57 protein-coding genes and 1 tRNA gene are annotated in these 53,597 nt (G+C 68.6%); 20 read left to right on the top strand and 38 right to left on the bottom strand.

Going from position 1 to position 53,597, the window contains the following annotated elements; genetic code table 11:
• Window positions 1-136: 136 nt before the first annotated feature.
• The gene (locus ABZS97_RS20205; RefSeq protein WP_356139642.1) at window positions 137-1,150 is read left to right on the top strand and encodes an SEC-C domain-containing protein; all 1,014 of its coding nucleotides are present in this window, start codon (window positions 137-139) and stop codon (window positions 1,148-1,150) included.
• Window positions 1,151-1,183: 33 nt separating this feature from the next.
• Here the strand turns inward: ABZS97_RS20205 and ABZS97_RS20200 are convergent, their stop codons facing one another.
• Window positions 1,184-1,438, bottom strand: a complete 255-nt coding sequence (locus ABZS97_RS20200) for a DUF6193 family natural product biosynthesis protein (RefSeq protein ID WP_356139645.1) — start codon at window positions 1,436-1,438, stop codon at window positions 1,184-1,186.
• A 437-nt stretch (window positions 1,439-1,875) separates the two neighbouring features.
• Between ABZS97_RS20200 and ABZS97_RS20195 the strand changes: the two genes are divergently transcribed.
• Window positions 1,876-2,088 carry a hypothetical protein gene (locus ABZS97_RS20195; RefSeq protein ID WP_356139641.1) on the top strand — a complete coding sequence of 71 codons (213 nt, stop codon included), beginning with the start codon at window positions 1,876-1,878 and terminating at the stop codon, window positions 2,086-2,088.
• 90 nt (window positions 2,089-2,178) lie between these two features.
• Here the strand turns inward: ABZS97_RS20195 and ABZS97_RS20190 are convergent, their stop codons facing one another.
• From ABZS97_RS20190 to ABZS97_RS20155, 8 genes are all read right to left on the bottom strand, one after another.
• Window positions 2,179-3,537, bottom strand: coding sequence for a DNA cytosine methyltransferase (locus tag ABZS97_RS20190; protein ID WP_356139640.1), 1,359 nt, complete (start codon window positions 3,535-3,537; stop codon window positions 2,179-2,181).
• 9 nt (window positions 3,538-3,546) lie between these two features.
• Complete coding sequence (locus tag ABZS97_RS20185) at window positions 3,547-5,370, bottom strand: DUF6339 family protein (RefSeq protein ID WP_356139639.1); 1,824 nt, start codon at window positions 5,368-5,370, stop codon at window positions 3,547-3,549.
• Window positions 5,370-6,266: a hypothetical protein gene (locus tag ABZS97_RS20180; RefSeq protein ID WP_356139638.1), complete on the bottom strand. Its 897-nt coding sequence runs from the start codon at window positions 6,264-6,266 to the stop codon at window positions 5,370-5,372. Before ABZS97_RS20180 ends, ABZS97_RS20185 begins: the two co-directional genes overlap by 1 nt.
• On the bottom strand, window positions 6,263-8,236 hold the full coding sequence (locus ABZS97_RS20175) for a hypothetical protein (RefSeq protein WP_356139637.1): 1,974 nt from the start codon (window positions 8,234-8,236) through the stop codon (window positions 6,263-6,265). The genes ABZS97_RS20180 and ABZS97_RS20175 overlap by 4 nt, the downstream gene beginning before the upstream one ends.
• The gene (locus ABZS97_RS20170) at window positions 8,233-9,255 is read right to left on the bottom strand and encodes a PD-(D/E)XK motif protein (RefSeq protein ID WP_356139636.1); all 1,023 of its coding nucleotides are present in this window, start codon (window positions 9,253-9,255) and stop codon (window positions 8,233-8,235) included. Before ABZS97_RS20170 ends, ABZS97_RS20175 begins: the two co-directional genes overlap by 4 nt.
• A complete protein-coding gene (locus ABZS97_RS20165) occupies window positions 9,252-11,816 on the bottom strand; it encodes a Z1 domain-containing protein (protein WP_356139635.1) in 2,565 nt (854 codons plus the stop codon). The genes ABZS97_RS20170 and ABZS97_RS20165 overlap by 4 nt, the downstream gene beginning before the upstream one ends.
• Window positions 11,817-12,105: 289 nt before the next feature.
• Complete coding sequence (locus ABZS97_RS20160) at window positions 12,106-12,537, bottom strand: very short patch repair endonuclease (RefSeq protein WP_356139634.1); 432 nt, start codon at window positions 12,535-12,537, stop codon at window positions 12,106-12,108.
• Between the two features lie 169 nt (window positions 12,538-12,706).
• Window positions 12,707-13,366, bottom strand: a complete 660-nt coding sequence (locus ABZS97_RS20155) for an ATP-binding protein (RefSeq protein ID WP_356139633.1) — start codon at window positions 13,364-13,366, stop codon at window positions 12,707-12,709.
• A 227-nt stretch (window positions 13,367-13,593) separates the two neighbouring features.
• On the opposite strand from ABZS97_RS20155, the gene ABZS97_RS20150 reads away from it, so the two are divergent.
• From ABZS97_RS20150 to ABZS97_RS20140, 3 genes are read left to right on the top strand one after another with little or no spacing between them, the layout of a single operon-like run.
• Complete coding sequence (locus ABZS97_RS20150; RefSeq protein WP_356139632.1) at window positions 13,594-14,442, top strand: helix-turn-helix transcriptional regulator; 849 nt, start codon at window positions 13,594-13,596, stop codon at window positions 14,440-14,442.
• Window positions 14,439-14,675, top strand: a complete 237-nt coding sequence (locus ABZS97_RS20145; RefSeq protein ID WP_356139631.1) for a DUF397 domain-containing protein — start codon at window positions 14,439-14,441, stop codon at window positions 14,673-14,675. Before ABZS97_RS20150 ends, ABZS97_RS20145 begins: the two co-directional genes overlap by 4 nt.
• A 27-nt stretch (window positions 14,676-14,702) precedes the next feature.
• Window positions 14,703-15,023, top strand: a complete 321-nt coding sequence (locus ABZS97_RS20140) for a hypothetical protein (RefSeq protein ID WP_356139630.1) — start codon at window positions 14,703-14,705, stop codon at window positions 15,021-15,023.
• Window positions 15,024-15,090: 67 nt separating this feature from the next.
• On the opposite strand, the gene ABZS97_RS20135 is transcribed toward ABZS97_RS20140, so the two are convergent.
• Together ABZS97_RS20135 and ABZS97_RS20130 are read right to left on the bottom strand one after the other, a co-directional pair.
• On the bottom strand, window positions 15,091-15,918 hold the full coding sequence (locus tag ABZS97_RS20135; RefSeq protein ID WP_356139629.1) for an alpha/beta hydrolase: 828 nt from the start codon (window positions 15,916-15,918) through the stop codon (window positions 15,091-15,093).
• Window positions 15,919-16,203: 285 nt separating this feature from the next.
• Window positions 16,204-16,611 carry a DUF2267 domain-containing protein gene (locus tag ABZS97_RS20130; RefSeq protein WP_356139644.1) on the bottom strand — a complete coding sequence of 136 codons (408 nt, stop codon included), beginning with the start codon at window positions 16,609-16,611 and terminating at the stop codon, window positions 16,204-16,206.
• A 319-nt stretch (window positions 16,612-16,930) separates the two neighbouring features.
• Between ABZS97_RS20130 and ABZS97_RS20125 the strand changes: the two genes are divergently transcribed.
• A complete protein-coding gene (locus ABZS97_RS20125; RefSeq protein ID WP_356139628.1) occupies window positions 16,931-17,233 on the top strand; it encodes a hypothetical protein in 303 nt (100 codons plus the stop codon).
• Between the two features lie 76 nt (window positions 17,234-17,309).
• On the opposite strand, the gene ABZS97_RS20120 is transcribed toward ABZS97_RS20125, so the two are convergent.
• Window positions 17,310-18,263 (bottom strand): helix-turn-helix domain-containing protein, encoded by a 954-nt coding sequence (locus ABZS97_RS20120; protein WP_356139627.1) that lies wholly within the window; start codon window positions 18,261-18,263, stop codon window positions 17,310-17,312.
• A 172-nt stretch (window positions 18,264-18,435) separates the two neighbouring features.
• Here ABZS97_RS20120 and ABZS97_RS20115 point away from each other — a divergent pair, with 172 nt between their 5' ends.
• Window positions 18,436-18,885, top strand: coding sequence for a hypothetical protein (locus tag ABZS97_RS20115; protein ID WP_356139626.1), 450 nt, complete (start codon window positions 18,436-18,438; stop codon window positions 18,883-18,885).
• A gap of 33 nt (window positions 18,886-18,918) precedes the next feature.
• Window positions 18,919-19,446: a levansucrase gene (locus tag ABZS97_RS20110; RefSeq protein WP_356139625.1), complete on the top strand. Its 528-nt coding sequence runs from the start codon at window positions 18,919-18,921 to the stop codon at window positions 19,444-19,446.
• On the opposite strand, the gene ABZS97_RS20105 is transcribed toward ABZS97_RS20110, so the two are convergent.
• From ABZS97_RS20105 to ABZS97_RS20090, 4 genes are all read right to left on the bottom strand, one after another.
• Complete coding sequence (locus ABZS97_RS20105; RefSeq protein ID WP_356139624.1) at window positions 19,447-19,827, bottom strand: VOC family protein; 381 nt, start codon at window positions 19,825-19,827, stop codon at window positions 19,447-19,449.
• 107 nt (window positions 19,828-19,934) lie between these two features.
• On the bottom strand, window positions 19,935-20,402 hold the full coding sequence (locus ABZS97_RS20100; RefSeq protein WP_356139623.1) for a hypothetical protein: 468 nt from the start codon (window positions 20,400-20,402) through the stop codon (window positions 19,935-19,937).
• 75 nt (window positions 20,403-20,477) lie between these two features.
• A complete protein-coding gene (locus ABZS97_RS20095) occupies window positions 20,478-21,944 on the bottom strand; it encodes an MFS transporter (RefSeq protein ID WP_356139622.1) in 1,467 nt (488 codons plus the stop codon).
• Window positions 21,945-22,053: 109 nt separating this feature from the next.
• Window positions 22,054-23,448 (bottom strand): DUF445 domain-containing protein, encoded by a 1,395-nt coding sequence (locus tag ABZS97_RS20090; protein WP_356139621.1) that lies wholly within the window; start codon window positions 23,446-23,448, stop codon window positions 22,054-22,056.
• Window positions 23,449-23,668: 220 nt separating this feature from the next.
• On the opposite strand from ABZS97_RS20090, the gene ABZS97_RS20085 reads away from it, so the two are divergent.
• Window positions 23,669-24,997 carry an SGNH/GDSL hydrolase family protein gene (locus ABZS97_RS20085; protein WP_356139620.1) on the top strand — a complete coding sequence of 443 codons (1,329 nt, stop codon included), beginning with the start codon at window positions 23,669-23,671 and terminating at the stop codon, window positions 24,995-24,997.
• Between the two features lie 49 nt (window positions 24,998-25,046).
• Here the strand turns inward: ABZS97_RS20085 and ABZS97_RS20080 are convergent, their stop codons facing one another.
• From ABZS97_RS20080 to ABZS97_RS20065, 4 genes are all read right to left on the bottom strand, one after another.
• Window positions 25,047-25,973 carry a DUF1707 domain-containing protein gene (locus ABZS97_RS20080; RefSeq protein ID WP_356139619.1) on the bottom strand — a complete coding sequence of 309 codons (927 nt, stop codon included), beginning with the start codon at window positions 25,971-25,973 and terminating at the stop codon, window positions 25,047-25,049.
• Window positions 25,974-26,006: 33 nt separating this feature from the next.
• The gene (locus ABZS97_RS20075) at window positions 26,007-27,083 is read right to left on the bottom strand and encodes an ATP-binding cassette domain-containing protein (RefSeq protein WP_356139618.1); all 1,077 of its coding nucleotides are present in this window, start codon (window positions 27,081-27,083) and stop codon (window positions 26,007-26,009) included.
• Window positions 27,084-27,085: 2 nt separating this feature from the next.
• Window positions 27,086-27,925, bottom strand: a complete 840-nt coding sequence (locus ABZS97_RS20070) for an ABC transporter permease (protein WP_356139643.1) — start codon at window positions 27,923-27,925, stop codon at window positions 27,086-27,088.
• An 82-nt stretch (window positions 27,926-28,007) separates the two neighbouring features.
• Entirely contained in the window at window positions 28,008-28,808 is an 801-nt protein-coding gene (locus tag ABZS97_RS20065) for an ABC-2 family transporter protein (protein WP_356139617.1), read from the bottom strand.
• Between the two features lie 201 nt (window positions 28,809-29,009).
• On the opposite strand from ABZS97_RS20065, the gene ABZS97_RS20060 reads away from it, so the two are divergent.
• A complete protein-coding gene (locus ABZS97_RS20060) occupies window positions 29,010-31,451 on the top strand; it encodes a transglycosylase domain-containing protein (protein WP_356139616.1) in 2,442 nt (813 codons plus the stop codon).
• A gap of 88 nt (window positions 31,452-31,539) precedes the next feature.
• On the opposite strand, the gene ABZS97_RS20055 is transcribed toward ABZS97_RS20060, so the two are convergent.
• Together ABZS97_RS20055 and ABZS97_RS20050 are read right to left on the bottom strand one after the other, a co-directional pair.
• On the bottom strand, window positions 31,540-31,884 hold the full coding sequence (locus tag ABZS97_RS20055) for a co-chaperone GroES (protein WP_356139615.1): 345 nt from the start codon (window positions 31,882-31,884) through the stop codon (window positions 31,540-31,542).
• Window positions 31,885-31,927: 43 nt separating this feature from the next.
• Window positions 31,928-32,266: a DUF3618 domain-containing protein gene (locus tag ABZS97_RS20050; protein WP_356139614.1), complete on the bottom strand. Its 339-nt coding sequence runs from the start codon at window positions 32,264-32,266 to the stop codon at window positions 31,928-31,930.
• A 140-nt stretch (window positions 32,267-32,406) separates the two neighbouring features.
• Here ABZS97_RS20050 and bcp point away from each other — a divergent pair, with 140 nt between their 5' ends.
• Entirely contained in the window at window positions 32,407-32,874 is a 468-nt protein-coding gene (bcp, locus tag ABZS97_RS20045) for a thioredoxin-dependent thiol peroxidase (protein ID WP_356139613.1), read from the top strand.
• 9 nt (window positions 32,875-32,883) lie between these two features.
• Here the strand turns inward: bcp and ABZS97_RS20040 are convergent, their stop codons facing one another.
• Window positions 32,884-33,417, bottom strand: a complete 534-nt coding sequence (locus ABZS97_RS20040) for a GNAT family N-acetyltransferase (protein ID WP_356139612.1) — start codon at window positions 33,415-33,417, stop codon at window positions 32,884-32,886.
• Between the two features lie 230 nt (window positions 33,418-33,647).
• Here ABZS97_RS20040 and ABZS97_RS20035 point away from each other — a divergent pair, with 230 nt between their 5' ends.
• Both ABZS97_RS20035 and ABZS97_RS20030 read left to right on the top strand, forming a co-directional pair.
• Window positions 33,648-34,709 carry an HNH endonuclease gene (locus tag ABZS97_RS20035; protein WP_356139611.1) on the top strand — a complete coding sequence of 354 codons (1,062 nt, stop codon included), beginning with the start codon at window positions 33,648-33,650 and terminating at the stop codon, window positions 34,707-34,709.
• Window positions 34,675-34,758 (top strand) — tRNA-Leu (locus ABZS97_RS20030). Before ABZS97_RS20035 ends, ABZS97_RS20030 begins: the two co-directional genes overlap by 35 nt.
• A gap of 55 nt (window positions 34,759-34,813) precedes the next feature.
• On the opposite strand, the gene rdgB is transcribed toward ABZS97_RS20030, so the two are convergent.
• On the bottom strand, window positions 34,814-35,416 hold the full coding sequence (rdgB, locus tag ABZS97_RS20025) for an RdgB/HAM1 family non-canonical purine NTP pyrophosphatase (protein ID WP_356139610.1): 603 nt from the start codon (window positions 35,414-35,416) through the stop codon (window positions 34,814-34,816).
• 47 nt (window positions 35,417-35,463) lie between these two features.
• Complete coding sequence (locus ABZS97_RS20020) at window positions 35,464-35,913, bottom strand: type II toxin-antitoxin system PemK/MazF family toxin (protein ID WP_356139609.1); 450 nt, start codon at window positions 35,911-35,913, stop codon at window positions 35,464-35,466.
• A gap of 292 nt (window positions 35,914-36,205) precedes the next feature.
• Here ABZS97_RS20020 and ABZS97_RS20015 point away from each other — a divergent pair, with 292 nt between their 5' ends.
• Window positions 36,206-36,958 carry an MBL fold metallo-hydrolase gene (locus ABZS97_RS20015; protein WP_356139608.1) on the top strand — a complete coding sequence of 251 codons (753 nt, stop codon included), beginning with the start codon at window positions 36,206-36,208 and terminating at the stop codon, window positions 36,956-36,958.
• A gap of 66 nt (window positions 36,959-37,024) precedes the next feature.
• Here the strand turns inward: ABZS97_RS20015 and ABZS97_RS20010 are convergent, their stop codons facing one another.
• Both ABZS97_RS20010 and ABZS97_RS20005 read right to left on the bottom strand, forming a co-directional pair.
• A complete protein-coding gene (locus ABZS97_RS20010) occupies window positions 37,025-38,275 on the bottom strand; it encodes a PTS transporter subunit EIIC (RefSeq protein ID WP_356139607.1) in 1,251 nt (416 codons plus the stop codon).
• 180 nt (window positions 38,276-38,455) lie between these two features.
• On the bottom strand, window positions 38,456-39,760 hold the full coding sequence (locus ABZS97_RS20005; protein WP_356139606.1) for a PTS transporter subunit EIIC: 1,305 nt from the start codon (window positions 39,758-39,760) through the stop codon (window positions 38,456-38,458).
• Window positions 39,761-39,935: 175 nt separating this feature from the next.
• On the opposite strand from ABZS97_RS20005, the gene ABZS97_RS20000 reads away from it, so the two are divergent.
• The 3 genes from ABZS97_RS20000 to ABZS97_RS19990 all read left to right on the top strand — a co-directional run bounded on the left by ABZS97_RS20000 (window position 39,936) and on the right by ABZS97_RS19990 (window position 41,485).
• Window positions 39,936-40,169: a PTS glucose/sucrose transporter subunit IIB gene (locus ABZS97_RS20000; protein ID WP_356139605.1), complete on the top strand. Its 234-nt coding sequence runs from the start codon at window positions 39,936-39,938 to the stop codon at window positions 40,167-40,169.
• A 99-nt stretch (window positions 40,170-40,268) separates the two neighbouring features.
• Window positions 40,269-41,003: a ribonuclease PH gene (rph, locus tag ABZS97_RS19995; RefSeq protein ID WP_356139604.1), complete on the top strand. Its 735-nt coding sequence runs from the start codon at window positions 40,269-40,271 to the stop codon at window positions 41,001-41,003.
• Between the two features lie 89 nt (window positions 41,004-41,092).
• The gene (locus ABZS97_RS19990) at window positions 41,093-41,485 is read left to right on the top strand and encodes a hypothetical protein (RefSeq protein ID WP_356139603.1); all 393 of its coding nucleotides are present in this window, start codon (window positions 41,093-41,095) and stop codon (window positions 41,483-41,485) included.
• A 56-nt stretch (window positions 41,486-41,541) separates the two neighbouring features.
• Here the strand turns inward: ABZS97_RS19990 and ABZS97_RS19985 are convergent, their stop codons facing one another.
• The 7 genes from ABZS97_RS19985 to clpS all read right to left on the bottom strand — a co-directional run bounded on the left by ABZS97_RS19985 (window position 41,542) and on the right by clpS (window position 46,382).
• Window positions 41,542-42,492 carry a cysteine synthase gene (locus ABZS97_RS19985; protein WP_356139602.1) on the bottom strand — a complete coding sequence of 317 codons (951 nt, stop codon included), beginning with the start codon at window positions 42,490-42,492 and terminating at the stop codon, window positions 41,542-41,544.
• Window positions 42,493-42,509: 17 nt separating this feature from the next.
• Window positions 42,510-42,788 (bottom strand): MoaD/ThiS family protein, encoded by a 279-nt coding sequence (locus tag ABZS97_RS19980; RefSeq protein WP_356139601.1) that lies wholly within the window; start codon window positions 42,786-42,788, stop codon window positions 42,510-42,512.
• A gap of 113 nt (window positions 42,789-42,901) precedes the next feature.
• Entirely contained in the window at window positions 42,902-42,997 is a 96-nt protein-coding gene (locus tag ABZS97_RS19975) for a putative leader peptide (protein ID WP_350954403.1), read from the bottom strand.
• A 79-nt stretch (window positions 42,998-43,076) separates the two neighbouring features.
• Window positions 43,077-43,499 (bottom strand): M67 family metallopeptidase, encoded by a 423-nt coding sequence (locus ABZS97_RS19970; RefSeq protein WP_356139600.1) that lies wholly within the window; start codon window positions 43,497-43,499, stop codon window positions 43,077-43,079.
• A gap of 77 nt (window positions 43,500-43,576) precedes the next feature.
• Window positions 43,577-45,034, bottom strand: a complete 1,458-nt coding sequence (locus tag ABZS97_RS19965; protein ID WP_356139599.1) for an amino acid permease — start codon at window positions 45,032-45,034, stop codon at window positions 43,577-43,579.
• 345 nt (window positions 45,035-45,379) lie between these two features.
• Window positions 45,380-45,985 (bottom strand): DUF2017 domain-containing protein, encoded by a 606-nt coding sequence (locus tag ABZS97_RS19960; RefSeq protein WP_356139598.1) that lies wholly within the window; start codon window positions 45,983-45,985, stop codon window positions 45,380-45,382.
• A gap of 79 nt (window positions 45,986-46,064) precedes the next feature.
• A complete protein-coding gene (gene clpS / locus ABZS97_RS19955; RefSeq protein WP_356139597.1) occupies window positions 46,065-46,382 on the bottom strand; it encodes an ATP-dependent Clp protease adapter ClpS in 318 nt (105 codons plus the stop codon).
• Between the two features lie 94 nt (window positions 46,383-46,476).
• On the opposite strand from clpS, the gene ABZS97_RS19950 reads away from it, so the two are divergent.
• Together ABZS97_RS19950 and ABZS97_RS19945 are read left to right on the top strand one after the other, a co-directional pair.
• Window positions 46,477-47,805: a nicotinate phosphoribosyltransferase gene (locus ABZS97_RS19950; RefSeq protein ID WP_356139596.1), complete on the top strand. Its 1,329-nt coding sequence runs from the start codon at window positions 46,477-46,479 to the stop codon at window positions 47,803-47,805.
• A 215-nt stretch (window positions 47,806-48,020) separates the two neighbouring features.
• A complete protein-coding gene (locus ABZS97_RS19945) occupies window positions 48,021-48,605 on the top strand; it encodes a nicotinamidase (protein ID WP_356139595.1) in 585 nt (194 codons plus the stop codon).
• 13 nt (window positions 48,606-48,618) lie between these two features.
• Here ABZS97_RS19945 and ABZS97_RS19940 read toward each other — a convergent pair whose 3' ends face one another.
• Window positions 48,619-48,978, bottom strand: a complete 360-nt coding sequence (locus ABZS97_RS19940) for a hypothetical protein (protein ID WP_356139594.1) — start codon at window positions 48,976-48,978, stop codon at window positions 48,619-48,621.
• 121 nt (window positions 48,979-49,099) lie between these two features.
• Window positions 49,100-51,454, bottom strand: a complete 2,355-nt coding sequence (locus tag ABZS97_RS19935; protein ID WP_356139593.1) for an immune inhibitor A domain-containing protein — start codon at window positions 51,452-51,454, stop codon at window positions 49,100-49,102.
• A gap of 451 nt (window positions 51,455-51,905) precedes the next feature.
• On the opposite strand from ABZS97_RS19935, the gene ABZS97_RS19930 reads away from it, so the two are divergent.
• A complete protein-coding gene (locus ABZS97_RS19930; RefSeq protein WP_356139592.1) occupies window positions 51,906-52,265 on the top strand; it encodes a hypothetical protein in 360 nt (119 codons plus the stop codon).
• A gap of 39 nt (window positions 52,266-52,304) precedes the next feature.
• Here ABZS97_RS19930 and ABZS97_RS19925 read toward each other — a convergent pair whose 3' ends face one another.
• A complete protein-coding gene (locus tag ABZS97_RS19925; RefSeq protein ID WP_356139591.1) occupies window positions 52,305-52,973 on the bottom strand; it encodes an RDD family protein in 669 nt (222 codons plus the stop codon).
• A 91-nt stretch (window positions 52,974-53,064) separates the two neighbouring features.
• Window positions 53,065-53,597, bottom strand: a 533-nt coding sequence (locus ABZS97_RS19920) for an RDD family protein (protein WP_356139590.1), incomplete at its 5' end; no start/stop codon positions are given.

Below are 53,597 nucleotides of genomic sequence, written 5' to 3'. Positions count from 1 at the left end.
ACCGTGGGTGTCCCGCGGCACGCCCCCGGGGGCTCCCGCCCCGGGCCTTCCGCCCTGGACCTTCCCGACCCACCTGACCTGCACGTACGTCTTCCCTACCTCTTCTTTGCACACCGGTCGCAGTACGGTGTCCCTCATGCGCCCCGACACGTCTGCCGAGAACGTCGACCACACCGCCGAAGCAGCGCGCCTGGAGCGGACTGCCGGCCTGTATCCCGAGGACGCCGAGCACCTGCTCCTGCAGGCCGCGGCCCACCTGGAACTGGCCGGCGACCGCCCCGGCGCCACCGCGCTCTACGACCGCCTGCTGGCCACTCCGGCCTCGCTGGAGACCCCCCACCTGGTCCGCGCCCTCAAGGCGTCGAACCTCTGGGAGTACGGCCACGAGGCGGAGGCCCGCGCGATCATCGACGGCGTCCGCGCCGCGTCCCCGCGCGACCCGGCCCCCTGGGTGATCGTCGCGGAGTCCCTGGAGTCCCACGACGAGCTGGAGGCGGCGCAGGACACCTTCACGCAGGGCGCGACGCTCCTCCTGACGGACGTGCCCGAGCCCCCGTACTCGACTCACCCGCTCCTCTACGGCCGCCACCGCGTCCGCCGCATGCTCGGCATGGCCCACGACCACTGGGACGCCCTGGCGGACACCCTCCACTCCTCCCCGGTCTCACTGGACGAACTCCACGACCCGAAGCGCGTCTGGTCCCTCGGCTCGGACAACCCGGCGGAGCTGGCGGCCGAGATCAGCCGCCTGCGCGCCGAACTCGGCACCTACCGCGAAGCGCTCTCCCGCCCCTTCCCGGTGGCCGTCCTGCACTGGCCCGCCGACGAACTGGCCGAACTCCTCGCGGCGTACCCGTCGTTGACCTCGGAATACCCCTCCCACGAGGAACACCTCGCGACCATAGAGGCATCCCTGCGCGAGCTCTCAGCCTCCGGCACCCCAAACCTGGGCATCGTGACGGGAACGGTCCCGTCCTACGAAGCCTTCGCCGCGTCGGAGGCGTTGTCCCCGTCGGACACCACCCTGCTCCCGCAGTACGCGACGACACTGGCAGCCAGGGGGCTGGCCGTGGCTTGGCCTCCGCAGCGGGGGGCTGAGTGCTGGTGTGGGTCGGGGCGGGGGTATGGGGGGTGTCACGGGGTCGGGTAGTGATCCGTCGGGGCTTGTACGGGGGCTCCCGGGTCATGCCATACCTGCCATAGGCCACATGTCATAGGCCGGGTCGGCCGTTTCGACGACGGCCGGCCCCGGATGGGCCGGAAGCCGCGCCGCAGCCGAAGCGGCGGCTTCCCTCGCCGTTGCGGCTTCACCGATCTCACCTTCGCGCAGAAACTTCCGCACGCGGTAGTGGCGGCCGTCGCTCCCAAGCCTGAAGATCGGACACAGCTGCCGCAGTTTCGGTTCGGCACGGGCCGCTTCCGCGCAGGTTCGAGCCATATTCATGGATCAAGTCGGCGGCACACCAGTCCCGCAGGAGACGTGTACGGCGCCGAAAACATCCGGCAGACGGGCGCTGACGAGCGGTTTCTCAACCTCACCGTCGGGGCGGCAGGGCGGGCCAGCCCAATTGCCACGTCCTCGACGGCGGCTATCAGGACATCAACTCCCTTGCATCCAGGGCGGCTTGTGTGCACTGGGCGGTAAAATGGCAAGACCGCCCAGTAGCCACTGGCGGATACGACGAGACTCGGGGGACGCACATGTGCCGCTTACGTCACGCAGGTTCCGCTGCGTGGCTGCCAGGTGCTCGCATCACAAGCGAAGCACTCTGGCTACGACCTCAGTGCGTGGACATGGGTCGTCCGGCTGGCATGTGCATGTATCCCTGCAACACCCGGGCGCCGATGTTCTGACAGAACTCGGAAGGATCGTCGTTGTCCACTCAGGTACCGGTGTGCAATCACCGGGTCTACGAAGTCGTGATCGTGTTCCTGTTGTCCGTGATCGCGGGTTTGACGGGTGGCCTCCTCCTGGCCGCTCTCGGAATGTCACCGGTATCAGCGGTCGGCGCCGGCGCCACGGCCTTCGCCGGAGTCTTCGGAATCAGCATGACGGCCGTCGCGTACATCAAGAAGCAGGGCAGCTAGCGTCGCTCGGGGGTGGCCTCCACGGGGCCACCCCCGCACCCCGAGACTTCGACGCTCCGCCAGAGGCCCCGGTGGTCTCGGACGCTCCGGTCAGACCGTGTGCCGCAGGCAGGCGTAAATAGCCGAGGCGACCGCCGTCCCCAGCGGAATCGGAACCGCGTTGCCGATCTGCTTCGCGATCTCGGTCTTCGAGCCGCACCAGCGGAAATCTCGGGGGAAACCCTGGATACGGGCGGCTTCGTAATGCGTGATCGGGCGGGGCTCCGTGGGGTGGAGATAGCGGCCCTTTTCCGGCTTGAAGAACTCCGTACGAATGGTGACGGACGGCTCGCCGATGCGGAGCCGGCCCATGACGTCACCGGTGCCGGTCCGGTGGTTGTCCCAACTCTTGGTCGACAGGTACTCGACCGCGGTCTTCACACCAACAGGACATGCCACGGTGTAGAACTCGAAGGCGCCGTCCTCGTTCACCGTGTACCACTTGCCCTCCAGGTCCTTGCGGTTCCCGCCCGGAGGAATGGCAAGGTAGCGCGCCACCGAGAGCTGCGTCGGTTGGCGCTTGAAGTGGAGATCCTCCGTCGTGAATATGCCGGGAATGTCCGAGTCGATATCTTCGATGCGCTCTTCGCCACCGGGGAGTTCGGTGCCCAGGAGCCGGAGTTTCGCGGACTCCTCGAAGACCTCGTCCACGGTTTTCCAGTAGAGGGGTTCGGCACCCACGCCCTCGAGCGTCTGGGCAGCGGGACCTGCGCCGTTCTTCGGGCGGCGCCTGCGCTCGGGGGTGGGGTAGGACATCGCATGCCCGTCGTCGATGTCCTTGCGGACACCGATGACGATGGTGCGCCGACGCGCTTGAACCGCGCCGTAATCGGCCGCGTTGAGGAGGTAACGCTTGATCTTCTGTTCCTCCGTGTCGGCGGGCACGTGCCCCGGAGGGTCGACCAACCGGTAGTCGGCCAGCCTGCCGCCCTCCTCGACCTCTCTGAGCAGGTCGAGGAACTCATCCGACTTGAGGAAGCGATCGACATTCTCGATCACGAAGACCTTCGGGCGGACCTTCGCGACGATGCGAACGTATTCCTCCCACAGGCGGTTGCGCTCCGTGCCCTTCTTGTTCCGATTCAGGGCCGAGAAGCCCTGGCAGGGAGGCCCGCCGACGACCACATCCGCATGCAGGTCGTCCTCGGTCGGCTCCCACTTCTCGATGTCCCCCAAGTGGACGCGGGCGGCCGGGAGCCGCTTGTCGAGCCTACCGACACCGAAGTTGACCGCGTACGTGGCGGCCGCAGCGGCGTTGTGCTCGACCGCCGCGACGCTTCGGAAAACCGGACCGTCACCCTCCGCCCCCTCGGGCCGGAACTCGTGAAATCCCTGCGTGAAACCACCGCAGCCCGAAAACAGGTCTAGGACGGTGATCATCTTGGGGTCGTTGGGGGCGAACGCGTGCATGGGGCGATCTTAGCTTCGTAGGGCTGCTGCGACGGCGCGTCCGAGAGCAGTGGCAAGTGGCGGAGGCATGGCGTGGCCGATCTGCCGATAGCGGGACGTCTTGCCCCCGGCGAATTCCCACTCCTCGGGAATCGACTGGATCCGTGCCGCCTGCTCCACGGTCAGCTTGGGCATCTCGCCCTGGGGAAAATCCGCGCCGGGAGGCTCATCACCGAGGCTGTTGCCGTTCACGCCGAGCGCGGCCCACGCCTTCTTGCTTCCGGTGGGACCCAGGTCGGCGCCGCCCCTGCGGTCGGAGCCGCCGACGAGCGCCGGCGCGATACGGTCGGCGCCCTTGATCCATTCCTCCGCGGCGAGCCATCCTCGCGAGGACATGGACGGGCCGAGGACTTGGCCGACCGTGGGGGTCGGACCGTCATCCGGTTCGGGCCAGGAGAACCGCGAGAAGTACGGCTCCCGCATGGCGACGAGGAAGCTGCTCCTACGGTGTTGCGGCACGCCGAAGTCAGCGGCGTCGAGGACCTTCCATGTCGTGCGGTAACCGGCCTCCGCGAGCTGGGCTCCCATCCACTCGCGGTCGACCTCGAACTCCGAACTCTCAGCCAGGTCCGGGACGTTCTCCAGAAGTACGGCCTTCGGCCTCACCGCTCGTGCCAGCTCGATCGCGGTCCGGAGAACCCTGCGCTCCTCGGTGTCCTCGTCACGCCCGACGGTGGCCATGGACTTGACCCGTGGAAGGCCACCGCTGAGGAGGTCCACGCCGACGATGTCAGGTCGCTCGTTCAGCGGAAATTGCGCAAGATCGATGCAGATGGTGTCCCATTCGGGCCTGTTCCGCTCGATCGTGAAGCAGGCGTCGGCCTTGCTGTCGATGAGCACCACGGGATCGAATCCGGCCTGCTCCAGACCGAGCGCCTGGGCACCGCACCCCGCACAGATCTCGACCGAGCGGAGCCGACGGACCTCGACCAGGTCCCCCGGGACGAGCTCCAACGCGGGTGGCGTCTCCTGCGAGGTCGCATCCGGCGCGGCACCGACAACTGAAGCGCGCTGTGTCGCGCCTGACCCCACGGGCGACGACACGGACCGCTGCGCATCGACCGATTCCTGAGCCACCGCCCGCAGTTCGTCGTCCAGGGCGTGCTCCTCGATGCCGTCGAAGAGAACGAACGGAGCGAGCCGGAGCAGTCGCTTGAGGAAGTCACGAAGCGTCTCGCGCTCGTTCAGACCATGGAGATCGAGGTCCTTCCAGACACGCAGAATCGCTCGGACCATGTGCGGACTGCCGCCGAGCGCGGCACGGCGGGCGTAGATCTGGTCGAACGCCGCCTCACCCAGGATCTCGAGGGCGCCGTACGGCTCCTGATCGTCGGGGGCGCGTACGAGCTGGGCGCGCCACCACAGGCGGCCGAAGACGTGCCGAGTGAGGTCCGTTCCGAGGACACGGTCCTTCGGCGGCTTGGGGTAACGCCAGAACGCGACGTCCGGGAGGACGACGAGTGCAAGGAACGCCCAGACGTCTCGGGAGGCCGCCTCGGCAGGCACCATGCCCATCTCGGCGTGCAGCAGGGCGGCAAGCCGAAGGTCGAATTCGGCGTTGCGTGTGCGGTCGGACTCGTCAGGGAAGCCGGCGCTCTTGGCCAGGTCGACGACACCCGTGCGCAACTCGCGCAGTTGGGTGGTGGAGACCCTGTCGCCGCCGGTGGCCACGTACACGGCGGACTCGTGGGAGAAGCCGAAGCGGCCGGCCAGGTCTGCGCTCGGCAGATGCTCGTATTCCTTGAAGAGCGGTTTGGCCTGCTCTGCGAGCAGTCGGGGGTAGAGGAAGCTCATCACGACACCTCGAAGATCTTGACCGCCGCCTGCAGGTCCGAGGCGAACAGAGCAGGTGACTGTCGTTGGCGCAGACGAACGTCGGTGATCAGCTGCTCCGGGAAGAGCCGGTCGAAGAGGCTCATCATGGTCGCGCCGAGCGAACCCTCCGGAAAGTCGCCGTCGTCGACGAAGTCGTCCTTGGCCAACGCGTGCTCGATCATGACGCGGGCGGCGTCCGCGTACACGGCGGAAAGGACGACCCGGTCGATCGGGCGGGGCTTGCCCGCGTTCTCGAACGCCGTGGCGGTGACGGAGTTCCGCTCGTTGACCAGCAGGAGCAGCGAGCCCATGGTGGCGCTCTCCAGGCCCCCGCTGATCTGCAGGTGCCATGCGGCGTTGTCGGGGAACGACGTCAGCGAGAAGTCGATCACGGCCATGGGGAACTGTGGTGCGTCACCCTGCAGGCGCAGTTCCTCTCGATCGCTCCACAGCACCGAGCCGGCACGACGGGGCGAGGACGGACGGGCGTCGGGACGACGTTGGGCCAAAACCAGGGCGGTGTCCAGTACGAGCAGGCCGCCGAGGTCCGCACCACGCAGGACGATGTCGAACTCCGCGGTGATCGCACCGGTGTCGTCCAGTCGCGCGTGCTCCGCCGGCCCACTGAGGTTGGAGCCGGTGGCCGTCCACACCACGGCGAGTGTCAGCGCCGCATCGGGCGGAAGGCCCGACTGGGAGCGCGCACCATCGAGATCGACGCTGACGGTCCTGCGAAGGTGCAGGTCCATCCGGTAGTCCCAGTCCGGCAACGCCTCCGGCATCGGGACCTCGCCGTCCTCGGTCACCAGAAGCCATGGCTGGGCGGTGACCACGTCCTCGGACGGGACGCGGTACGGGAGAACTCGGCGGGTCACGACTCCTTCACCGCCTCGACCTTGATACCGATCTCGGTCATGGTGTCCGGTGCCGGGCGTACGAGGGCACGCCACACCGTCTCGCCGCCGTCGATGACATACGCGTCGGCCGGGTGCACACGGCCGTCGCCGTCCTCCCAGCCGACGAGCACGGGCATGCTCGCCCCGATCGGCGGATCGGTCTCGCGCCCGCCCGTTCCGGGGAGGGTGACGGCGAGGTCGATGCGGACCCGCTGCGGACCGTCCACGGGCAGGCGGAAGTCCTGGACGAGCAGTTCGTCGTCGGCGCGATCCTCGTAGTACGGCTCCCCCACGTACTGCACACGCGGGCGCCTCCGTCCGGTGCCTTTCTCTCCGTCCCCTGATCCGTACGACTCCTGGTCTGCACCGGAATCAGCCGCACTGCCGGTCGCGTATCCCTCTTCCCGATCGGACGACGCCCCCTTCGCGGCGGCGCGGCCCGCCGAACGGCGTGAGCTCTCCCCCTGCTTCGAGGCACGCGTGGCGGTGCCGTCCGGCTTGGAATAGGCCGTGGCCCCTCCGATGCCCCAGGCTCCGCCCACCAATCCGGAGAAGAACGAACTGGCCGCTCCCAAGGCGACATTGCTCGCACCGGAACGAGCGCCCCCGGTCAGGGACAACAGGTCGTTCAGCGACTCGCCGATGCGCTGGAAGGTCGTTCTGACGAAGGTGCTCTGCGGCCTGTCCAGCGACTGCGGGTGCCAGGCGTCGTGCGTGGGCGGTTCGGCCTTCGCGTAGACCTCGTCCATGGCCTCGTCCGCACGGAAGACCCCGGCATAACCCTGATTCACGCTCGGCGGCTTCGGCCCCGGGTGATAGGTGACGACAAGCTCCGCAGGCCGCATCAGGCAGACATGGTGCACAAGGTCCTCTATGTCGAGCATGCGCGAGGCGCGCGTGGGCTCCAGAGGCGGCATGATCCGCTTCTCCACCCCGAGTCGCCCGAGATACTGCCTTGGTTTGAGGCACGCCAGATCGCGGCCTTCCGGCCCCGTCATCTTCTCGTACGCGGCAACGAACATGTTCAGAGGACGGGCGTGCCGGGGGTCGGGCACAGGATGATCGACGCCGTCGCACGTCACCGAGAAACGCATGGTCGGGGCTTTGCCCTCCACGGAGATCATCTTCGGCCAGAGGTGCCACGCGATGGTCTCTGCCAAGTAGTCGGCCGCCGCGGTCGGTTCGAGCTCGTCCAGGTTGGGGTCGATGACGACGATGGTCGTCCCGGTCTCCTCCGGCCCGAACGCTCGAAGCCCCAGCTGCTGGGCAGCGGCCTCGGCCGCCGGGCCGACCAGCGGCTCGACGACGTCTCCCGAGGAGTCGCCCCACCAGTGGCGGCCGGTGTATCGCCGCTCCCCGTCGCCCTCCCGGGCCACGTAGCTCTTCCACAAGGTGCAGCCGATGAGCCGAGTCTCATAGCCGCCCTGTGGCGTGCGGCAGCGGGAGTGGACGAGGACGGTTCCGGATTGCGACAGCAAGTAGAAGATGCCCTTGCCGAACCCGTACGTCCCGCCGCCGAGTGCGGTGTCCCGTGGCTCCCCTATGTTGCGGATGAAGGAGACGAAGTCACGCTCGGGACCGATGGCGTCGTCGGCGCGCGTGGGGCCGCCGAGTCCTCGGGTACCGCGGTCGGAGACGGCCAGTACACGGGCAGGACGGCGCTTGAGCGTCTCCCGCAACGGGAAGTGCTCCGCGCTCATGGGCGCGCCGTCGAGGAGCAGCTCACGCCATGCTGCGGCGTGCGCCGGGCCGACCGTCCACATGTCGATGCGGTAGTCGACCGGATCGGGCAGCCCCTCGATCCGGGCGTCCCAGCTGTTCTGGGCGGACTCGCGCACCAGGATGGTGAGCAGGTCGAGCTCCGGGCGTCCGAGCTGGTTGCGGATGCCTTCGGCGGCGCTGGCGCCTTCAGGCGGATAGGGCTGGGAGAACCAGTGAGGCTCGGTCACGCGGGCTCCTGGACCAGGTTCTCGATCATCTGGGACACCTGTTCGGGCTCCATCGACGCGGGGATGTCACCGGACAGGTCGATGGTGTACTCGACGTCCAGGACGGACACGGTCATGCCTGCCGTGGCGAGCGCTTTGCCGGTCAATCCGGGGAAGTCCGCGTCGACTTGATACCACCGCTCCTCCGCGATCGCGAAACATACGTCGTCGTAGAGGTCGGCGTCGGCGAGACTGTAGCCGGCCTTCGCGAGTAGTTCGAGCAGGGCTCCCTCGTCGTCGCAGAGGCGGAGGGCTTCGTGCACCGCCTCCACGAACCGGGTGCCCATGCCGTTCGGGGTGGTGCGGTGCAGCCGAAGCCAGGCGAGCCAGAGCGTTCCGCCGTCCGGGGCTTCGAGCTGGTCGAGTCCGTGGATGCGCGGCCGTCGGCCCTCGCTGCCGATGCTCGCCTTCACCTCGACGGCATTGGTCGCAGCCGAGAAGTCGTGCCGGTACCCCTCGGGCCCACGCCAGATCCGGTGCGCGCTCGGGTCCATCGCAAGGAGACGGTTCAGCACGGTCAACTCGCCGAAGAGTCCGGCGAGTTCCTCCGGGCCCAGGGGCGGCCCCTGCGTTCGGAAGAGCGACTTCCAGCGGTCGAGCACCCGGTACAGCGCCTTGACGGGATTGTCCGGCAGCTCGACGGCCTTCTCCAACACGTCCACGCACAGCTCGGTGAACAGGTCGTTGAGGTCGTCCCGCAAGCAGCCCAGATCCGCATAGGTCTGGTAGGTCTCCGCGTCCTCGAGGGGACGCTTGCGCAGCCGGAGCACCGGCCCGTCCAGACCGGTACGAACCTTTATGTGCGAGTGGATCGGCACCAGGAGATGACGGTGTCCGTCGTGGTCGACAGCCACCGCCAGCGGGCCGGTACCGGCGACGGACAGCTCCGCGACCCGCAGCCGATGCTCCCCCGTGCTCTGCTCGGCATCGAGTTCGATCCATTGCTGCTCGACGAGGCTGCGCAGTTCGTCCTCGTTCATGCGTCCTCACCGTCGACGAGGCTGTAGTCCTCCTCCTCGATCTCGATGCGCACGTTGGACAGGTCCGCGGAGATGTAGCTCTCCACGGTGCTGTCGCCGTTCCGCGGGTCGGGGAAGACCAGACCGACGCCGATCACGTGCTCCTCGGCGTCGAGCGGCGCACGAAGCGGCTTCGACGGGCCGGGGTCGGACACCTTGTCGATCGGGTACAGGACCAGCAGACCGGTGTCGGGGAGCTGCTTGCGCCGTTCCTCCGTGATACCCGCCTCGTTGAGCTTCCCTGTGTCCCCCGTGAGGTCGAGCGCCGCGTCCCTGCGGCTCATCAGGGTCTTGATGTCGGCGAAGTCCGGGTCAGGGTTGGACAGGGCAAGGCGGGCACGGTTGTTCCGACCGACGGTCACGTGGGGCGCGAAGGTGAAGTCCTCGCCCTTCCCTGCAGGGTTGCCCACGATGGCGATGTTCCAGCGGCCCAGGGAACCGGCAGTGGAGACCCGCTTGCGGATGTAGTTGCCGATCAGTTTTGCGTCGTTCTCCGGGGACTTCTTGTGGAACCGGTAGTTCGCCAGGAAGTCGAGCACGAAGTCGTGCGGCACGTCGCGGAAGACATACCTGCCCTCCGCGGCCCGCTCCTCCACACGACGCGCGTTCGATGCGGCGGCGACGACCAGCGTGCGGGCCGCGTCGCTGTTCCCGCGCAGCCATTCGGCGTTCGTGTGGAAGTAGTGGGTCTGGACCCGCTGGCCGCCGTACGAGGAAGCGGCCACTACGGCGTCACGCATCTTGGCGGCCGCGGTCACGCGCAGGGCGGGGTGCGTGCGCAGGCGTACGGCGAAGGTCCGCGGGTTCTCGTCCTCGGTCATGTAGATGTCGATGTCGCGGCGCATCTCGGTCTCGACCGTGGCCAGATGCCGGAACCACTCGGCGAGCTCGTCGGTCATCCAGGTCCTCGGCAGGTCGGCGTACCCGTTGCGGAAGCCGAACCAGCGCCCCATCTGGAGCAGGGTGTCGTACGCCGAGACGGAACGGACGAAGTAGCTGACGGACAGCCCTTCGAGGGTGAGTCCTCGCGAGAGGGTGTTGCCGCCCACCGCGATCGCGACGACGGGGCCGTTCTCGTAGTCGAGCCGGTCCTCACTGCTGGAGTTGTCCATGATGATGCGACAGCTGTCGAGCACCCCGGGCAACTGCGGCACCAATTCCTCGAACGGCACCTTCGTCTCGCCGAACTCCTCAGCCGGGACGCGCTTGGTCTCCGTGTCCCACAAGGCGCGCAGTCCGGCGAGATAGTCGGGGCTCTCCAGCGATTGGGCGGCACGCTTGCGCAGGAACTCGAGAGGCCTCTTGAAGCTGTTGTGGACCGACGTGTTGACGCTGGTGTGGATCAGCATCGTGTTGTGCGGGTTGCCCGCGCCGCGCACGCGCCTGGCCGCGGTAACCAGCCAGAAGTACTCGATGGCCTGGCGCAGGGTGTCGGTGATGTACGGCTCGAAGCCCTCGACGTCGGCCTTGGTCACGGGGCGCACCGCAGGTACGTCTTCCTTGGGTACCGAGCGGATCATGTCGTGTCCGTCGTCGACCTGCTCCGGGTCCTCGCCGTCGAGGGCGTAGCGACCGAAGAGGACCTCGGTGCCGAAGTGCCCGGCAGGCTGGGGCAGGTTGACGACGAAGTCCTTCGGATACAGGTCCTCGGCGCTCGGGTCGATCAGCAGGTTCGCGAACGGGGATGCCGTGTAGCCGACGTATGCCGACCTGGGCAGGTGGCTCATGATTTTCAGGATCAACGGATTGATCGACGTCGTCGCCACGGTGGCCTGGTCGGCCTCGTCGTCGATGATCAGCGCGGGACAGTCCTCGAGGTACGTCGAAGCCTTCTCCAGCCACGCGGCGAGTTTGCGCAGGACCATCGCGTTCTTCTTCACCACGCACAGCACGTGGGTCCTGTTGCTCTTGCCGAAATACGAAGCGGGGTTCTCCGTCGGGGTGAAGTCCTTTTCAAGTCCGGTCAGTTGCGACCACATCGACGGATTCGGCTCCACGAGCTGCTGGACCAGCCGGGCCTGGGTCTGGCGACGGAGTCCGTTGTGGATGCCGGCCAGGACGATGAAGAGCTTGTAACCGCGATCCGCGGCCTTCGCCATGACGGAAGTGAAGTTGGTCGTCTTCCCGGACTGCACGTAGCCGACCACGAGACCCCGCGTGGAGAACGACTTCTCCTTCGGATGGTTCAGCAGGGAGACCACCCGGGTCGAGGAGTCGTCGAGACTCCTGATCGCCGGGTCCTCGGGCCAGCCGTCCTTGCGCAGTTGGCCGGCGACCGCCGGCCAGCACTTGTCCTTGGCCTGCGGCCCTGTGTACCAGGTGTCGCGGTTGCCCAGGATCACCGCGTGCGGTTCCTCGAGCTCCTTGATGCGGATCGTCTGCTGCTCGTGCCGCTCACGAATCTGCTCAACGATTTCCGGTGTGATGCCGAACTGTTCCAGTCGCTTGACCGCCTCCGCCGGAGGAAACGAGTCGAGCAGTGCCTTGAACGTGTCGTACATTCCGTCGAGTTCGTCGGTCATGGGAGTCGACCGTTCCCCGTTTCTGTTCGCTGGAGCCAACCGGACCGCGAGGCGCTGCGCCCCGTCGACCAGCCCATCCGCGACACAGACACCTTGAAGTACGCCGGGGGACGCTCCCCGTGCACACAACATCTACACGATATTGCGCGAGGCAGGTCCTGACACTCGGAATCATGGTCTCAATCCAGTGCGGACATCTTTGTTTCACGAAGCCCACGCGGAAGGACCAACACACGACAACCCGGCAACGGCACGCTGCCCACGATGCGGACGGTGCGGACGGTGCGAATCAGGAGTCGTTCAAAGCGGCTCTTCGAGACAGCACCTCGGCCTCGATCCGGCCGACGACTTCAACGGCCGGCTCGTGCTCCCAGAACCGCAGCACCACCCAGCCGGCGACAGTCAGACGATCAGTCGTCTCCCGGTCTCGTGAAATGTTGCGGTCGAGCTTCGATCGCCACCACTCCGCGTTGGCACGCGGATGGGTGGCGTGCTCCGGACAGCCGTGCCAGTAGCAACCGTCGAGGAACACCGCGATCCTCAGCTTGCTGAAGGCGATGTCCATGCTCCGCCGCGGCATGCCAGGGACCGGATAATGCACCCGGTAGCGCAGACCGTCGGCGTGCAGCAGACGACGTACGGTCATTTCCGGCTGGGTGTCACGGGACGCCTGCCGACTCATGCGAGCGGAGACAGCCGGGGACGAAGCGGTCGGGGACATGGGACCAGTCTCCCGCTCCGACCTCCCCGCGCAAACCGCGCCCCATGCTTTCAGCAGCGACGGCCGGCCGACATCCGGAATCGCTGGTCAGGCCGCTTCTCCTCCGCCTCCGCCTCGAACGGCAGGACACAGCGGAGTCGGGGTTCGGTCACTTCGTAGCCGGCCGTGGCTACCGCTCGCTCCCAGGCCACGCGCATGCTGCACCTGCCGGGGCCGTCTCGGCCTCGAAGTGCATCTGCGCGCGGTCCAGGGCATCGTCCGCGTCGCGGCCATGTGCCCGAAGCCAGTGGAGAAGGTCGGCGATGACGTCGATCGCCACTTCTTCGGCTGCGGCAACGCTCAACGGGCTCGACGTGCGTGGCGGCGTCGCCGCCCCGTACAGGCTCAGGATCGCCTCGGCCCGCGTCACGTCCGCGCCTCCGATATGACCGTTCGGTGAGGTCAGATCCGTCGCCAACTCGCACCAGGTCACCTTTCGGTCCTCGCGGAGTTGGACGCCCCAGCGATCGGTGACGGCGTCGACTAGGGCCATGCCGCGGCCGCCCTCGGAGTCGGCGCCCGCGTCGAGGAGGGTCGGGAGAGCCCGGGTGTCGGGGTCGTGGACTTCGATGCGCAGATGGGTGCCGTTCATCGAGACGGCGAGGGTGGTCGGTGTGCCGGGGCCCACGTGCGTGATCACGTTGGAGACGAGTTCACTGACGCAGAGTTGGGCCGTGCCGATGGCTTCGTGCAGACCCCAGAGGTCGAGGTGCAGTCGCATGACGCGCCGTAGGGCGGCCACTTCCTCGGGCTCTGCCGCGAAGGCCAAGTCCCACGGCTTCCGCGACATGCATGTCTGCTGAATCACCGAGACCCCTCTCAATCGGGCGACATCGCCGCCGACCCCAACTGATCAGCGGAGTGTTACGAGCGCTCACACTGAGTGGCGCGCTCTGTCAGAATGGCTGTTGCGTATCCCGTCGTGCAATGTGCACGAAGGGATTCCCACTTCTGAGTGATTGGCAAGCAGACGTCTTGGCGTGAGACTGAACTCCCGCTACAAGGAAGAAGGTTGGGATGTCCGGATCGCCGACGGCTCGCCGTCGTCGCCTCTCGATCGAGCTGAAGAAGCTGCGGGAGAAGGGCGCCCTCACCTGCGCTCAAGTCGGCGAGGCGCTGGACTGGAGCGGCTCCAAGGTCAACCGCATGGAGACCGGCAGCGGCAGGATCCAGCCGTCCGACATCGACGCTCTGTGTCGGTTCTACGGAACCAGCGACGAGTTGCGCGAGTTCCTCAAGTCACTCGCGCGGCAGGCCAGGACGCGTGGCTGGTGGCAGGTGCACGGCGCCGGGGTTCCCGAGTGGTTCAACATCTACATCGGCCTGGAGCAGGACGCTTCCACCTTTCGCCAGTACCAGTGCGAGCTGCTGCCCGGTCTCATGCAGACCGCGGACTACACCCGTGAACTCCACAAGACCGGCGCCCACATGTCCGCCGAGGACATCGACCGGGCGGTTCGCGTCCGCATGGAGCGTCAGACCCTGCTCACCCGACCCGAGGCCCCGGACGCGTGGTTCGTCGTGAACGAGGGCGCACTGCGCAATGTCATCGGAGATCGCGCCTTGATGCGGGATCAACTCGAACGCATCCTGGAATCAAGCGAGTTGCCTAGCGTCACCTTGCAGATCCTGCCCTTCGATTCAGGCACCTATCCGGCCACGGGCTCCTTCACCATGCTGGGATTCCCGGATCGCGAGGACCCGGACCTCGTGTACCGGGACGGCATCACCGATGCCGTCTATCTGGAAGGCGAGCATCATGTGCGTGAGTACACGAGGGCCTTCGACGGCCTGCGAGCAGCAGCCCTGAGCCCCCAACGCTCGATCCAGCTCATCGAATCCGTTCTGAAGGAATACGCGAGATGAACACTCCCGACTCCCGGGCCGAGAGCAGCACAGCGTGGTTCAAGTCCTCCTACAGCAACGGTGCGGGAGGCGAATGCGTGGAGTGCTCGCGCACAGGCGACGGCACGCTCGTGCGGGACTCCAAACAGGGTGATGGACCGGTCGTCGGGGTTCGGGCGCGGGCCTGGCGAGCTTTCGTTGGTGCTCTGGGGTCGGCGGAACCGTGGGGTGTCGGGCGATCTCCGTTGCCGTAGGGCCGGCTGTCCAGCAAGCTGTTGGGCATGCCTGGGCAGCGGAAGAGGAAGCGGCAGCAGGAGGCGCGGAGTCAGCGTGCAAGAGCCGCGTACGAGGAGCGTGACGGTCGATGGGAGCGGATCTTCTCGACCCAGGACGAGGCCGAGTTCCGGGCCTTCAAAAGCCGCTTCCTGGCTGAGCATCAGTCGATCGACCCTTCGATGATCCGCATCGATGTGTTCTGTGGCCGCCTGGTACAGCCGACCAGCTATTGCCTGAGCGTTTTCGTGCCTGCCGAGTCCTCCGAGCGCGCTGATCGCGCTGATCGCGCTGGGGATCCTGTCACCGCGGTGCCTCAATCGAGATAGCGGGGAACATACACACGCGTCCGTCCACCGGCCGCCGGTCACCTGCGTCGGGGCGGGGGACCCGCCATCACCTCGCCAAAAACGCCGTCATCGCCGCGTGCAGCCGTTCCGGCTGGTCCAGGTGTACGTCGTGGGTTGCGTCGGGGATGACGGTGAGTTGGGTGGTTGGGCGGTGGGAGTGCATTTGGGTGGGCTCTGTCGGGGGCATGGTGCCGTTGGCGGCGCGGATGACGAGGGTGGGGCACTGGATCCGGGTCCACTCGGACCAGTAGGCGTGTGTGGCCAGTTCGGTGATCGCCGCGATCGTCGTGTCGCGGTCCAGGCGGGGGTGCCAGCCGTCCTCGCGCTGTTCCAGATTCCGTGCCCAGGCCTCGTGGCCGAAGAAGTCGGTTGCTGCGGCAGGGGACTTGAAGGGGGTCGGCCAGCTGTCCAGCCATGCCGCGATCTCCGTGGGGAGGTTCGGGTTCGGGCCGTTCGGGCCCGCCTCGATCAGGATCAGGGAATGGATCAGTTCCGGGTGCGCGGCCGCCGTGAGGAGTGCCGTGAGGCCGCCCAGGGACTGGCCCACCAACGTCACGGGGGCCAGGGCGAGTTCGCGGATGAGCGTCACCGTGTCCCGTACGCAGGCCGCTCGGGTCATGTCCCGCGGGCGGCGGGTGCTCGCCCCGTGGCCCCGGGCGTCGTACGTCACCACTCTGTGGCCGTCCGCGAGGAGCAGCGGGAGTACGTCGTCCCACTCGCCCATGTGGCCCGCCAGGCCGTGCAGGAGGAGAAGTGGGGGCCGGGGAGGAGGGGTGGTGGTCCCAGGCCGTGGGTGGTGGTCGCGGTAGGCGAGACGGGTGGTGTCCTCGGTGGTGAGCGTGAGGGTGCGGGGTTCGGGGTGAGGGGTCTGCACGATGTCTTGTCTTCCGCCGTCGGGTCGGGCACCGGGCCGTGCGGCGGGCATGGACCGGGAGCCGGTGCTGGCGGATGCCGGTTTCGCCTCCCGAATTCCGGCTTCCCGGATTCCAGCTTCTGGCTTCCGGCTTCCCGCTTCCGTCTCCCCGCTTCCGTCTCCCGGCTTCCGGCTTCCGGTCCATGTCCGCGCGCGGCCGGACGGCCACCGTAAGCGGTGTGAGGCCGTCGGCATCAGCCCGGCGGCCTCACGTCACCGCTGTCACGTCACGTCACGTCACCACTCTCACGTCGCCAACGTCAGGTCCGCCCTGCCGAACAACAGGGCATAGCCGGAGGACAGTTGCTCCAGGACCTGGTCGATGACCTCGTTGCCCACCGCCTTCGGCAGCACGCTGAGCACCGACGTGACGTCCCAGCGGGCCGTGGCCGGGGTGGCGCCCAGGATGCGGGCCGCGACGCTGTCGACGAACTGCGCGGCGGTCAGGCGCCGCGTGGCCGGAAGCTGCGTCGCGACGAGCCGGCCCGCCTCCTCGGGGAGCCGGCTCGCCAGCTCGTCGCGTACGTCGCCGTGCACGTGGCCGCCCAGCGCGGACAGCACGATACGGATGACGCGCTCCGCCTCCGACTCGGAGAGGTACTGGCCGGACTGCCGGACCACTTCGACCAGCTCACTCCATCTCAGCGAACTCATCGCGTCCGTCGTGTTCATCGTGTTCGCCGGACTCGTGGGGTCCGCGCTGCTCAGGATGCTCATCGTGTGTCTTCTCCTACGATTCCGATCCGAATCCGAATCCGATCCCTGCCAACGCGGCTCGGCTTCGCGAGCGTAGGTACTTGCGCGTCAGCAGCGCTTGAGCCGTGCTCAGCCGTCGGGTTCCCCGAGGGAGGAAGGACATTCGGAGTACGCCTGTGGCAAGAGACGGGCGCGACGGCGAGGGCGGCAGTGGCGTGGCCCCGCGAGAGCGTTAGCCTCGGTTCGATCGACAGACGCAGCAGCGGGAGGCAGCAAAATGGCGAAGGTACCGGCCGCGGCGGTGGCCGCGAGTGGGCTCATCGGTGGATACGGCGTAGCCCGCTGGACCAAGAAGCGGCAGCTCGGCGGGGTCGTCCTGGCCGCCGCGGGAGCCGCAGCCGCGCAGCAGTGGCGGCAGCAGGCCGGCGGCAGGGCCGCGGGTGCGCTGACCGTCGCGTACGTCGCCGCCTTCGGCGCGTCCCACCCGCTGGCCAAGAAGGTCGGCGCCTGGCCCGCCGTGTTCGGCGTCGCCGGAGCCGTCGCCCTCGCCTCCTGGGCGGTCGCCGACCGGCACGCCTGATCAGCCCGGCCCCCGGAAGCCGTACCTCAACCCAGCCCAGCCCACCCCAGCAGATCCAAGTCAGCCGACCCCCCAACTACACCCCCTCAACCCCCTGAAACGCCCGCCGATACGCATACGGGCTCGTCCCCACCACCCTCTTGAAGCGTTCCCGGAACGCCGTCGGGGAGCCGAATCCCGCCTGCGCCGCGATGCGTTCGACGGGGTACGCGGTGGTCTCCAGGAGGTACTGGGCCCGGCGCACCCGCGCACGGTGCAGCCACTGCAGCGGTGTCGTCCCCGTCTGCTCGCGGAAGCGGCGGTTGAGGGTACGGGCGCTCATGCCGGCGTGGGCCGCGATGTCGTCCAGTGCGAGGTCGCGGTCGGCGTTGTCCTCCAGCCATCCGAGCAGGGGTTCCAGCGTGGCGCCGGCCGGGGCCGGAGGCCGGTCGTGGACGATGAACTGGGCCTGGCCGCCCTCCCGTTCGAGGGGTACGACGGCCATCCGGGCGGCATGCGCGGCCACGGCGGAACCGTGGTCCCTGCGGATCATGTGCAGGCACATGTCGATGGCCGCGGCGGCGCCGGCCGAGGTCAGGAACTGCCCGTTGTCGACGTACAGGACGTTCGGGTCGACCGTCACCGCCGGGTACATCTCCGCCAGGTCCTGCGCCGCGAACCAGTGCGTGGTCGCGCGCAGCCCGTCCAGGAGTCCCGTGGCGGCGAAGACGAACGCGCCGACGCAGACGGAGGCGATCCGTGTGCCGTTCGCCGCCGCCGCGCGCAGGGCCTCCGCCACCCCCGGCGGCAGCGGGACCGTGGGGTCGGCGACCCCGGGCAGCACGATCGTGTCGGCGTCCGCGAGCGCGTCGAGGCCGTAGGGCGCGCGCAGGCTGTACGAGCCCGCGCTCACCTCCTCCGCCGGGGCACAGACCCGGACCCTGTACGCCTCCCGCCCGTCCGGCAGCCTGGCCCAGCCGAACGTGTCGATCGGGGCGGAGAGGTCGAACGGAATCACCTGGTCCAGCGCCAGTACGGCCACAGTGTGCATGGCGAGAGCGTAGGCATCCGACGGGTTATGGCCAAGTCGTCGTACACGTCGCATCAGCGAACCCCCTGCGCTTCGGCGCAGGCACGAGCCCCTGGAACCCCTGGCGAGAATCCGTCACACCCTGGCAAAACCGCCACTTCTGCAAGATCCGCCGTGCACCTAGCGTCACCCCGTGACCAAGTTCCTCCTCGCCGTCCATGTCATCGCCGCGATCGTCGCCGTCGGACCCGTGACCGTCGCAGCGAGCCTCTTCCCGCCCAGCGCGCGCAAAGCCCTCGCCGACCCGGATGACGTGGGGGCCGCGGAGACCGTACGGCTGCTGCACCGCATCTGCCGGGTGTACGCGGCCGTCGGCGTCGTCGTCCCCGTCTTCGGGTTCGCCACGGCGAGCAACATGGGGGTGCTCGGGGACGCCTGGCTGGTCGTCTCGATCGCGTTGACGGCGCTCGCCGCGCTGGTCCTCGTCGCTCTGGTGCTGCCCCGGCAGAACGTGTTCGTCGACGGCGGCGGCGACCCCGCGGCGGCCGTCCGGCTCGCCATGTTCACGGGGATCTTCAACCTTCTCTGGGCCACCGTCACCGTGCTGATGATCATTCGGCCCGGGTCCACGACCGGGGCATAGGAACCCGCGCACCCGGGGCATAGGATCCCGCCCATGTACGGACAGGTGCCAGGACACGGGCAGCAAGGACAGCCGGCGCCGCAGGCCTATCTCGCCTCGGTGCAGAGCAGGCTCACGGCCGACGGATGCGAGACGCGGTGGGAGGACTGGGCCGGTGTGCCCGTCCTCGTGGGGCGGCGGGCCGACTTCCGCATGAGCTGGATGGCGACACGGCTGCACCTGTTCACCGTGGCCGCGGCGGTCCCCGAGATAACCGTCCCCGCCATCGAGGGCTTCACCGACCAGGTGATGAAGTACGCCAAGGACAACAAGGGCGGCCTGCCCGTCGGCCTGCAGAACGGCATCGGCGCCTTCCCGCTGCTGGTCAGCGACCGGGTCGATCCTGCCGCCGTCCACTGGGCGGAGGCCCAGCAGCGCATCAAGTTCGCCTGCATGACGCGGCCGGTCGTGGTGGACAGCACGCAGCAGTACGTCGGGATGTACCGCGGCAAGCCCGCGCTCGGTCGCGTCTACGCGTCGTACTTCATCCAGAAGGGCTCGCAGTACTTCTTCGGCCAGTGATCAGCGGGCGGCACCGGTGACTCGGTCCCGGTGCCCCAGCACGTTCACGACCCTGCCGTTCGGGTCCCGCACGAAGAAGCGCCTTACGCCCCACTCCTCGTCCCGCAGCTCCCGTACGATCTCCGCGCCCGAGGCGACGACCTCCGCGTACACGGTGTCGACGTCCTCGACCTCCACGCTCAGGTCGGGCACGACCGGCGCGGTGCGCTCCTCGGTGAGGAAGCTGATCTGCGCGGTGGGGTTGGAGGGGGAGGCGAGGGTCCTGACCCAGCCCAGGTTCATGACCTCCTCGAAGCCCAACAGGCCGTAGAAGTCACGGTTGTTCACCATGGCCTTCTCGGACTCGACCTGGACGTTCGGGACGACTCTGCGGATGGTCATGACGAACCTCTCCTCAAAAATCACGACCGCCGGTCATCAAGACCACTGGTCATCACGATAGGACCACTGGTCATCGCGATAAGACCATTGGTCATCACGATCGCCGGTCATGACGACCGCTGCGCCGGCATCAGTTCCTCGTCCGCCGAGTCTGCCCTGAACTGCCGTGCCACGACGGCCGCGACGAACACCCCGGCCGCGATGAGGAGGGTGAAGAACCCCCACGCCAGGGGCCACGCGTTCGCGAACCCGTCCGGCGGGCCGGGGTGTGCGCTCAGCGAGACGTACATCAGCGCCGCCGGGGGCACGGCAACCAGGAGCAGCGGCCAGCCGAGCGCGTCCCGGTGGCCGAAGTAGGCCGCCAGGAGGAGCAGGGCGGCGCCCAGGAGCAGGACGCCGATGCCCGTCATCGGGGTCGTCTCCGTGTCGGACCCGGGGAGCTGGACGCGGTTGCGCAGGTCCCAGGGGAGGCAGACGAGATACGCCGCGCAGGACAGGGCGGCGCCGAGTACGCGCGTCAGCCAGCGTTCCGGCCAGCGGCGCGTTCGCAGAGGGCTCAACAGCTTCTCGGTCATGCGTACGAGAGTTGCGCGCGTGCGGACGGCTCGACAGAGTACGCGTACTCAGACGGCCCTGGGTTCCACCGTTTCCTAGGGAGTCGCCACGGCCGTGAGCGGCTTGGCGATGTCCTCCAGGGAGCGCCGTTCGGCCCGTACCGCCAGTGCCGCCGCGACCAGCCCCGCCGCGCACATCAGGCCCGCGCCGATCTGGAAGGCGAGGACCGTGTCGCCGACCTTGCCTGTCTTGGTGAGGTCGGCGAACAGGAGCGGTCCGCTGATGCCGCCCGCGGCGGTGCCGATGGCGTAGAAGAAGGCGATGGCGAGGGCTCGGGTCTCCATCGGGAAGATCTCCGAGACCGTCAGGTACGCGCTCGACGCGCCCGCCGAGGCGAAGAACAGCACCACGCACCAGCAGGCCGTCAGGGTCACCGCGCTCAGCGAGCCCTGGTCGAAGAGCCAGGCCGTGCCGAAGAGGAGGATCCCGGACAGCAGGTACGTCGAGGAGATCATCACCCGCCGCCCCACCGTGTCGAAGAGCTTGCCGAGCAGCAGCGGGCCGAGGAAGTTGCCGACCGCGATGACGGCGAAGTAGTAGCCGGTGTCGGACGTGGAGACGTCGTAGAACGTCGTGAGGATCGCGCCGAAGCCGAAGGTGATGGCGTTGTAGAGGAAGGCCTGGCCGACGAAGAGGGAGAGGCCGAGGACGGCGCGCCTGCGGTAGTCGGCGAAGACCGTGCGGGCGATCGTGAGGAAGCCGATGGTCTTGCGCTGTTCGATGGTGATCTCCCCGGCGGGTTCCGGGAGTTCGCGCCCGCCGCGCTCCTCGCGGACGCGTTCCTCCACCGCGGCGACCACCTGCTCGGCCTCCCGCTCCCTGCCGTGGATCAGCAGCCATCGCGGGCTTTCGGGGACGTTGCGGCGGACGAGGAGGATAACCAGGCCGAGCACCACGCCGAGGGCGAACGTCAGTCGCCAGCCCACGTTCTCGGCGAACACGTCCGTGTTCAGCGCGACGATCGACAGGAGCGAGCCGCCGACCGCGCCGACCCAGAAGCTGCCGTTGATGATCAGGTCGACCCGGCCGCGGAAGTGGGCCGGGATCAGCTCGTCGATCGCGGAGTTGATGGCCGCGTACTCGCCGCCGATGCCGAAGCCCGTGAGGAAGCGGAAGGTGAAGAACCACCAGGACTCGAAGGAGACGGCCGTCAGGGCCGTGGCCGCCAGATAGACCACGAGCGTGATCATGAACAGTTTCTTGCGGCCGTAGCGGTCGGTGAGCCGGCCCCAGAAGAGCGCGCCCGTGCAGGCTCCGGCGACATAGAGCGCCGCGGCGAGACCGGTGACCTGTGCGGACGAGATCGGCAGTCCGCTGCCCGGCTCGGAGAGCCGGCCCGCGATGTTGCCGACGACCGTGACCTCCAGGCCGTCCAGGATCCACACCGTGCCGAGCCCGACCACGATCATCCAGTGCCAGCGCGACCACGGGAGGCGGTCGAGCCGGGCGGGGATGGACGTGGTCACCGTTCCGGTCTGCACTTGCATGTCGGCGCTGGACATGGGCTCCCCTCCTCGTCGGGCGAACCGTGTCCGAGTGCCCGCGAGCAGCGCCTTCACGCCATCCGTGTGCGGCAACGCCTCCGTCCCGTGCGTCCCGCGAGCACCGCCGCTACGCCCCCAGCGCCCGCGACACCACGTAGATCAGCAGCCCCGCCAGCGACCCCACCACCGTGCCGTTGATCCGGATGAACTGCAGGTCACGGCCGATGTGGGCCTCGATCTTCTTCGTGGTGTGCTCGGCGTCCCAGCCCGCGACCGTGTCCGTGATGAGGGAGGTGATCTCCTTGCGGTACGTCGTCACGACGTACACGGCCGCGCCCTCCACCCATCCGTCGACCTTGGCCTGGATCTTCGGCTCGACGGCCATCCGGGCGCCCAGCGACAGCAGCGAGGCCCGCACGCGCAACCGCAGCTCGCTGCGCTCGTCCTCGGCGGCCGACACGATCATCGAGCGTACGGCCGTCCAGGCGGAGGCGATCAGGTCCTGGACCTCGCCGCGGCCGAGCACCTCGCCCTTGAGGCGTTCCACGCGCGCGCGGGTGTCGGTGTCGGACTGGAGGTCGGAGGCGAAGTCGGTGAGGAAGCGGTCGAGGGCGCCGCGGGCCGGGTGGGCGGGGGCGTCGCGCATCTCGGTGACGAAGCGGAGCAGTTCCTTGTAGACCCGCTCGCCGACCTTCTTGTCGACGAACTTCGGGGTCCAGCCGGGGGCGCCGCCCTGCACCGCGTCCATCACGGAGTCGCTGTGCAGCACCAGCCAGTCGTGGGCGCGGACGCAGACGAGGTCGACGACCCGCCGGTGACCGCCGTCCCCGACGACCTTCTCCAGCATCTTCCCGATGCCGGGCGCGATCTCCTGGGCGTCGGCGCGGCGCGTGATCGCCTCGCCCACCACCGCCTGGACGTCGGAGTCGCGCAGCACCGTGAGGGCGCCGCGCAGCGCGGTGGCCAGCTCGGCCGTCACCCGGTCGGCGTGCTCGGGTTCGGCGAGCCAGGCGCCCAGCCGGCTGCCGATGCCGACGGCGTGCAACCGCTGCCGTACGACATCGGACGACAGGAAGTTCTCGCCGACGAACTCGCCCAGCGAGACGCCGAGCTGGTCCTTCTTGGTGGGGATGATCGCGGTGTGCGGGATGGGCAGGCCGAGCGGGTGGCGGAAGAGCGCCGTGACCGCGAACCAGTCGGCGAGCGCGCCCACCATGCCGGCCTCCGCGGCCGCCGCGACGTACCCCGCCCAGGCGCCCGCACCCGCGTTGGACGCCCACTTCGCGAGGACGTACACCACGGCCACGAACAGCAGGAGGCCGGTCGCGGTGAGCTTCATACGGCGTACGCCGCGCTGCTTCTCCTCGTCGGCGGGGCTGAAGGACGTCATCGCGCGGCCCACCGGGGCGGGAGCGGCGGCTCCACTGCCGGCAGCCCGGCCGGGCACCGCCGCGTTATCGGCGGCGCCCGGCCGGGCATCATGCCCTACGCCACTCGTTTCATCCGGTTTTGTGCGTTCCATCCACTCCACCCGTTCACGGTCCCCCTACAAACATTGTCCCTTCCTGACCGACTCCTGGAACGGAACAAGAGTTCCCGGCGTCTGTCCGGAGGGGGGAAGTCACTGGGGAACTCCGCGGCCCAATGGGGGGTCCTGTTCAGCTGCCCCCTGCTCCATGACGCATCATGGGGTCATCACATCGGAGCCTCGGGCTCCCATCGCCCGAGGAGACCCGCACCGCATGACCAAGCGTCACGGTTATGCCTTGCTGTCCGCGATCATCGCTGTGATCGTGGTCATTTCCGGCGCCATATACCTCGGCGCCGCAGCCGACGACGGCACCGCACGCAACACTCTCGCCGGCGGCCGCACCTCGCACCCGTCGGCCGCCCCCGCCTCCACCGGCTCCTGGGTCGGCTCCTGGTCGGCCTCCCCCGTCGGAGCCGAACCCGGCACCGAGACGGGCGGCATGGCGGGCCGCTCGGTCCGCAACGTCGTGCACGCGGGCGCCGGAGGTACGGGTGCCCGCATCACGCTGTCCAATCTCTACGGACAGCAGCCGCTGACCATCACCCACGCCTCCCTCGCCGTGGCGGCGGCCGTGAACAACGCGGCGGCAGCGACCGGCACCATGCGCCGCCTCACCTTCGGCGGCAGCCTCTCGGTGATCATCCAGCCCGGACAGCAGGTCCTGAGCGACGCCGTACGCGTGGAGATCCCGCACGACGCGGACGTCCTCGTGACGACGTACTCGCCGATCCCGTCCGGACCGGTCACCTACCACCCGCACGCCCAGCAGATCTCCTACGTCGCCGAGGGCGACCGGACGGAGGACGTGAGCGGCACGCCGTACGCCGAGCAGACCCCGTACTGGCGCTATCTGACCGCTCTCGACGTGCTCAGCAACGAGTCGGCGGGCACCGTCGTCGCCTTCGGCGACTCGCTCACCGACGGCATCACCTCCACCGTCGGCGCCAACAGCCGCTGGACGGACATCCTTTCGGACCGGGTGCGCTCCTCCGCCGGCACCGCCGACGTGCCCCGCTACAGCATCGTCAACCAGGGCATCAGCGGCAACCAGGTCCTCGCCGACGGCCTCGGCCGGCCCGCCGAGAACCAGGCCGGTGTGGCCCGCTTCGGCCGCGACGTCCTCGACCGCACGAACGTCAAGGCCGTCGTCATCGACCTCGGCGTCAACGACATCCTGCGCAACCCGAAGCTCGCCGACCCCGACCGGATCACCGACGGGCTGCGCACCCTGGTCCGGCAGGCGCACGCCCGCGGACTGCGCGTCGTCGGCGCGACCCTGATGCCCTTCCAGGGGCACCGCGGCTACAGCTCCGCCCGCGAGGCCGTACGCCTGCAGGTCAACGCGCAGATCCGCGCGGGCAAGGTGTACGACGCCGTCGTCGACTTCGACAAGGCGCTGCGCGACCCGTACAACCCGCGCCGGCTGCGCGCCGACTACGACTCGGGCGACCACCTCCACCCGAGCGACAAGGGCTACCAGCGGATGGCGGAGGTCTTCGACCTCGAAGACCTGAAGGGCGCGGCACCGGCCGAGCTGTGAACCGCCCCTGACCGAAGGAGCAGGCCACGGCCGGTCTCCCCCGCGCGGTTCAGTGGTCGCCGTCCCAGCCCCGGTCCCGGCGCCGGTCCTCGTGGCGCTCACGGTGCCGTTCACGCCGGTCCTCGTGACGCTCGCGGCGCTCCTCGTGGCGTTGCCTGCGCTCGTCGTGGCGCTCGCGGATCAGCTCGCGGTGCTCCTCAAGGGCCTCGCGGGCGGTGTCGTACAGGTCGTCCAGCACGTCGGGTTGGTCGGAGCGGCCCTCCAGCTCCCTGCGGGACTCCCGGCGCTCCAGCTTCTCCTGGCGGCGCTCCTCCTTCAGGCGCAGGCGCTCGGCACGGGGCAGCTTGCGCTCGACGCCGACGCCGCCCCAGAAGGCGAAGCCCGTGATGATCACGCGGGGGGCGCCCGGGTCGCCGAGCCGGCCCTCCTGGCGGTGGTCGAAGCCGCCCATGATGCCGAGGCCGCGGACGACGACCTCGACGCCGGGCGGCACGATCACGTTCGCGCCGCCCATGATCGCGACGCAGTTGATGACGACCTCGCGGTCCGCGAAGTTCGCGTCGCGCAGGTCGATCTCGCCACCGCCCCAGAACGTGAAGGAGGTGAAGCGCTTGGGCACCGTCCACTGCCCCTTGCGCTGGAACCCGCCCATGATCGCGACACCCCACGAGGACGAGCCCTCGCCGCCGACGATCCGACCGGCCCAACTCCCGCTCTGTGCGGGCTGCTTGACCATCGACACCGGTGTGACGGCCACCGCACCCGGCAGGTCACGGGTGATCGGCGCCAGCTCTCCGTACGTACGCGCCTTGTACGTCGCCTCCAGCCGTTCCTCGAACTCCTCCATGTCGAGGCGGCCTTCGGCTACGGCGTCCCGCAGCTGCTCGGCGACTCGTTCACGATCGGCGTCGGAAGCCCGGAGCTCAGGGGTCGAGTGACCCGGGGGCGTCTCCGGTGAAGGCACGGCATCGGTCATGACAGCCACACTACGAGTTCCCCGCGCGGCGGGCTATGAGACCGCTTTCCCCACCGGGGGATTTTCCGCCGGGGGTTGAGGGGTCCCGGCCAGGGAATCAGGGGTGCCGTCCAGGGAGTCCGGGGCGCCGCCCATGGAACCGGGGGCGCTGCCCATGGAGGACAGCATCTTCGCGATGACCGCCTCGATGTCCGGCTCCCGCACCGACAGGTCCACCATCGGATACTCCCGCGCGATCCGCGCCACGAGCGGAGCCGCCGACGCCGACGCCGGGAACGCCAGCCACTGCCGCGGCCCCTCCACCTTCACCACCCGCGCCGACTCCACCTCGATGGGCGGCAGTTCGCGCTCCAGATCGACCACCAGGGTGCGCTCGCTCTCCCCCACCTCGTGCAGCCCGGCCAGCGCTCCGTCGTACATCAGCCGCCCGTGGTCGATGACCATCACACGTCGGCACAGCTGCTCGATGTCCTGGAGGTCATGCGTCGTCAGCAGGACCGTCGTGCCGCGATCGGTGTTCAACTCCCGCAGGAACTGCCGCACCTTGGCCTTGCTGACCACGTCGAGGCCGATGGTCGGCTCGTCGAGGTAGAGCACCTCCGGGTCGTGCAACAGGGCCGCCGCGATATCGCCGCGCATCCGCTGGCCGAGCGAGAGCTGACGGACGGGGACGTCCAACAGCTCGCCCAGTTCGAGGAGTTCGACGCACCGGTCGAGGTTCTCGCGGTACCGGGCGTCCGGGATCCGGTACATGCGGTGCATCAGCGCGTACGAGTCGATCAGCGGAAGGTCCCACCACAGGGTCGTCCGCTGCCCGAACACGACACCGATGCGCCGCGCGAGCCGGGTCCGCTCCCGGGACGGGTCGATCCCGGCGACGCGCAACCGGCCGCCGCTCGGGGTCAGGATCCCGGTGAGCATCTTGATGGTGGTCGACTTCCCGGCACCGTTCGGGCCGATGTAGCCGACCATCTCGCCGCGCGCCACGGTGAACGACAGCGAGTCCACCGCCCGCACCTGCCGCCGCTCCCGCTTCAGGAAGCCGGTCTTCCTGCGCACGTCGAAGACCTTCTCGACGCGCTCCAACTCGATGAACGCCTGCTCTGTCACGCTCAACTCCCCGTACTCCGATACGACCCGAGCCCCGCCCGCCACGCCAGACCGGCCAGCGCACAGCACCCCACGGCCACCAGCGGCGGCGCGAAGGCCGCCCACTCCGGCAGCGCCAGCGGGTACGGCCGCCCCAGCACATAGGAGGCCGGCACCCAGTTGACGAAGGCGAGCGGCAGCATGAACGTCACCCCGCGCACCAGGTCTTTGCCGAAGACACTCGGCGGATACTGCAACAGCGTGGTGCCGCCGTACGTGAACGCGTTCTGCACCTCCGCCGCGTCCTGCGCGAAGATCTGGAAGGCCGCGCCCGCCACGAACACCGCGCAGAAGATCGCCGCCCCGCTGAACACCATCACCGGCATCAGCAGCACCTTCGCCGCACTCCACTCCACATCGACCGACACCAGCGCCCAGGCCAGCACCGCCGCCCCCTGCACGATCCGTCCCACCCGGCGCACCGCGAAACGGTCCGCGCCGATCTGGGCGAGCACCGGCGCGGGCCGCACCAGCAGCGTGTCGAACGAGCCGTCGCGGATCCGGGCGCCCAGGACGTCCATCGAGCCGAGCACCAGGTCGGCGATCCCGAAGGCCGTCACCGACAGGCCGTACAGGAAGGCGATCTCGGGCAGCGTCCAGCCGCCGAGCGAGTCGACCTGCGAGAACATCAGCAGGATCCCGACGAAGTCCATGGCGGTCATCAGCAGATTGCCGAACATCGTGACGACGAAGGACGCGCGGTAGGTCATGGACGAGCGGATCCACATCGCGGCGATCAGCCGATAGGCCCGCAGCCCCTCACGCGCCCTGGACCTCGCACCGACGATCTCGCCAGACCGCATACCGACGACCTCTCCGGGCCTCTCACCGGCCATCTCGCCGCACCCCGCACCGGCCATCTCACGCAACCTCTCGCCGAGGGGCTCAGCCACCCTGCACCACCACCCGCCGCGTCGCCGCCGACTGCAGCAGCCGCCCGGCCGCCAGCAGCACCACCGCCCACACCGCCTGCAGGGCGAACGCCCCCAGCGGATCGGTCTCCCCCATCAGCACATCCGCCGGCAGCTGGAGCTGCGCCGCCCACGGCAGCGCCCGGACGACGTCGCCGAACGCCCCCGGAAAGGCGTTGAGCGGAAGCACGATGCCCGAGCAGAAGACGCCCGTGATCATCAGGGCCTGCGAGACACCCATGCCGTCCAGCAGCCAGAACACGCTCAGGGCCGCCAGATACCGGATCCCGAAACTGACCACCATCGCCAGCAGGAGCGCGACCAGGAACGCCAGCCAGGTGGTGACGTCCCCGGGCAGCGCCATCGGGAAGAACAGCGCACCGAACGCGAACGGGATCACGCCCCGCCCCAGCATCTGGAACAGCGACCGCCCCAAGTCGCTCGCCAGCCACCAGAGTTGGAGATCGGCCGGCCGGTACAGGTCGACGGCGATCTCACCCGTGCGAATGCGGGCCATCAGATCCTTCTCCGCGCCGCCGCCCTGAATGGCCAGCGTCGAGTACAGCGCCTGCCCCAGCCACACATAGGTGAGCGCCTGCGCCTGGTCGTAGCCGCCGAGATGCGGCTTCTCGTCCCACAGCGCGATGTACGTGTACGCCAGGATCATCCCGAAGACGGTGTTCGTGAACACCCCGGCCGCCGTGGCCGCCCGATAGGTGGCGTACCGGCGGAAGCCTCCCGCCGCGACGGCCGCATACAACCGTCCAGTGCCCACGGAGGAGCCCCTTCCGTTGATTTCGGCCCAAGCGCACGAGCCTAGTTCCGGGCCTGCGGCGGCTGCCACGCATTTTTCGGGGCGGGCGCGTGCCGAGGTCCGGGAACGGAACGCTTGGTGCGACAGTCTTCAAGAGGGGGCGCAGAACGCGTACGTGGGCGTTTTGGACCGCAAGACGCAAAACAGGAGTCCGGCAAACAGATGAGCGACGAGTCGCAGCCGCAGCAACCGACCCAGGGCTGGGCGCCCAGGGAGCCCGAGACGGCTCCCCCGCCCGCGCCGGCCCAGGGCACGGCGGGCAAGAAGCCCAAGCGCCCGAAGCGCACCGGCTGGCGCCGGCTCATCCCGACCTGGCGCATGGTGCTCGGCACGTTCATCACCGTGATCCTGCTGCTCGTCGGCCTCTTCGCGCTCGGCTACTACCTGGTGAACATCCCGCCCGCCAACGCCGCAGCGACCAAGCAGAGCAACGTCTACCTGTACGCGGACGGCAGCCAGCTCGCCCGCGACGGCGAGGTCAACCGCGAGAACGTGTCACTCGCGCAGATCTCCAAGGAGGCCCAGCACGCGACGCTCGCCGCCGAGGACCGCGACTTCTACACCGAGTCGGCGATCGACCCCAAGGCCATGCTCCGCGCCGGCTGGAACACGGTCACCGGCAAGGGCAAGCAGTCCGGCTCCACGATCACCCAGCAGTACGTGAAGAACTACTACCTGGGCCAGGAGCAGACCGCGACACGGAAGGTGAAGGAGTTCTTCATCTCCATCAAGCTCGACCGGCAGAAGAGCAAGAACGACATCCTCGAGGGCTACCTCAACACCAGCTACTACGGCCGCAACGCGTACGGCATCCAGGCCGCCGCGCAGGCGTACTACGGCGTCGACGCCCAGGACCTGTCGGTCGGCCAGGGCGCCTACCTCGCCGCGCTGCTCAACGCGCCCAGCGAGTACGACGTGATCGCGCACCCCGAGAACAAGTCCGCGGCCCTCGCCCGCTGGAACTACGTCCTCGACGGCATGGTCAAGAAGAAGTGGCTGAGCGAGGCCGACCGGGCGAACGTCAAGTTCCCCATGCCCAAGGAGGCCAAGGGCTCGGCGGGCATGTCCGGGCAGCGCGGCTACCTCGTGAAGGCCGTCAACGACTACCTCTTCGAGAACAAGATCATCGACGAGGACACGCTCAGCGCCGGCGGCTACCGCATCACCACCACGCTCCAGAAGTCCAAGCAGGACGCCTTCGTCGAGGCCGTCAACGACCAGGTGATGGACAAGCTCGACAAGAAGAACAACAAGGTCGACAAGTACGTCCGCGCCGGCGGCGTCTCCATCGACCCGAAGACCGGCAAGGTCCTCGCGATGTACGGCGGCATCGACTACACCAAGCAGTACGTCAACAACGCCACCCGCCGCGACTACCAGGTCGGCTCCACCTTCAAGCCCTTCGTGTTCACCTCCGCCGTACAGAACGGGTCCGAGACCCAGGACGGCCGCACCATCACCCCGAACACGATCTACGACGGCTCCAACGAACGCCCCGTGCAGGGCTGGAGCGGCGGCTCGTACGCACCCGAGAACGAGGACGGCGTCTCGTACGGCAACATCACCGTGCGCACCGCCACCGACAAGTCCGTGAACTCCGTGTACGCCCAGATGGCCGTCGACGTCGACCCCGACAAGGTCAAGGACACCGCGCAGGACCTCGGCATCCCCTCCGACACCCCCGACCTCACCGCCTCCCCCTCCATCGCGCTCGGCCCGGCCACCGCCAGCGTCCTCGACATGACGGAGGCGTACGCCACGCTCGCCAACCACGGCAAGCACGGCACGTACACGATCGTCGACAAGATCACCAAGGAGGGCGCGGCGGACGTCAGCCTGCCCAAGCAGGACACCGAGCAGGCCGTCAGCCGGGAGGCCGCCGACACCACCACGTCGGTCCTGCAGAGCGTCGTCGACACCGGCACCGCCACTGCCGCCCAGGCCGCCGACCGCCCCGCCGCCGGCAAGACCGGCACCGCCGAGGAGGACCAGGCCGCATGGTTCGCGGGCTACACGCCCGACCTCGCCACGGTCGTCGCCGTCATGGGCCAGGACCCCGAGACCGGCGCGCACAAGTCGCTGTACAACGCGATGGGCCTGCCGCGCATCAACGGCGGTGGCGCGCCCGCCCAGATCTGGGCGCAGTTCACCAAGACCGCCCTCAGGAACAAGCCGGCCACCGACTTCGACCTCGAACTCCAGGCGGGCGCGGACGAGCCGGAGTACCCGCCGACCGAGCCGACCGCCCCGGGCACCGGCGGCCAGGACAACGGCGGCACCACCACCGGCGGAACCCCCACGACCGGCGGCACCACGACCGGCGGAACCCCCACGACGGGCGGCACGACCACCGACGGCGGCACGACGACCACGGGCGGCACCACCACCGACGGGGGCACGACCGGCGGCACGACCACGACGGGCGGCACCACGACCGACGGCGGCACCACGGACACCGGCGGCACGACCACCGACGGCGGCACGACCGACACGGGCGGCGCGACGGACACCGGCGGCGGCACCAGCACGGGGACGAACGGCACCACGGGCACGACAGGCACGACGACCGGCGGCCCCCTGCGCCCGCTCTCAAGACGCGACTGACCCGCCGAACACGGCGAAACACGGCGAAGGGGCTGGTGACGACGTCACCAGCCCCTTCGAAGCCGCTACGACTTCGCTACCGACCCCGCTACAGATACAGCCCGGTGGAATCCTCGGACCCCTCGAAACGGTCCGCGGCCACCGCATGCAGATCCCGCTCGCGCATCAGCACGTACGCGGTACCGCGCACCTCGACCTCCGCGCGGTCCTCGGGGTCGTACAGCACGCGGTCACCCGGCTCGACCGTCCGCACGTTCTGCCCGACCGCGACGACCTCGGCCCAGGCCAGACGCCGGCCGACGGCCGCCGTAGCGGGGATCAGGATGCCGCCGCCGGAACGCCGCTCGCCCTCGGCGGCGTCCTGCCGCACCAGCACACGGTCGTGCAGCATGCGGATGGGCAACTTGTCGTGCTGGGTGGTCTTCTCGCTCACGCCCCGAACCTACCTGCTCCAACCGGTTTCGTACGCGGGCGGGTCAGCCCTTGCGCCGCCGCGAACCCACGGCGAACAGTCCCACCAGCCCGACCACTACAAGCGCCACGGGCACGATCCGCTCCAGCCGCGGCGCGCCCTCCTCGGTGACGAGCTGGCCCTTCACATCGCTGACCATCCGGTTGACCCCGACGTAGGCCCGCCCGAGAGTGTGGTCGATGTTGGAGACGACCTTCGCCTTCGCGTCACCGACGATCGTCTTCGGGTGCACCCGCACGCCGATCTCGTCGAGCGTCTCGGCAAGCACCTCACGGCGGCGCTTGATGTCCGCCTCGATCTCCGCCGGAGTCCTGATATCCGACGCTCTCGACGTATCCGACACCGCGCAGCCTCCGTGGTCGTGTCCTGTGTTTCCGATCTGTGCCCTCGACAGTCTGTCAGCTCGGGCCGCGACGCACCGCTCGGCACCCCCACTACGCTCGTTCCGTAACCAAGCCCACCACCCGGCCACGTGAGGTACCGATGAGCGAGCGACTCCAGCCCGGCGACACCGCCCCCGCCTTCACCCTGCCCGACGCCGACGGCAACGAGGTCTCCCTCGCCGACCACAAGGGCCGCAAGGTCATCGTCTACTTCTACCCCGCCGCCCTCACCCCCGGCTGCACGAAGCAGGCCTGCGACTTCACGGACAACCTGGAGCTGCTGGCCGGCGCGGGCTACGACGTCATCGGCATCTCCCCCGACAAGCCGGAGAAGCTCGCCAAGTTCCGCGACAAGGAGTCCCTCAGGATCACCTTGCTCGCCGACCCCGAGAAGACCGTCACCGAGGCCTACGCGGCCTACGGCGAGAAGAAGAACTACGGCAAGACGTACATGGGCGTCATCCGCTCCACGGTGATCGTGGACGAGGAGGGCAAGGTCGAACGCGCCCTGTACAACGTGCGGGCGACGGGCCACGTGGCGAAGATCATCAAGGACCTGGGCATCTGACCCCGGGGCTCAGAACGAGATCCACACATCGGGAGGCAGGTCCGGTCGCCCCGGCACCGGCCTGCGCTCCTCGACCCAGCCACCACCCCCGGCGACCTCATCGGCAACGCGCCGCCAGAACCGCACCGCACCTTCGTTGGCGTCCTGAAACGCGATCTCCCACGGCCCGGGGTGCCGGGCGACGACGTCCCGCACGGCACGCAATCCGATCCCCGCGCGCCGGGCCCCACGCACCACGAAGAAGCTGTTCAACACCCGCCCGGCCCCCGTGACCCCCCGCACAAAGGCAAACCCCACGGGCCGCCCCCCACTCGTGAACAGATACGGCACCCAGTCCGCCCCACCCGCGAACGCCGCCTCCAGCCGCTCACTGCGGAACGTCCCGTCCGGGTTGGGCAGTTGCCCCCCGGCCGCGAACTCGGACAGATCATGGCGGAACAGCAGCCAGAGCCGTTCCACGGTCGGACGATCATCGGGAGTCGCGCGACGTACGACCACGTCGCCGGGTTCTGTGTTCCGCTGCGCGGAATGCTGAGTAGACATGAAAAAAGCCTCCCGCCCGGACAAGGGTCCGGGGCCGGAAGGCTGGGCGTGCGAGGTACATGATATCAACCGCCCTGCCCACAGAGCAGCCGCTTTCCCCTTCCACATTTGCACTTCGGGCGTGACTGTCCGATAAGCGGTTCGTTACTCCGTACGAGGTCACGAACGTGTGGCCGGGGACGGAGGGGCAAGCAAGTATGCAGACCACACCCGACCCGGGGACGACGCCTGTGGATCCGTACAGCAAGGAACGGCTCAGGCCAGTGGTCACCGAGGTCCGTAACTGGACAGATCTGATGCGACGGCTCGACCTCAGAACAAGCGGGGGACAGCGACGTGTGCTCCAGGAAAAGGTCGCCGCTCACGGGCTGGACACGAGTCACTTCGTCAAGCGGAGCCCTTGGCGCAAGTATCCGGACGCCGCCATTGCTGAAGCCGCCGCCTCATCGTCCTCCCTGCGCGAGTTGGCGCTGAAACTGGGCGCTACCCCGGCCACGGGAACGCTCTCTCACATCCGACGCCGTATCACCGCAGCGGGCATCGACATCAACCACTTTCCTGGCATGGACCGCCCCGACCTCAATCTGCCGTTCACCGCAGAGGAATTACGGAAGGCCGCGGCCGAAGCCACAAGTGTGCGCGGCGTGGCTCGCACATTGGGGGTGCCGGATGACAGTCGCTCGCGTGCGACGCTCAACCGCATGTTGCACGCGCAGCACATCGATATCGGACACTTTTCTCATCGACGTGTACCGATTTCCGAGGACAGACTGCGCAGCCTCGTACCAAGCTCCACGAGTTACGCGGATGTGATGCGCGGTCTCGGCATGGAAGTGAACGACACCAATCACAGACGCGTCCGGCGTGCCGCATCCCGCCTCGGTCTCGATACCAGCCACTTCAAGCGCCGAGCCTGGGGACAGCCGGAGCGCCCATCGTCGCCCCCGACGGCACACCGGGTACTGGTCGTCATGCCGGACCACACCGGCCGGACCAACAGGACCCAGCTCCACCGAGCCCTTACCGAAATCGGAGTGCCATACAGGTGCGATACGTGCGGCAATCGAGGCGAGTGGTTGGGCCGCCTGCTCACCTTGCAGATCGACCATGTCAACGGGAACTGGCACGACAACCGTCGGGAGAACTTGCGGTACCTATGCCCCAACTGTCATGCGCTGACGGAGACGTGGTGCCGTCAGAAGGGAGTGCATCTCTCGCCGGGTAGTCCGCCCTACCCGGTACGATGGCAGACAGCTAGCGGCGGTGGTGCAGAGGTGACACGGCAGACTTAGGATCTGTGGCCCTTGATCGGGCTTGAGGGTTCGAATCCCTTCCGCCGCACAATCACGGCCTGCGAATCGAAAGTTCGATACGCAGGCCGTTCGCGTACGCAACCTCAGCCCAACAGCTCCCGAACCACCGGCACCAGAGCCCGAAACGCCTTGCCCCGGTGGCTGATCGCGTTCTTCTCCGTCGGGGTCAGTTCCGCGCAGGTTCGGGTGTCGCCCTCCGGCTGGAGGATCGGGTCGTAGCCGAAGCCGTTCGTGCCGACGGGGGCGTGGCGCAGGGTGCCGCGGAGTTGGCCCTCGACCACGCGCTCCGTGCCGTCCGGGAGGGCGAGTGCCGCCGCGCAGGCGAAGTGCGCGCCCCGGTGGGTGTCGGCGATGTCGCCGAGCTGGGCGAGCAGCAGGTCCAGGTTGGCCTTGTCGTCGCCGTGGCGGCCTGCCCAGCGGGCGGAGAAGATGCCGGGTGCGCCGTTCAGGACGTCGACGCAGAGGCCGGAGTCGTCGGCGACGGCGGGCAGGCCGGTGGCCCGGGCGAGGGCGTGGGCCTTCAGCAGGGCGTTCTCGGCGAAGGTGACGCCGGTTTCCTTGACGTCGGGGATGTCGGGGTAGGCGTCGGCGCCGACGAGGTCGTGCGGGAGGCCGGCGTCGGCGAGGATCGCGTGGAGCTCGGTGATCTTTCCGGCGTTGCGGGTGGCGAGGATCAGGCGGGTCATGGGCCCAGTATCCCGACCGCGGTACGGGATCCTGTACGGCGCCCGCGCTATCCCGCCAGGTAGCGGATCTGGTCCCACAGGACCGGGTCGACGACGCCGACGCGGCGGCGGAAGTCCCAGAGGGGTACGTCGCGCAGTTCGTCCGTTTCCAGGAAGCTGGCGCGGCCCTGGGCGTCGCCGACGGCGCCGGGGGGCAGGGGGATCACTCCGGCGCGTTCGTCGTGGTACTTGCTGGTGATCTTCGCGACGGTCACGTGGTCGCCGCGGACGGTCAGTACGAGGCAGGGCCGGTCCTTGGCACCGGGTCCCTCTTCGTAGGGGACGTTCGCCCACCAGATCTCGGCGGGCTGCGGCCGGTCTCCGCGCCGGCGGGGTCCGCCCGGCGGGCGCGTACGGCCGGACGGTCTGCGCCCGCGTCGCCCCCAGCCGTCGATGAGCGTCGCCACGAGCGCGAGCAGCACGACGGCCGCGAGTGCGAGCCACCAGGACGTGTCCATACGAAGAAGGTACCGGCGGGTACCCGGGTCCGCTCCCCGTCCGCTCCCCTTCCGCTTCTCCTCTCGGAGAAGCCCATGCGTGCCTGTGTTCGTTCGATCCATCCGAACCGGTGACAGCTCAGGTGAGTTCGCCCACAACAGCCCCTGGCGGAGGAGCGACCGGCCCTTTTGCGCCTTACGCTCGACGGACCGCACGACCCCCGTTCCCACATCTGCTCCGAGTACATGCGCCGGGTTTCCGGTCACCGCATCTGCTCTGTGCACTTCCTGCCAGCGCGGAGGTTCCAGCTTTATGAAGCTCACCGTCGTCGGCTGCTCGGGGTCGTTCCCGTCCGCGGAATCGGCCTGCTCGAGCTACCTCGTCGAGGCCGACGGCTTCCGGCTGCTTCTCGACATGGGCAATGGTGCCCTTGGCGAGCTGCAGCGCCACTGCGGTCTCTACGACCTCGACGCGATCTTCCTCAGCCATCTGCACGCCGACCACTGCATCGACATGTGCGCGTACTTCGTCGCGCGCTACTACCGCCATGACGGCGGCCGCTGCGACCCGATCCCGGTCTACGGGCCGGAGGGCACCGAGCAGCGTCTCACCACGGCCTACGCCGATACGCCGTCCGCCTCCTCGATGAGTGAGGTCTTCGACTTCCACACGGTCAAGCCGGGCACGTTCGAGATCGGTCCGTTCACCGTGCACACGGAGAAGGTGCGCCATCCTGTGGAGGCGTACGGCATCCGGGTGGAGCACGGCGGCCGCTCGCTGACGTACTCCGGTGACACGGGCGTGAGCGAGTCCCTGGACGAACTCGCCCGCGACACCGATCTGTTCCTGTGCGAGGCGGCGTTCACGCATGGCAAGGAGAACATTCCGGATCTGCATCTCAACGGCCGTGAGGCGGGCGAGACCGCGACCCGTGCCGGGGCGCGCAGGCTGGTGCTGACGCACATCCCGCCGTGGACGGACCCCCGGATCAACCTGGCGGACGCCCGGACCGCGTACGACGGTCCGGTGGAGCTGGCGGCGCCTCGGGTGTCGTACGAGATTTAGGGCGTACGTGCGTGAAGGCCCCGGAACCTGGTGGGTTCCGGGGCCTTCGTGCTGTTCAGGGCGGGCTCATGCCTTGGTGAGGTCCTCGAGTTCCTCCTCGGGCTCGCGGCCCGGGGTGGTGAGGTTGAACTTGATGATGGCGAAGCGGAAGGTCACGTAGTAGATGACCGCGAAGACCAGGCCGATCGGGATGATCATCCAGGGCTTGGTGGCGAGGTTCCAGTTGAGGAAGTAGTCGATCGCGCCCGCGGAGAAGCTGAAGCCGTGGTGGACGCCCAGGGCCCAGGTGACGGCCATGGAGAGGGCGGTCAGGACGGCGTGGATGACGTAGAGGATCGGCGCGACGAACATGAACGCGAACTCGATCGGCTCGGTGATGCCCGTGACGAACGAGGTCAGCGCGAGGGACAGCATCATGCCGCCGACGGCCTTGCGGCGCTCGGGACGGGCGGTGTGCGTGATCGCCAGGGCGACGGCCGGGAGGGCGAACATCATGATGGGGAAGAAGCCCGTCATGAACTGGCCCGCGGTGGGGTCGCCGTGGAAGAAGCGGGGCAGGTCGCCGTGCCAGACCGCACCGGCGGAGTCCTTGTAGGAGCCGATCTCCTGCCAGGCGACGGTGTTGACGAACTGGTGCATGCCGACGGGAAGCAGCGCGCGGTTGATGGCGCCGAAGATGCCCGCGCCGACGGCGCCGAGGCCGGTCATCCACTCACCGAAGTTGGTGATGACGTCGCCGATGGGCTCCCAGACGAGGCCGAAGAAGACGCCGACGGCGGTGCCGATGAAGGCCATCAGGATCGGGACGAGGCGGCGGCCGTTGAAGAAGCCGAGCCAGTCGGGGAGCTTGGTGCGGTGGAAGCGCTGCCAGGTGACCGCGGCTATGAGTCCCATGACGATGCCGCCGAGGACCTTGGGGTCGTTGTAGGTCGCGGCGATGTCCGCGCCCTTCTGGACCTTGGCGTCGGTGATCGGGAACGCGGTGAGGACGTTCTTGTAGACGAGGAAGCCGACGAGTGCCGCGAGCGCGGTGGAGCCGTCGGCCTTCTTGGCGAAGCCGATGGCGATGCCGACGCAGAACAGCAGGGGGAGGTTGCTGAAGACCGCGTCGCCGGCGGTGGCGAACACGGAGGCGACCTTGTTCCAGCCGAGGCCGTCCTTGCCGAACACGTCCGGCTGGCCGAGCCGGAGCAGGATGCCCGCCGCGGGGAGCACGGCGATCGGGAGCTGCAGGCTGCGGCCGACCTTCTGCAGGCCCTGGAACAGGCCGGATCCCCGCTTCTTTGCGGGGACCGCCGCGGCGGTGGCGGTACTCATACTTCCTCCATCGGGTGGCGTGGTCTACACCACTCAGTGGTGTAGACCTGTTGTAGCACGGTGAAGGCCGGATAAGGAACCCGCGATTCCTGCTACCGGACTGCTACGCGGAGTGCCGGTCCCGGACGCGACGAAGGGCCCTCGGACCAGTGGTCCGAGGGCCCTTCGCGCGGGGTGTTTTCAGGCCTTGGTGATGTCCTCGACCTCTTCCTCCGGCTCGCGTCCCGGGGTCTTCAGGTCGAACTTCGTGATCGCGAAGCGGAAGATCACGTAGTAGACGGCGGCGAAGCAGAGGCCGATGGGGATGATGGCCCAGGGTCTGGTGGCCAGGTTCCAGTTGATGACGTAGTCGATGAGGCCGGCCGAGAAGCTGAAGCCGTCGTGCACACCGAGGCCCCAGGTCACCGCCATGGACACACCCGTGAGGATCGCGTGGACCGCGTAGAGGAGCGGCGCGATGAACACGAAGGAGTACTCGATCGGTTCGGTGATGCCGGTGACGAACGACGTCAGCGCGACGGAGAGCATCATGCCGCCGATTTCCTTGCGGCGATGGGGTTTTGCGCAGTGCGTCATCGCGAGGCAGGCGGCCGGCAGGGCGAACATCATGATGGGGAAGAAGCCCGAGGTGAACTGGCCCGCGTTCGGGTCGCCCGCCAGGAACATGTTGATGTCACCGTGCACGGGCTGCCCGCCGCCCGGCGGGTTGAAGGTGCCGAACTGGAACCAGATGGGCACGTTCAGGAACTGGTGCAGGCCGATCACGAGCAGCGCGCGGTTGGCGACGCCGAAGACGCCCGCGCCCCAGGCGCCGAGGTCGACCAGCCAGTCGCTGAAGTTCTCCAGGCCGTCGCCGATCGGCGGCCAGATCCACAGGCACAGCGCGGCGAACGCGATGGCGATGAAGGACATCATGATGGGGACGAGGCGGCGGCCGTTGAAGAAGCCGAGCCAGTCGACGAGCTTGGTGCGGTGGTAGCGCTGCCAGAAGTACGCCGCCAGCAGTCCCATGATGATGCCGCCGAAGACGCCCGGGTTCTGGTACGAGAACCCCGTCACCGAGTGGTCGGCGGCCTGGCACCCGACGCCCTCGATCGACGTCATGCCCTTCCCGCAGTCCACCGGGAACTGGTGCAGCACGTTGTAGTAGACGAGGAAGCCCGCGACCGCCGCGAGCGCGGTGGAGCCGTCGGCCTTCTTCGCCATGCCGATGGAGACGCCGATGCAGAACAGCAGCGGGAGTCCGAGCGAGCCGTCGAGGAGGGCGCCGCCCGCGCCTTTCATCACCTTGGAGACATCGGTCCAGCCGAGTCCGTCGTCACCGAACACGTCCGGCTGGCCGAGCCGGTTGAGGATGCCGGCCGCGGGCAGGACGGCGATGGGCAGTTGAAGGCTGCGGCCCATCTTCTGCAGACCCTGGAAGAGGTTGTTCCAGTGGGTGCGCGCGGGTGGGGGTGCGGGTTCGGCGGCGCTGTCGGCACTCATCGGCGTCCTCCGGACGGGACCGGGTTTGGCGACCGTCCGCCGGGTGGTGTAGACCAGTTGACGGACGGTCGCGCTGTCGTGAACGCCATCATTCGGTACGTACGACATGACCGCTCGCGAAGATGGGCCAACTGTGGGTTACTGCGACAAAGCGGTTCGGATCAGGGAGTAAGACATGGCCACCAAGGCTGAGAAGATCGTTGCCGGACTCGGCGGGATCGAGAACATCGAAGAGGTCGAGGGCTGCATCACCCGCCTCCGCACCGAGGTCATCGACGCGAGCAAGGTCGACGAGGCCGCCCTGAAGGCCGCGGGTGCGCACGGCGTCGTCAAGATGGGCACGGCGATCCAGGTCGTCATCGGCACGGACGCCGACCCGATCGCGGCGGACATCGAAGACATGATGTGAGGTCGCTTCGCGGCCGGACACACAGCTGAACTCATCCCTGAGGGGCTGCTTCCGTTACCGGCGGCAGCCCCTCGGTCATGTGCGGCTAGGCTCAGCGCCATGTCTCGAATCGACGGCCGCACCCCCGAACAGCTCCGCCCCATCACCATCCAGCGTGGCTGGAGCAAGCACGCCGAGGGCTCCGTCCTCGTCTCCTTCGGCGACACGAAGGTCTTCTGCACCGCCTCCGTCACCGAGGGCGTCCCGCGCTGGCGCAAGGGCAGCGGCGAGGGCTGGGTCACCGCGGAGTACTCGATGCTGCCGCGCGCCACGAACACGCGCGGCGACCGTGAGTCCGTACGCGGCAAGATCGGCGGCCGTACGCACGAGATCAGCCGCCTGATCGGCCGTTCGCTTCGCGCGGTCATCGACTACAAGGCGCTGGGCGAGAACACGATCGTCCTCGACTGCGACGTCCTTCAGGCCGACGGCGGCACCCGTACCGCCGCGATCACCGGCGCCTACGTCGCCCTCGCCGACGCCGTCGCCTGGGCGCAGGGCAAGAAGCTGGTCAAGGCCGGCCGGCAGCCGCTGACGGGCACGGTCTCCGCCGTCTCCGTCGGCATCGTGGGCGGGGTTCCGCTGCTGGACCTCTGCTACGAGGAGGATGTGCGGGCCGACACCGACATGAACGTCGTCTGCACGGGCGACGGGCGGTTCGTCGAGGTCCAAGGCACCGCGGAGGCCGAGCCGTTCGACCGCAAGGAGCTCAACTCCCTGCTGGATCTTGCCGTTTCGGGCTGCGACGAGCTCGCGGCCATTCAGCGGGCGGCTCTTGAGGCAACCGCGGGATAAGTCTTCGCGTTCTTATGGGTACGGGCGTACGGTCCAGCCGTGCGTCCGTTGACCACAGTGTTTCGCATGTCCACGGGGAGGACTGTTCCATGGCCTCGCGCCACCGTCGCCGCACCGCGGCATTCGCCGTCGTCGCCGCACTTGTCGCCGTACCGGCGGTCGTCGGCTGCGATGCCGTCGACAAGGCTCTGGACTGTGTCCAGACCGCCGACTCCATCGCCGACAGCGTCACCGATCTCCAGCAGGCGGTGGAGAACGCGACGAACGACCCGACGCAGACCGACGAGTCCCTCAACTCCATCGAGAAGAGCCTCGACAAGCTGGGCGACAAGACCGACAACACCGATGTGAACAAGGCGGTCGACGACCTGAGCAAGGCCGTCGGCAACGTCCGTACGGCCGTCAAGAACGGCGATTCGACGCCCGACATCAGTCCGGTGACGGACGCGGCGGGCGAGCTGACGAAGGTGTGCACGCCGTAAGTCGCTCGGGGTTTCCCGGGGCCTGGGTCACAACCCCCAGACCCCGGCTCCGGGGCCTACGCCCAGAGCTGACCCTGCAGCGTCTCGATCGCTTCCTCCGTCGTCGCCGCCGTGTAGACGCCCGTCGACAGGTACTTCCAGCCGCCGTCGGCCACGACGAAGACGATGTCGGCCGTCTCCCCGGCGTTGACGGCCTTCCTGCCGACGCCGATCGCGGCGTGCAGGGCCGCTCCGGTGGAGACGCCCGCGAAGATGCCCTCCTGCTGGAGGAGTTCGCGGGTGCGGGTGACCGCGTCGGCGGAGCCCACGGAGAAGCGGGTGGTCAGGACCGAGGCGTCGTACAGCTCCGGCACGAAGCCCTCGTCGAGGTTGCGCAGGCCGTAGACCAGGTCGTCGTAGCGCGGCTCGGCGGCGACGATCTTCACGTCCGGCTTCTGCTCGCGCAGGAAGCGGCCGACGCCCATCAGGGTGCCGGTGGTGCCGAGGCCCGCCACGAAGTGCGTGACCGAGGGGAGGTCCGCCAGGATCTCCGGGCCCGTCGTCGCGTAGTGGGCGCCCGCGTTGTCCGGGTTTCCGTACTGGTAGAGCATCACCCAGTCCGGGTGCTCCGCGGCGAGCTCCTTGGCCACGCGGACGGCGGTGTTGGAGCCGCCCGCCGCGGGGCTGGGGATGATCTCGGCGCCCCACATGCCGAGCAGCTCCCGGCGTTCCTGCGAGGTGTTCTCGGGCATCACGCACACCATGCGGTAGCCCTTGAGCTTGGCCGCCATGGCGAGGGAGATGCCGGTGTTGCCGCTCGTCGGCTCCAGGATCGTGCAGCCCGGCGTCAGGCGGCCGTCCTTCTCCGCCTGCTCGATCATGTGCAGGGCCGGGCGGTCCTTGACCGAGCCGGTCGGGTTGCGGTCCTCAAGCTTCGCCCAGATCCGGACGTCGTCGGACGGCGAGAGCCGCGGCAGGCGCACCAGAGGGGTGTTGCCCACCGCGGCCAGCGGGGAGTCGTAGCGCATGGGGGATCAGCGGCCGATCAGACCATGCCGCCGGCGACGGCCGGCAGGATCGTCACGTTGTCGCCGTCGGTGAGCTTGGTGTTGATGCCGTCGAGGAAGCGGACGTCCTCGTCGTTGAGGTAGACGTTGACGAAGCGGCGCAGCTCGCCGCCGTCCACGATGCGGGCCTGGACGCCCGGGTGGCGGGTCTCCAGGTCGGCGAAGAGCGCGGCGAGGGTCTCCCCGCCGCCCTCGACGGCCTTCTGTCCGTCGGTGTAGGTGCGGAGGATGGTGGGGATGCGGACCTCGATGGCCATGGCTCAGGGCTCCTGTCGGGAGTGATCGGTCGGTAGGCGCGCGGCAGCGCAGAACAGCGGTGATGCGTGGTGAGGCGCCGCGGCTCACGGCCGGACGGCGGCAGGGTCCGGCGTCAACAGATGGCGCTGGCGAGCCTGCACAGGTCGACGTGCAGCCGCGCCACGAGCAGTGCGCCCGGCGTCTTGTCGCTCACGTCGTGGAAAACCATGGGCTCATCGTATCGATTCCCGGTCCGGATCCCGGAGTGTGATCCCACACTCCGGACATATTTCGACCAAAACGTGAGATCAGTACGCCTCCACGACCTTGACCTCCTCCTCCGTGACCTCTCCCTCGACGATCCGGAAGGACCGGAACTGGAAGGGGCCGGCGTCGTCGGTGTCCGCGGTCGAGACGAGCACGTAGTGGGCGCCGGGCTCGTTCGCGTAGGTGATGTCGGTGCGGGAGGGGTGGGCCTCGGTGGCCGTGTGGGAGTGGTAGATGATCACCGGCTCCTCGTCGCGGTCGTCCATCTCGCGGTAGAGCTTGAGGAGGTCCTGCGAGTCGAACTCGTAGAACGTCGGTGAGCGGGCGGCGTTCAGCATCGGGACGAAGCGCTCGGGGCGGCCCTCCCCCACCGGGCCCGCGACCACGCCGCAGGCCTCGTCGGGGTGGTCCTGGCGCGCGTGCGCGACGATCTGGTCGTACAGGGCCTGGGTGATGGTCAGCATGGGGCTCAGGATATGCAGAGGGGCCGCCGCGTACCGAAGGGTGGTACGCGGCGGCCCACATGCTGAGCGTGGAGGCCTCAGACCTGCTCGTACGCCGGCTCGCGGCGCTCCGCGACCTGGGGGTTGCGGGCCTTCAGGATCGCCCAGCCGATGCCGAGCGCCGCGGACCAGACGGCCATCACGTACAGGCAGACGCGGGAGTCGGCGTCGTACGCGATCAGGCCCGTGACGAAGAGGAGGAAGGCGATGGCGACGTAGCTGCACTTCGCGCCGCCCGGCGCCGGGAAGGAGGAGGCGGGCAGGCGGCCCGCGTCCACGGCCCGGCGGTAGAGGACGTGGCTGACCAGGATCATCAGCCAGGTCCAGATGCCGGCCGCGGTGGCCACCGAGGTGACGTAGCCGAAGGCCTTCTCCGGGACGACGTAGTTCAGGACCACTCCGATGCCCATGAAGGCGACGGAGACGGTGATGCCGAGCGCGGGGGTCTTGGAGGCCGAGAGCTTGTTGAAGGCGCGGGGCGCCTCGCCGTTGTCCGCGAGGTTGCGCAGCATGCGGCCCGTCGAGTACATGCCCGAGTTGCAGGAGGAGAGGGCGGCCGTCAGCACCACGAAGTTGACGATGCCCGCGCCTGCCGGAATGCCGATCATCGCGAACGCCTTCACGAAGGGGCTCACGCCGGGGGCGAACTCGGTCCACTTCACGACGCAGAGGATGACGGTGAGGGCGCCGACGTAGAAGAGGGCGATGCGCCAGGGCAGGGTGTTGATCGCCTTGGGGAGCGTCTTCTCCGGGTTCTCGGACTCGCCTGCCGTCACGCCGACCAGCTCGACGGCGAGGTAGGCGAACATGACGCCCTGCAGGGTCATCAGGGACGAGCCGATGCCCTTGGGGAAGAAGCCGTCGAACTGCCAGAGGTTGGAGACGGCCGCGGTGTCACCGGCGGAGCTGAAGCCGAAGGTGAGCACGCCCAGGCCGATCACGATCATGCCTATGAGGGCGGTGACCTTGATCATCGAGGCCCAGAACTCGATCTCGCCGAACACCTTCACCGAGATCAGGTTGGCCACGAAGAGCACGACCAGGAAGACCAGCGCCGACACCCATTGCGGGATCGACGGGAACCAGTAGTGGACGTAGATCGCGGCGGCGGTCAGTTCCGCCATGCCGGTGACCACCCACATGAGCCAGTACGTCCAGGCCGTGAAGTAGCCGAAGAACGGGCCGAGGAACTCGCGGGAGTACTCCGCGAACGAGCCCGAGACCGGGCGGTAGAGGAGCAGTTCGCCGAGCGCTCGCATGATGAAGAAGATGATCACGCCGGCGATGGCGTACATGAGGATGAGGCTGGGGCCCGCCTTGGCGATGTTCGCCCCGGCGTTGAGGAACAGGCCGACGCCGATGGCGCCGCCGATCGCGATCATCTGTACCTGGCGGCTGCCGAGCCCTCGCTCGTACCCCTCTTCGGGGGTGTCGCCGCCCACGACTCCATTGCGGCTCTGCTCTTCTTGCTGCTTACCGACCTGCGACGAGGTCATGTTGGTGCGCCTTCCTCCATGCCGAACCGAGCCAGTCCCATGGCTTCGGATCGGGTTCCGATCCCCCCGGATGTGATGGAGCTGAGCGGGTTCTGCGACCCGCTCGTGCCTGGCCGGCGGTCGCCGGCTCGGTGGCGCACCCGACCGGACGTGGGTGGTGTCCTGTCGGGCGGTCGTGAAGATTTATCACGGCCGCAACATGGCTCGGCGGCCCGGTTCGTGGCGCACACCACAGGGAGAACCGGACAAAAAACAAACCGCGCCCCAAAGGGCGCGGTCATAGTGACTTTATCGTTATCCGGATCTGAGCGTCCGCTGAGCGAACGGAATGGGCCGGCGGCCCGACTACGGCATCAGGGCGCTGACCAGCGTCTCCTGGAGTCCGCCCAGCCACAGATAGGCCATCACCATCGGCTTGCGCGGGTCCTCGTCGGGCAGCCGGTAGAGGAGGTCGGTGTCCTCCTCGTCCTCGATGTCGAGGCGGGAGCCGATCGCCAGGCGCAGGTCGTTGAGGGTGCGCAGCCACTGCCCGCACTCCTCGGCGGACAGCTTGAGGACGGCGCTGCCCTCGCCCTCCGTGGTGAGCGCGTCCAGGGAGCGGATCACCACGAGGGCGTTCTCGCGCTTGCCGGCCCGCAGGTCGTTCTCGGTGAAGCGGCGGAACTCCGCGGAGTGCGCGCGCTGCTCCTCGGCCTGTTCGGGTGAGCGTGCCTCTACGTCCGGGCCGCTGTAGGCGTCCGGGAAGAGGCGCATCAGCACCGGGTCGGAGGGCGGCTCGCTCGGGCCCTCCGCGAACAGCTCGGCGAGCGGGTCGTCGGGGGCGTCCTCGGCGGGGCCCGGTCCGATGAGCTCCAGCAGCTGTACGGCGAGGGAGCGGATGATCGAGATCTCGACCTCGTCGAGCGCGACGGCCGCGCCGCCGCCGGGGATCGGTTCGAAGTGTCCTGGCATCAGGTTGCGTCGCTACTTCCGGTCCACTCGGTACGTGAGGTCACTGAGACCAACGGTCGGTGTGTGGGGGTCGCTGAGGTCACTTGCGGTCCTGCTGGAGGGTGGCCCACAGACCGTAGCCGTGCATGGCCTGCACGTCGCGTTCCATCTCCTCGCGGGTTCCGCTGGAGACGACGGCCCGGCCCTTGTGGTGGACGTCGAGCATGAGCTTGGTGGCCTTGTCCTTGGAGTAACCGAAGTACGCCTGGAAGACATAGGTCACGTAGCTCATGAGGTTGACCGGGTCGTTGTGGACGATCGTCACCCACGGGACATCGGGCTCGGGTACGGCGAAGACCTCTTCCGCCGACTCGGTCTTTTCGGTCTCTAGGGGAGCGGGAGCCGTCACACGGCCCATGCTGCCACCAGAAGGGGGTGCCCGGCCAAACGGGCCCCACAAAAGCGACCCCCTAAATCGTCAGAGTGACGAGATGGGGGTAGCATCGCCTCCCATGAACACAGCGGACCTTGGGCTGCCGGTGGACGTTCCCTCGACGGCGCTCTTCACGGACCAGTACGAGCTGACGATGCTGCAGGCCGCCCTCGCGGCCGGGACCGCCGAGCGGCGCTCCGTCTTCGAGGTCTTCACCCGGCGGCTGCCGGAGGGGCGCCGCTACGGAGTGGTGGCCGGGACCGGCCGCGTCCTGGACGCCGTGGAGAACTTCCGCTTCGACGCGGGCGTCCTGGGCTTTCTGCACGAGCGCGGGATCGTGAACGAGGAAACCCTCGAATGGCTCGCCTCGTACCGCTTCGGCGGGGACATCTGGGGCTATCCCGAGGGCGAGGTCTACTTCCCGGGCTCGCCGATCCTGCGGGTCGAGGGCTCCTTCGCGGAGTGCGTACTCCTGGAGACGGTGATCCTCTCCATCCTCAACCACGACTCGGCGATCGCGGCCGCCGCCTCCCGGATGGCGTCCGCCGCCGGGGACCGGCCGCTGATCGAGATGGGCGCCCGGCGCACGCACGAGCTGGCCGCGGTGGCCGCCGCGCGCGCCGCCTACGTGGGCGGCTTTGCCACCACTTCCGATCTCGCGGCCGGATTCCGCTACGACATCCCGACCGTGGGCACCTCCGCGCACGCCTTCACCCTCCTGCACGACCACGAGCGCGACGCCTTCCGCGCCCAGGTGAACTCGCTGGGCCGGGGCACCACGCTCCTCGTGGACACCTACGACGTCACGGAGGCCGTCCGGATGGCCGTCGAGGTCGCCGGGACCGACCTCGGGGCCGTGCGCATCGACTCCGGGGACCTGCTCCTGGTCGCGCACCGGGTGCGGCAGCAGCTGGACGAGCTGGGCGCGACGGAGACGAAGATCGTGGTGACCTCGGATCTGGACGAGTACGCGATCGCCTCGCTGGCGGCGGCACCCGTGGACGCGTACGGCGTCGGCACCCAGCTGGTGACGGGGTCCGGCCATCCCACGTGCTCGATGGTCTACAAGCTGGTCGCGCGCGCCGAGTCGGCGGACCTGAAGGCTCCGCTGGTGGCGGTCGCGAAGAAGTCGAGCGGCGGCAAGACGTCCATCGGCGGCCGCAAGTGGGCGGCGCGGCGCCTGGACGAGTACGGGGTCGCCGAGGCCGAGGTGATCGGCACCGGCGCGGTCCCCGGCGAGCTGGCCGACCGGCAGCTCCTGGTCGAGCTGGTCAAGGGCGGCCGGGTCGTGGCCCGCGAGCCGCTCGACGCCGTACGCGACCGGCATGCGGCCGCCCGCGCGAACCTGCCGCTGTCGGCGACCCAGCTCTCGCGCGGAGAGTCCGTGATTCCGACGGAGTACGTCTGAGACTCCGGCCGAAGTACGTCCGAGGCGGTCCGGTGCGGGGTGCCCGGGCGCATGAACACCCGGTGAGCGGGAATGCAACGGCAGCGCCCCCGCCCCGCGCCGGGGGCCCGCGCACTCTCCCGTCCCGCACACGAAGTCTCTAAGCTCGGTAGTTCGAAGGCCGGGCCCGCACCCCACCACCGACCGACCCGCCGCCGAGCCGAAGGACACCGCCCATGCGCCGCGCCTTGATCGTCGTAGATGTGCAGAACGACTTCTGCGAGGGCGGCAGCCTCGCGGTGTCGGGGGGTGCCGACGTGGCCGCCGCGATCACCGAGCTGATCGGGCAGGCGCCCGCGGGGTACCGGCATGTCGTGGCCACCCGCGACCACCACATCGCCCCCGGCGGCCACTTCGCCGACAACCCGGACTTCGTCCACTCCTGGCCCGCGCACTGCGTGGCCGGCACCGAGGGCGTGGGCTTCCACCCGAACTTCGCGCCCGCCGTCGCCTCCGGCGGGATCGACGCCGTCTTCGACAAGGGCGCCTACGCGGCGGCGTACAGCGGCTTCGAGGGCGTCGACGAGAACGGCGTCCCGCTGGGCGACTGGCTGCGCGCCCGCGCGATCGACGAGGTCGACGTGGTGGGGATCGCCACGGACCACTGCGTACGGGCGACGGCCCTGGACGCGGCCGCGCAGGGCTTCCGCACCCAGGTGCTGCTCGACCTCACGGCCGGAGTCGCCGAGGAGACCACCGAGCGCGCGCTGGAGGAGCTGCGGGGCGCGGGCGTGGAGCTGACCGGCAAGCCCGTCGTTTAGGGCTCTCCTGCCCTCACAGCCCCTGAGGAGCCGTGGGGCGGCGCAGCAGGGCCCGGAACGGGTGCCACAGCTCCTGGGGCAGCTCGGGGCCGCCGACACCGTTGTCACGGGCCGTGTCGGGGGCCGTACGCCATATGAGGCCGTCCGGGTGGTGCAGGACGGCGGTGATCTCGTCCGGGGACGGCGGGGCCGAGTTGCCGCGCAGGTAGACCGCGCGCATTCCGAGGTTGCGGAGCCTGGTCAGGGCTCGGGCGCGGTTCTGGGCGAGCACGAGTACGCGGACGCAGTCCGTGCCCTCCCCGGGCGTGGTGGGCAGGTTCAGCGCCACCACCACGCTGCCGTTAGGCAGCTTGCAGAAACCTCCTGCGGCCATGCAGTCACACCCCCGTGTGCACCGGTGTCAATAAGAAATCCACAGGACGCACCTAAACACGATCGGCCGCAACCCGCCAGGGGGTTGCGGCCGATCACTTTCTGACCTGCGGAAACGCTGACTACTTCACTGCGGGGCCGACCTGGAGCGAGATCGTGGAGCCGTCCTTGGCTTCCTTGACGATCTTGATCTTGGTGTTGGTGTCAGTGACCTGGACACCGGCGGTCGGGGTGGCCTTGTCGTAGTAGGTGCTGGTGTGGTCGTTGAAGACCGACACACCCTTCGACGAGCGGATCTTGGTCGCCACGTCCGCGTGGTGCAGCGTGATGCCGTCCGTGCGGTAGCGGCTGAAGGTCGAGTCGTACGACTGGAGGCGGCTGCTCATCGCGGTGCCGTCGGCCCACTTCAGCGCGGTCGGGTGCGAGTCGATCGGCAGGACCAGACCGACGCCCGGGTGGACGCTGGTGTTGTTGTCCGCCTGGGAGGTGTCCCACTTCCAGATGAGCAGACCGTTCTGGTACGGGTAGTGCTCGACCCAGTCCGGACGGGTCGTCGAGAAGCCGAAGTTGTACGGGCCGACCTTGAGGGTCTTGTCGTACGAGACGTACTGGCGGTTCTCGGCGATGTAGTACTGCGCGTAGTCCTTGGTGAACGACGCGCCGATGCGGGAGAAGCCGGTGGCGGTCCACGCGGCGTCCGCGCTCTCCACGTTGTCGGAGAAGAGGGCGGCGCCGTCGGCGGTCACGGAGATCTCGTCGGCCGCGAAGCCCTTCTGCGAGACACCGCCGTCGGTGGCGTAGCGGAAGCGGACGTCGATCTTCTTGCCCGCGTAGGCGTCGAGCGGGTACGACAGCTTCTGGTACGCGCTCGCCGTGCCGGTGAGGGCGGTCTTGCCGCTGGCGTCCTTGCCGATGGCCGCGCCGTTCGCCGTGCCGTCCAGGACGGTCCAGTTGGCGCCGCCGTCGGTGGACACCTCGGTGTAGAGGTAGTCGTAGCCGTTCTCGATGTCCCACCAGCCGTCGAGGTCCAGGGTGGCCTTCGACTTGCCGGTCAGGTCGACCGAACGGGTCAGCGTGTTCTTGAGGTTGTCACCGCTGCCGCTCCACCACTGCGTGGCGCCCTGGGCCGGGGCGACGACCTCGGTCTTGACGGCCTTCTCGGGCAGCGTGACGACGAGCGCCTGCTTGTCCCAGGTGTTGTACTCGGCGACGCCCAGCTTGTGCGTGGACTGCTTGCCGGCCTTCGCCGTGTCGTAGTTGAGCCAGCCGAGCTGCATCTTGTCCCAGGCGCTGAAGTCACCGGGCAGGTCGCCGATGGCGTTCTTGCCGGTGCCGAGCCAGGAACCGGACGACATCAGGGTCCAGAAGCCGGTGGAGTTGTCGCCGCCGCCGCTGGTGTCGTAGTGGTCCGGCAGACCGAGGTCGTGGCCGTACTCGTGGGCGAAGACGCCGAGTCCGCCGTTCTCCGGCTGGATGGTGTAGTCGCCGACCCAGATGCCGCTGTCGCCGATCTGGGTGCCGCCGAGCTTGTTGCCCGTGGGACCCGTGGCGCCCGCGTCGGTGCCGAACGCGTACCAGCGGTGGGCCCAGATCGCGTCGGTGCCCTGAGCGCCGCCACCGGCGGACTCGTCCTCACCGGCGTGCACGATCTGGAAGTGGTCGATGTAGCCGTCGGGCTCGTTGAAGTTGCCGTCGCCGTCGAAGTCGTAGCGGTCCCACTGGTCGAACTTGGCCAGGTCCGCCTTGATCGCGGCGTCGGTGCGGCCGGCCGCCTTCTGCTGGGCGACCCAGGCGGTCACGCCGTCGCTGACGACGTTCCACACGCTGGGGCAGTTGGTGGAGCCGCACGCGTTGTTGCCGTAACGGGCCTCGTTGTAGGGCACCTTGACCCAGTCGGCGACCTCACCCGAGACCGAGTAGCGGCCCGAGGACTCCTTCTCGTAGAACTTCTTCATCGACTCGACGTTCTTGCCGGTGCCGAAGTAGAGGTTCTGGAAGTGCTTCTGGTTGTAGTCCGCCTGCCAGGCAGTGCTGTTGTCCTTGGCGCGGTCCGGCTTGGCTATCTTGTTGTGCAGCGGGCCGGCGGTGCCGCCCGCACTGGCGTCGGTCTTGTCGCCGAACTCGACCAGGATCGTGAAGATCTTGTCGGTCTTCTCGCGGCCCAGCTCGACGTACTTGCTGTGGCCCTTCTTGCTCTTGAGCTGAACCACCCGCGAGCCGTTGCGGTCCTTGACCTGGGCGTCGCCGGATATGACCTGGTTCAGGGCCTCTTGGCGCTGCGCCTTCTGGGTCTTGCTGAGCGGGCCGTCGAGGTCGTGGTCGACCTTCGTCTTGGCCGGCTGCGGGTCGTGCCGGTTCACAGCCGCCGACGAGGTGTCGTCGGCCTGCGCGACGGCGAACGTCGAGAACGTGGCGGTGGCCGCCGCGAGAGCTACGCCCACCGCGGCCGCTCTGAACGTCCATGATCTGCTGGTCACTTGATTCCTCCCCCGCGTTCGTCCGCGCGGATGGAAGGGATCCTGGTCATGGGTCCGCGCGCGTATACGCGTGTCAAGTGACGACATTTGACCGGAGTTACCAAAGAAAAGACAGATCTTGACTTGGACCCGCCAACTGCACTATGCAGTCATGACCGTTCGATATCCGGACGGCGTGCGGGGCGTCTATGTGCCGCTCAACGGGCGCGTCGACCCGTCCACTTCGTGGACTGCATGACTCCGTGCGCCCCCCGTGCTCCGGCACCGTGGGTTAGGTCACGCTTACCGGCTGTTCCCCTCGGGCATGCAGCGGAATAGAGTCGATTGGCGGAGCGCCGGATGTCGGCGGATTGCCATGGTCGACGCCGTTTCTCACCCCCGATTCTTATCCGCACCTCCCCCATCGCGAGAGGCACCCGGGGGGAGACCCCCACCCGAGGACACGATTGCCATGCCTCGTCCGAACGCCGCACAGCTCGCCTACGGTTCCTGCACCGTGATCTTCTCGACGCTCGCCATGCTGCTGCTGTCTCAGACGAGTTCGAGCCTGGGGATCATCCTGATCGCCTTCTCGGCTCTCGCTCTCGGGCTGCTGGTCGCCATGACGGTCCCGCTGCCCAGGTCGGCGCCCGCCGAAGGAACTTCGGCCGCCGCTACGGCTACCGCGGCCGCTGTCGCGCAGGAGCGGGTCCCGGTGCGGCGCGAGACCGCGTCCGTCGCCGTCTCCGTGTCCATCGCGCCCGAACCGATGCCGGTGTCCGTGTCGGCGTCCGCCGCTTCCGTGCCCGTACGCGAAACGGCGGGCCCGTGATGCACGGACCCGCCGCGGTGCAGTGCGCCGCCCTCCAGGTCAACGGGTGCTGACCACCACCGTCTTGGCCGCCTTGTCGTGCAGGCCCTGCTTGTAGGGCCTGTCGAAGAAGCTCCAGCCGCCCGCGATCGCGGTCCAGACACACGCGCAGCAGAACGCGAACGGGATCCACAGCACGGCCGCGCGCATCAGCGCGGTCTGCGCGGAGGGCGTGGCGCCGTTGTCGAGGTTGGCCACGCGCAGGTTGAGCAGCTGCTTGCCGAGGGTCTGGCCCGACTTGCTGACCATGAGGGTGTCGTAGGCGATGTAGAGGACGGCGCCGACCACCTCCCGGCCGAACGAGTCGGCGAACTTGATCTTGTCGGTGTCCAGCGTGTACTGGCTGAAGCCGAAAGCCCAGGACAGCAGCCACACCACGACACCGACGATGATCATGTCGAGGATCCTCGCCAGGACCCGCTTGCCGCTGTCGGCGAGCGGAGGCATCCCCGCGAGGGGATCGCCGGCGCCGCCGCCGTAGGGGCCGCCACCGCCGTAGGGATCGCCGCCGTAAGGACTGCCGCCGCCGTACGACGGGGGCTGCCGGCCGCCGTAGGGGGCGTCGTAGGGGGAGCCGCCGCCCTCGGCGGGCGGGGGCTGCTGCTTCCTGAGCGGGTCGTCGTCCGGTGGATTCTGACCGGAGCCGGGGGGCGGCGGTTCGCTACTCATGGCCCGAGTGGACCGCGAACCCCCCGGTTCCGCATCCGGCGAGCGGCCGTCCGAGGGACCGCCTCGCCTACGGCCGATGCGCTACGTCGTCCTACGTCCCCGCCGCTACGAAGGTGTGGGCCGCCTTGTCGTGCCAGCACTGGCGCCACGGGCGGTCGAAGAGGCACCACAGGATGCCCACGACACCGATGCCGAGGACGCCCGGGATGCCGTAGACGAGCCAGCGGCGCAGGGCCAGGCCGAAGGACGGCGGCTCGTGGGCCTCGATGTCGCGCACCTCGATGCCGAGGAGCTTCTTGCCCAGGGTGCGGCCCCACTTGGCGGTGGGCAGCGCCTCCGAGAGGACGCCGACGAGGAGCAGAACGGCGACGATGACACCGAGGTACGCGGCGGTCGTGCCGTCGAGCAGCCAGACCGTCACCGTCTCGCCGGACAGCTTGGCCGCGTCGATCTTCTCGTTGACGTGGTCGAGCGCCTTGGTGCCCAGCGGCACGGCGGCCGCGGCGGTGACCGCGCCCAGCACCACGGTGTCCACGAGCCGGGCGGCCAGCCGCCTGCCGAGCGCCGCCGGACGCGCGGCCGACTGCCGGCGCGCGGCCGCCGTGAAGATGTCCTCGACCGGGG

This window comes from Streptomyces sp. NPDC005485, assembly GCF_040606085.1.
Taxonomy (GTDB): Bacteria; Actinomycetota; Actinomycetes; order Streptomycetales; family Streptomycetaceae; genus Streptomyces.
This window is presented reverse-complemented; position numbering and strand designations above follow the sequence as displayed.

Coding starts and splice junctions, on each gene's coding strand:
- ABZS97_RS20205 (WP_356139642.1), top strand. CDS start 137: ATGCGCCCCGACACGTCTGCCGAGAACGTCGACCACACCGCCGAAGCA.
- ABZS97_RS20200 (WP_356139645.1), bottom strand. CDS start 1,438: ATGGCTCGAACCTGCGCGGAAGCGGCCCGTGCCGAACCGAAACTGCGG.
- ABZS97_RS20190 (WP_356139640.1), bottom strand. CDS start 3,537: ATGCACGCGTTCGCCCCCAACGACCCCAAGATGATCACCGTCCTAGAC.
- ABZS97_RS20185 (WP_356139639.1), bottom strand. CDS start 5,370: ATGAGCTTCCTCTACCCCCGACTGCTCGCAGAGCAGGCCAAACCGCTC.
- ABZS97_RS20170 (WP_356139636.1), bottom strand. CDS start 9,255: ATGAACGAGGACGAACTGCGCAGCCTCGTCGAGCAGCAATGGATCGAA.
- ABZS97_RS20165 (WP_356139635.1), bottom strand. CDS start 11,816: ATGACCGACGAACTCGACGGAATGTACGACACGTTCAAGGCACTGCTC.
- ABZS97_RS20160 (WP_356139634.1), bottom strand. CDS start 12,537: ATGTCCCCGACCGCTTCGTCCCCGGCTGTCTCCGCTCGCATGAGTCGG.
- ABZS97_RS20155 (WP_356139633.1), bottom strand. CDS start 13,366: ATGTCGCGGAAGCCGTGGGACTTGGCCTTCGCGGCAGAGCCCGAGGAA.
- ABZS97_RS20150 (WP_356139632.1), top strand. CDS start 13,594: ATGTCCGGATCGCCGACGGCTCGCCGTCGTCGCCTCTCGATCGAGCTG.
- ABZS97_RS20145 (WP_356139631.1), top strand. CDS start 14,439: ATGAACACTCCCGACTCCCGGGCCGAGAGCAGCACAGCGTGGTTCAAG.
- ABZS97_RS20140 (WP_356139630.1), top strand. CDS start 14,703: ATGCCTGGGCAGCGGAAGAGGAAGCGGCAGCAGGAGGCGCGGAGTCAG.
- ABZS97_RS20130 (WP_356139644.1), bottom strand. CDS start 16,611: ATGAGTTCGCTGAGATGGAGTGAGCTGGTCGAAGTGGTCCGGCAGTCC.
- ABZS97_RS20125 (WP_356139628.1), top strand. CDS start 16,931: ATGGCGAAGGTACCGGCCGCGGCGGTGGCCGCGAGTGGGCTCATCGGT.
- ABZS97_RS20120 (WP_356139627.1), bottom strand. CDS start 18,263: ATGCACACTGTGGCCGTACTGGCGCTGGACCAGGTGATTCCGTTCGAC.
- ABZS97_RS20110 (WP_356139625.1), top strand. CDS start 18,919: ATGTACGGACAGGTGCCAGGACACGGGCAGCAAGGACAGCCGGCGCCG.
- ABZS97_RS20105 (WP_356139624.1), bottom strand. CDS start 19,827: ATGACCATCCGCAGAGTCGTCCCGAACGTCCAGGTCGAGTCCGAGAAG.
- ABZS97_RS20100 (WP_356139623.1), bottom strand. CDS start 20,402: ATGACCGAGAAGCTGTTGAGCCCTCTGCGAACGCGCCGCTGGCCGGAA.
- ABZS97_RS20095 (WP_356139622.1), bottom strand. CDS start 21,944: ATGTCCAGCGCCGACATGCAAGTGCAGACCGGAACGGTGACCACGTCC.
- ABZS97_RS20090 (WP_356139621.1), bottom strand. CDS start 23,448: ATGGAACGCACAAAACCGGATGAAACGAGTGGCGTAGGGCATGATGCC.
- ABZS97_RS20085 (WP_356139620.1), top strand. CDS start 23,669: ATGACCAAGCGTCACGGTTATGCCTTGCTGTCCGCGATCATCGCTGTG.
- ABZS97_RS20080 (WP_356139619.1), bottom strand. CDS start 25,973: ATGACCGATGCCGTGCCTTCACCGGAGACGCCCCCGGGTCACTCGACC.
- ABZS97_RS20070 (WP_356139643.1), bottom strand. CDS start 27,925: ATGCGGTCTGGCGAGATCGTCGGTGCGAGGTCCAGGGCGCGTGAGGGG.
- ABZS97_RS20060 (WP_356139616.1), top strand. CDS start 29,010: ATGAGCGACGAGTCGCAGCCGCAGCAACCGACCCAGGGCTGGGCGCCC.
- bcp (WP_356139613.1), top strand. CDS start 32,407: ATGAGCGAGCGACTCCAGCCCGGCGACACCGCCCCCGCCTTCACCCTG.
- ABZS97_RS20040 (WP_356139612.1), bottom strand. CDS start 33,417: ATGTCTACTCAGCATTCCGCGCAGCGGAACACAGAACCCGGCGACGTG.
- rdgB (WP_356139610.1), bottom strand. CDS start 35,416: ATGACCCGCCTGATCCTCGCCACCCGCAACGCCGGAAAGATCACCGAG.
- ABZS97_RS20020 (WP_356139609.1), bottom strand. CDS start 35,913: ATGGACACGTCCTGGTGGCTCGCACTCGCGGCCGTCGTGCTGCTCGCG.
- ABZS97_RS20015 (WP_356139608.1), top strand. CDS start 36,206: ATGAAGCTCACCGTCGTCGGCTGCTCGGGGTCGTTCCCGTCCGCGGAA.
- ABZS97_RS20010 (WP_356139607.1), bottom strand. CDS start 38,275: ATGAGTACCGCCACCGCCGCGGCGGTCCCCGCAAAGAAGCGGGGATCC.
- ABZS97_RS20005 (WP_356139606.1), bottom strand. CDS start 39,760: ATGAGTGCCGACAGCGCCGCCGAACCCGCACCCCCACCCGCGCGCACC.
- ABZS97_RS20000 (WP_356139605.1), top strand. CDS start 39,936: ATGGCCACCAAGGCTGAGAAGATCGTTGCCGGACTCGGCGGGATCGAG.
- rph (WP_356139604.1), top strand. CDS start 40,269: ATGTCTCGAATCGACGGCCGCACCCCCGAACAGCTCCGCCCCATCACC.
- ABZS97_RS19990 (WP_356139603.1), top strand. CDS start 41,093: ATGGCCTCGCGCCACCGTCGCCGCACCGCGGCATTCGCCGTCGTCGCC.
- ABZS97_RS19985 (WP_356139602.1), bottom strand. CDS start 42,492: ATGCGCTACGACTCCCCGCTGGCCGCGGTGGGCAACACCCCTCTGGTG.
- ABZS97_RS19980 (WP_356139601.1), bottom strand. CDS start 42,788: ATGGCCATCGAGGTCCGCATCCCCACCATCCTCCGCACCTACACCGAC.
- ABZS97_RS19975 (WP_350954403.1), bottom strand. CDS start 42,997: ATGGTTTTCCACGACGTGAGCGACAAGACGCCGGGCGCACTGCTCGTG.
- ABZS97_RS19970 (WP_356139600.1), bottom strand. CDS start 43,499: ATGCTGACCATCACCCAGGCCCTGTACGACCAGATCGTCGCGCACGCG.
- ABZS97_RS19965 (WP_356139599.1), bottom strand. CDS start 45,034: ATGACCTCGTCGCAGGTCGGTAAGCAGCAAGAAGAGCAGAGCCGCAAT.
- ABZS97_RS19960 (WP_356139598.1), bottom strand. CDS start 45,985: ATGCCAGGACACTTCGAACCGATCCCCGGCGGCGGCGCGGCCGTCGCG.
- clpS (WP_356139597.1), bottom strand. CDS start 46,382: ATGGGCCGTGTGACGGCTCCCGCTCCCCTAGAGACCGAAAAGACCGAG.
- ABZS97_RS19950 (WP_356139596.1), top strand. CDS start 46,477: ATGAACACAGCGGACCTTGGGCTGCCGGTGGACGTTCCCTCGACGGCG.
- ABZS97_RS19945 (WP_356139595.1), top strand. CDS start 48,021: ATGCGCCGCGCCTTGATCGTCGTAGATGTGCAGAACGACTTCTGCGAG.
- ABZS97_RS19940 (WP_356139594.1), bottom strand. CDS start 48,978: ATGGCCGCAGGAGGTTTCTGCAAGCTGCCTAACGGCAGCGTGGTGGTG.
- ABZS97_RS19930 (WP_356139592.1), top strand. CDS start 51,906: ATGCCTCGTCCGAACGCCGCACAGCTCGCCTACGGTTCCTGCACCGTG.
- ABZS97_RS19925 (WP_356139591.1), bottom strand. CDS start 52,973: ATGAGTAGCGAACCGCCGCCCCCCGGCTCCGGTCAGAATCCACCGGAC.